At 52.7% G+C, this 57,671-nt stretch carries 50 protein-coding genes (1 of these 50 only partly in view); 30 read left to right on the top strand and 20 right to left on the bottom strand.

Going from position 1 to position 57,671, the window contains the following annotated elements; translation table 11 throughout:
* The 4 genes from BVC71_RS14285 to BVC71_RS14270 form a co-directional block, all read left to right on the top strand.
* Nucleotides 1-546, top strand: partial view of a TRAP transporter substrate-binding protein gene (locus BVC71_RS14285; RefSeq protein ID WP_086452376.1) — the 3' portion only. Its footprint begins 426 nt before the window's first position; 546 of the gene's 972 nt are visible here — the last part of the coding sequence; its start codon lies off the left edge, out of view; it ends in the stop codon at nt 544-546.
* 6 nt (nt 547-552) lie between these two features.
* Nucleotides 553-1,056 carry a TRAP transporter small permease gene (locus BVC71_RS14280; protein WP_086452375.1) on the top strand — a complete coding sequence of 168 codons (504 nt, stop codon included), beginning with the start codon at nt 553-555 and terminating at the stop codon, nt 1,054-1,056.
* A gap of 1 nt (nt 1,057) precedes the next feature.
* Nucleotides 1,058-2,362 carry a TRAP transporter large permease gene (locus tag BVC71_RS14275; protein WP_086452374.1) on the top strand — a complete coding sequence of 435 codons (1,305 nt, stop codon included), beginning with the start codon at nt 1,058-1,060 and terminating at the stop codon, nt 2,360-2,362.
* Nucleotides 2,363-2,535: 173 nt separating this feature from the next.
* Nucleotides 2,536-4,671, top strand: a complete 2,136-nt coding sequence (locus tag BVC71_RS14270; RefSeq protein ID WP_086452373.1) for a malate synthase G — start codon at nt 2,536-2,538, stop codon at nt 4,669-4,671.
* A 37-nt stretch (nt 4,672-4,708) separates the two neighbouring features.
* Here the strand turns inward: BVC71_RS14270 and BVC71_RS14265 are convergent, their stop codons facing one another.
* Nucleotides 4,709-5,581: an NAD(P)-dependent oxidoreductase gene (locus BVC71_RS14265; protein ID WP_086452372.1), complete on the bottom strand. Its 873-nt coding sequence runs from the start codon at nt 5,579-5,581 to the stop codon at nt 4,709-4,711.
* 342 nt (nt 5,582-5,923) lie between these two features.
* On the opposite strand from BVC71_RS14265, the gene BVC71_RS14260 reads away from it, so the two are divergent.
* The 8 genes from BVC71_RS14260 to BVC71_RS14225 all read left to right on the top strand — a co-directional run bounded on the left by BVC71_RS14260 (nt 5,924) and on the right by BVC71_RS14225 (nt 14,096).
* Nucleotides 5,924-6,547, top strand: a complete 624-nt coding sequence (locus BVC71_RS14260) for a helix-turn-helix domain-containing protein (RefSeq protein ID WP_086452371.1) — start codon at nt 5,924-5,926, stop codon at nt 6,545-6,547.
* Nucleotides 6,548-6,634: 87 nt separating this feature from the next.
* Nucleotides 6,635-8,224, top strand: coding sequence for an ABC transporter substrate-binding protein (locus BVC71_RS14255; protein WP_205905984.1), 1,590 nt, complete (start codon nt 6,635-6,637; stop codon nt 8,222-8,224).
* A 56-nt stretch (nt 8,225-8,280) separates the two neighbouring features.
* A complete protein-coding gene (locus tag BVC71_RS14250; protein ID WP_086452369.1) occupies nt 8,281-9,387 on the top strand; it encodes a M24 family metallopeptidase in 1,107 nt (368 codons plus the stop codon).
* Nucleotides 9,381-10,388: an ABC transporter permease subunit gene (locus BVC71_RS14245; protein ID WP_086452368.1), complete on the top strand. Its 1,008-nt coding sequence runs from the start codon at nt 9,381-9,383 to the stop codon at nt 10,386-10,388. The genes BVC71_RS14250 and BVC71_RS14245 overlap by 7 nt, the downstream gene beginning before the upstream one ends.
* The gene (locus BVC71_RS14240) at nt 10,388-11,278 is read left to right on the top strand and encodes an ABC transporter permease subunit (RefSeq protein ID WP_086452367.1); all 891 of its coding nucleotides are present in this window, start codon (nt 10,388-10,390) and stop codon (nt 11,276-11,278) included. The genes BVC71_RS14245 and BVC71_RS14240 overlap by 1 nt, the downstream gene beginning before the upstream one ends.
* Before the next feature lie 2 nt (nt 11,279-11,280).
* On the top strand, nt 11,281-12,258 hold the full coding sequence (locus BVC71_RS14235; RefSeq protein ID WP_086452366.1) for an ABC transporter ATP-binding protein: 978 nt from the start codon (nt 11,281-11,283) through the stop codon (nt 12,256-12,258).
* Nucleotides 12,255-13,208, top strand: coding sequence for an ABC transporter ATP-binding protein (locus BVC71_RS14230; RefSeq protein WP_086452365.1), 954 nt, complete (start codon nt 12,255-12,257; stop codon nt 13,206-13,208). Before BVC71_RS14235 ends, BVC71_RS14230 begins: the two co-directional genes overlap by 4 nt.
* Before the next feature lie 66 nt (nt 13,209-13,274).
* Nucleotides 13,275-14,096, top strand: coding sequence for a Rossmann-like and DUF2520 domain-containing protein (locus tag BVC71_RS14225; RefSeq protein ID WP_086452364.1), 822 nt, complete (start codon nt 13,275-13,277; stop codon nt 14,094-14,096).
* Between the two features lie 21 nt (nt 14,097-14,117).
* On the opposite strand, the gene BVC71_RS14220 is transcribed toward BVC71_RS14225, so the two are convergent.
* The 6 genes from BVC71_RS14220 to pqqA all read right to left on the bottom strand — a co-directional run bounded on the left by BVC71_RS14220 (nt 14,118) and on the right by pqqA (nt 18,555).
* Nucleotides 14,118-15,152, bottom strand: a complete 1,035-nt coding sequence (locus BVC71_RS14220; RefSeq protein ID WP_086452402.1) for a YeeE/YedE family protein — start codon at nt 15,150-15,152, stop codon at nt 14,118-14,120.
* A 283-nt stretch (nt 15,153-15,435) separates the two neighbouring features.
* On the bottom strand, nt 15,436-16,521 hold the full coding sequence (pqqE, locus tag BVC71_RS14215) for a pyrroloquinoline quinone biosynthesis protein PqqE (protein ID WP_086452363.1): 1,086 nt from the start codon (nt 16,519-16,521) through the stop codon (nt 15,436-15,438).
* Nucleotides 16,518-16,793 (bottom strand): pyrroloquinoline quinone biosynthesis peptide chaperone PqqD, encoded by a 276-nt coding sequence (pqqD, locus tag BVC71_RS14210; protein WP_086452362.1) that lies wholly within the window; start codon nt 16,791-16,793, stop codon nt 16,518-16,520. Before pqqD ends, pqqE begins: the two co-directional genes overlap by 4 nt.
* Entirely contained in the window at nt 16,790-17,536 is a 747-nt protein-coding gene (pqqC, locus tag BVC71_RS14205; protein ID WP_086452361.1) for a pyrroloquinoline-quinone synthase PqqC, read from the bottom strand. The genes pqqD and pqqC overlap by 4 nt, the downstream gene beginning before the upstream one ends.
* Nucleotides 17,533-18,429 carry a pyrroloquinoline quinone biosynthesis protein PqqB gene (pqqB, locus tag BVC71_RS14200; RefSeq protein WP_086452360.1) on the bottom strand — a complete coding sequence of 299 codons (897 nt, stop codon included), beginning with the start codon at nt 18,427-18,429 and terminating at the stop codon, nt 17,533-17,535. Before pqqB ends, pqqC begins: the two co-directional genes overlap by 4 nt.
* Nucleotides 18,430-18,456: 27 nt before the next feature.
* On the bottom strand, nt 18,457-18,555 hold the full coding sequence (gene pqqA, locus BVC71_RS14195; RefSeq protein WP_066013526.1) for a pyrroloquinoline quinone precursor peptide PqqA: 99 nt from the start codon (nt 18,553-18,555) through the stop codon (nt 18,457-18,459).
* Between the two features lie 347 nt (nt 18,556-18,902).
* Here pqqA and BVC71_RS14190 point away from each other — a divergent pair, with 347 nt between their 5' ends.
* The 9 genes from BVC71_RS14190 to BVC71_RS14150 all read left to right on the top strand — a co-directional run bounded on the left by BVC71_RS14190 (nt 18,903) and on the right by BVC71_RS14150 (nt 27,729).
* Nucleotides 18,903-19,808, top strand: coding sequence for an AfsR/SARP family transcriptional regulator (locus tag BVC71_RS14190; protein ID WP_086452359.1), 906 nt, complete (start codon nt 18,903-18,905; stop codon nt 19,806-19,808).
* 95 nt (nt 19,809-19,903) lie between these two features.
* Nucleotides 19,904-20,731 (top strand): hypothetical protein, encoded by an 828-nt coding sequence (locus tag BVC71_RS14185; RefSeq protein WP_086452358.1) that lies wholly within the window; start codon nt 19,904-19,906, stop codon nt 20,729-20,731.
* Nucleotides 20,732-20,737: 6 nt separating this feature from the next.
* Nucleotides 20,738-21,208 (top strand): hypothetical protein, encoded by a 471-nt coding sequence (locus BVC71_RS14180; protein ID WP_086452357.1) that lies wholly within the window; start codon nt 20,738-20,740, stop codon nt 21,206-21,208.
* Entirely contained in the window at nt 21,205-21,939 is a 735-nt protein-coding gene (locus tag BVC71_RS14175) for a hypothetical protein (protein ID WP_086452356.1), read from the top strand. Before BVC71_RS14180 ends, BVC71_RS14175 begins: the two co-directional genes overlap by 4 nt.
* A 10-nt stretch (nt 21,940-21,949) precedes the next feature.
* Complete coding sequence (locus BVC71_RS14170) at nt 21,950-22,306, top strand: hypothetical protein (protein ID WP_086452355.1); 357 nt, start codon at nt 21,950-21,952, stop codon at nt 22,304-22,306.
* 54 nt (nt 22,307-22,360) lie between these two features.
* Nucleotides 22,361-23,209, top strand: a complete 849-nt coding sequence (locus tag BVC71_RS14165) for a hypothetical protein (protein ID WP_086452354.1) — start codon at nt 22,361-22,363, stop codon at nt 23,207-23,209.
* Entirely contained in the window at nt 23,209-24,936 is a 1,728-nt protein-coding gene (locus tag BVC71_RS14160) for a S8 family serine peptidase (RefSeq protein WP_086452353.1), read from the top strand. Before BVC71_RS14165 ends, BVC71_RS14160 begins: the two co-directional genes overlap by 1 nt.
* The gene (locus tag BVC71_RS14155; protein ID WP_086452352.1) at nt 24,914-26,395 is read left to right on the top strand and encodes an OmpA family protein; all 1,482 of its coding nucleotides are present in this window, start codon (nt 24,914-24,916) and stop codon (nt 26,393-26,395) included. Before BVC71_RS14160 ends, BVC71_RS14155 begins: the two co-directional genes overlap by 23 nt.
* A gap of 194 nt (nt 26,396-26,589) precedes the next feature.
* Nucleotides 26,590-27,729 carry an HWE histidine kinase domain-containing protein gene (locus BVC71_RS14150; protein WP_086452351.1) on the top strand — a complete coding sequence of 380 codons (1,140 nt, stop codon included), beginning with the start codon at nt 26,590-26,592 and terminating at the stop codon, nt 27,727-27,729.
* A gap of 62 nt (nt 27,730-27,791) precedes the next feature.
* Here BVC71_RS14150 and BVC71_RS14145 read toward each other — a convergent pair whose 3' ends face one another.
* Together BVC71_RS14145 and BVC71_RS14140 are read right to left on the bottom strand one after the other, a co-directional pair.
* The gene (locus tag BVC71_RS14145) at nt 27,792-28,079 is read right to left on the bottom strand and encodes a DUF1330 domain-containing protein (protein WP_086452350.1); all 288 of its coding nucleotides are present in this window, start codon (nt 28,077-28,079) and stop codon (nt 27,792-27,794) included.
* Nucleotides 28,076-28,708: an arylesterase gene (locus BVC71_RS14140; protein WP_420845608.1), complete on the bottom strand. Its 633-nt coding sequence runs from the start codon at nt 28,706-28,708 to the stop codon at nt 28,076-28,078. Before BVC71_RS14140 ends, BVC71_RS14145 begins: the two co-directional genes overlap by 4 nt.
* Nucleotides 28,709-28,757: 49 nt before the next feature.
* Here BVC71_RS14140 and BVC71_RS14135 point away from each other — a divergent pair, with 49 nt between their 5' ends.
* Both BVC71_RS14135 and BVC71_RS14130 read left to right on the top strand, forming a co-directional pair.
* Nucleotides 28,758-29,435, top strand: a complete 678-nt coding sequence (locus BVC71_RS14135) for an ABC transporter ATP-binding protein (protein WP_086452348.1) — start codon at nt 28,758-28,760, stop codon at nt 29,433-29,435.
* Nucleotides 29,432-31,954 carry an ABC transporter permease gene (locus tag BVC71_RS14130; RefSeq protein WP_086452347.1) on the top strand — a complete coding sequence of 841 codons (2,523 nt, stop codon included), beginning with the start codon at nt 29,432-29,434 and terminating at the stop codon, nt 31,952-31,954. The genes BVC71_RS14135 and BVC71_RS14130 overlap by 4 nt, the downstream gene beginning before the upstream one ends.
* Nucleotides 31,955-31,986: 32 nt before the next feature.
* Here the strand turns inward: BVC71_RS14130 and BVC71_RS14125 are convergent, their stop codons facing one another.
* From BVC71_RS14125 to BVC71_RS14100, 6 genes are all read right to left on the bottom strand, one after another.
* The gene (locus tag BVC71_RS14125; protein ID WP_086452346.1) at nt 31,987-35,100 is read right to left on the bottom strand and encodes an efflux RND transporter permease subunit; all 3,114 of its coding nucleotides are present in this window, start codon (nt 35,098-35,100) and stop codon (nt 31,987-31,989) included.
* Nucleotides 35,100-36,221: an efflux RND transporter periplasmic adaptor subunit gene (locus BVC71_RS14120; protein ID WP_086452345.1), complete on the bottom strand. Its 1,122-nt coding sequence runs from the start codon at nt 36,219-36,221 to the stop codon at nt 35,100-35,102. The genes BVC71_RS14125 and BVC71_RS14120 overlap by 1 nt, the downstream gene beginning before the upstream one ends.
* A 55-nt stretch (nt 36,222-36,276) precedes the next feature.
* Nucleotides 36,277-36,906 (bottom strand): TetR/AcrR family transcriptional regulator, encoded by a 630-nt coding sequence (locus tag BVC71_RS14115; protein WP_165767788.1) that lies wholly within the window; start codon nt 36,904-36,906, stop codon nt 36,277-36,279.
* A gap of 160 nt (nt 36,907-37,066) precedes the next feature.
* The gene (locus BVC71_RS14110; protein WP_086452343.1) at nt 37,067-38,710 is read right to left on the bottom strand and encodes a subtype B tannase; all 1,644 of its coding nucleotides are present in this window, start codon (nt 38,708-38,710) and stop codon (nt 37,067-37,069) included.
* 127 nt (nt 38,711-38,837) lie between these two features.
* Nucleotides 38,838-39,587 (bottom strand): 3-oxoadipate enol-lactonase, encoded by a 750-nt coding sequence (pcaD, locus tag BVC71_RS14105; RefSeq protein WP_338036492.1) that lies wholly within the window; start codon nt 39,585-39,587, stop codon nt 38,838-38,840.
* A 64-nt stretch (nt 39,588-39,651) separates the two neighbouring features.
* Nucleotides 39,652-40,434, bottom strand: coding sequence for a FadR/GntR family transcriptional regulator (locus tag BVC71_RS14100; protein ID WP_086452341.1), 783 nt, complete (start codon nt 40,432-40,434; stop codon nt 39,652-39,654).
* A gap of 236 nt (nt 40,435-40,670) precedes the next feature.
* Between BVC71_RS14100 and BVC71_RS14095 the strand changes: the two genes are divergently transcribed.
* The 6 genes from BVC71_RS14095 to BVC71_RS14070 all read left to right on the top strand — a co-directional run bounded on the left by BVC71_RS14095 (nt 40,671) and on the right by BVC71_RS14070 (nt 50,508).
* The gene (locus BVC71_RS14095) at nt 40,671-41,720 is read left to right on the top strand and encodes a TRAP transporter substrate-binding protein (protein WP_086452340.1); all 1,050 of its coding nucleotides are present in this window, start codon (nt 40,671-40,673) and stop codon (nt 41,718-41,720) included.
* A 74-nt stretch (nt 41,721-41,794) separates the two neighbouring features.
* Nucleotides 41,795-43,852, top strand: a complete 2,058-nt coding sequence (locus BVC71_RS14090; RefSeq protein ID WP_086452339.1) for a TRAP transporter large permease subunit — start codon at nt 41,795-41,797, stop codon at nt 43,850-43,852.
* A gap of 12 nt (nt 43,853-43,864) precedes the next feature.
* A complete protein-coding gene (locus tag BVC71_RS14085) occupies nt 43,865-45,010 on the top strand; it encodes an alpha-hydroxy acid oxidase (protein WP_086452338.1) in 1,146 nt (381 codons plus the stop codon).
* Between the two features lie 11 nt (nt 45,011-45,021).
* Nucleotides 45,022-46,698: a D-lactate dehydrogenase gene (dld, locus tag BVC71_RS14080; RefSeq protein ID WP_086452337.1), complete on the top strand. Its 1,677-nt coding sequence runs from the start codon at nt 45,022-45,024 to the stop codon at nt 46,696-46,698.
* A gap of 70 nt (nt 46,699-46,768) precedes the next feature.
* Nucleotides 46,769-47,881 carry a metallophosphoesterase family protein gene (locus BVC71_RS14075; protein ID WP_165767787.1) on the top strand — a complete coding sequence of 371 codons (1,113 nt, stop codon included), beginning with the start codon at nt 46,769-46,771 and terminating at the stop codon, nt 47,879-47,881.
* A complete protein-coding gene (locus BVC71_RS14070) occupies nt 47,878-50,508 on the top strand; it encodes an AAA family ATPase (protein ID WP_086452335.1) in 2,631 nt (876 codons plus the stop codon). The genes BVC71_RS14075 and BVC71_RS14070 overlap by 4 nt, the downstream gene beginning before the upstream one ends.
* Here the strand turns inward: BVC71_RS14070 and BVC71_RS14065 are convergent.
* Entirely contained in the window at nt 50,505-51,467 is a 963-nt protein-coding gene (locus BVC71_RS14065) for a glutathione S-transferase family protein (protein WP_086452334.1), read from the bottom strand. The two genes, BVC71_RS14070 and BVC71_RS14065, sit on opposite strands and share 4 nt — an antisense overlap.
* Before the next feature lie 12 nt (nt 51,468-51,479).
* A complete protein-coding gene (gene ygiD, locus BVC71_RS14060) occupies nt 51,480-52,304 on the bottom strand; it encodes a 4,5-DOPA-extradiol-dioxygenase (protein ID WP_165767786.1) in 825 nt (274 codons plus the stop codon).
* A 229-nt stretch (nt 52,305-52,533) separates the two neighbouring features.
* Here ygiD and BVC71_RS14055 point away from each other — a divergent pair, with 229 nt between their 5' ends.
* Nucleotides 52,534-54,729 (top strand): M10 family metallopeptidase C-terminal domain-containing protein, encoded by a 2,196-nt coding sequence (locus tag BVC71_RS14055; RefSeq protein WP_086452333.1) that lies wholly within the window; start codon nt 52,534-52,536, stop codon nt 54,727-54,729.
* Here BVC71_RS14055 and BVC71_RS14050 read toward each other — a convergent pair.
* From BVC71_RS14050 to BVC71_RS14040, 3 genes are read right to left on the bottom strand one after another with little or no spacing between them, the layout of a single operon-like run.
* The gene (locus BVC71_RS14050; RefSeq protein WP_086452332.1) at nt 54,726-55,409 is read right to left on the bottom strand and encodes a sulfotransferase; all 684 of its coding nucleotides are present in this window, start codon (nt 55,407-55,409) and stop codon (nt 54,726-54,728) included. The genes BVC71_RS14055 and BVC71_RS14050 overlap by 4 nt on opposite strands.
* Complete coding sequence (locus BVC71_RS14045) at nt 55,406-56,284, bottom strand: glycosyltransferase family 2 protein (RefSeq protein WP_086452331.1); 879 nt, start codon at nt 56,282-56,284, stop codon at nt 55,406-55,408. The genes BVC71_RS14050 and BVC71_RS14045 overlap by 4 nt, the downstream gene beginning before the upstream one ends.
* Nucleotides 56,281-57,525, bottom strand: a complete 1,245-nt coding sequence (locus BVC71_RS14040) for a glycosyltransferase (protein ID WP_086452330.1) — start codon at nt 57,523-57,525, stop codon at nt 56,281-56,283. The genes BVC71_RS14045 and BVC71_RS14040 overlap by 4 nt, the downstream gene beginning before the upstream one ends.
* Nucleotides 57,526-57,671: the final 146 nt, after the last annotated feature.

Below are 57,671 nucleotides of genomic sequence, written 5' to 3'. Positions count from 1 at the left end.
GCATTGTACATGCGTGATGTTGCCGTGGATTCCCCAGACGACCTAGCTGGTTTGAAAATTCGCGTTCCATCGCGCAACGCCGGCCTAGTAATCGAAGCATGGGGCGCCACACCAGTATCTATGCCTGTCACCGAAATTTATAACGCAATGCAAACAGGCGTTATTGATGGTGCCTATATCGACACCACAGCAACCCGCGCTTTCCGTCTGGGCGAAGTTGCCAATTACCTGACCACTGGCATGGACACGACACATTCGCCATTCTTCATTCTGATGAACCGCGATGCATACGCAAACCTAAGCAGCGAAGAACAAGCTGCAATCGACGCAGCTGGCAAAGCGGCATCAATCCTTGCGAACCAAACACAGTTGGCAGTTGCAGCTGGCGGCATTGAATCTTTTGCAGCGACCGAAGGCAAACAAGTGATTGAGCTGACCGAAGAGCAAGCCGAAGCATTCAACGTTCTTTCGGCTGAGGTTACCGCCGCAGTCATCGCCGAAACAGGCGGCAACGCGCAAGCGATCGTCGACGCGCTGGCGAAGTAAAGAACGATGTTCGGATATCAAACCACGGCATGGGCGAAACTATTCGCCCGTACCAACTTTCTCCTCGCGGTTATTGGCGGCGTATGCCTGATCGGGCTTGTTGTCATCATCGCAGTCGGTGTGATCATGCGATACGCGCTTGGCACGCCTATCTTGGGCATCAATGAAATCGTACAGCTAACCGCGCTGGCCGTTGTCATGACGTCACTGCCCTACGCAACGCAGCATCGCGTGCATGTGTCTGTCGATGTGTTTGACACGTTTTTGGGCAGATTGGGCAGAAAGATTGGTGATATCTTTTCACGCCTGATCTCTGGCTACGTACTTTTTCTATTGGCCCGCCGCGCGTGGTTGAAATGCCTAGATGCGCTGGAATGGGGCGACGCGACAAATATGCTGAACCTGCCGATCTGGCCACTCTATGCAATTTTGTCTGTCGGCTCTGCATTGTGTGTCGCAGTTTTCGCCGCCGACATCGTTTTGATCCTGACGAACAAGGACTCCGAATAATATGACCGATACGACTGTTGGGCTGTTGGGCATTGCCGCCCTGTTTGCCCTAATGATTTTGCGCACGCCCGTGGCCTTTGCCATGCTAATCGTCGGTTTTTTCGGCTATGGCATTTTGGAGGGCATGCGATCTGCCACGGCACTGTTGCTAACCGAAAGTTATTCGGCAGTGTCGAATTATTCGCTGATCGTTGTTCCCATGTTCATCCTGCTGGGCAACATTTCATCTGTCGCGGGATATTCGCGCGGCCTTTATGATGCAGCGTTTGCTTGGGTCGGTCGGTTCAAAGGCGGATTGGCCTCTGCCTCCGTTATTGGTTGCGCCGCGTTTTCGGCCGTATCTGGGTCGTCTGTCGCGACCGCCGTCACCCTGGGCAAAGTCGCCTTACCTGAAATGAAGCGGGTTGGTTATGCTGATAGCCTTGCAACGGGGTCGATCGCTGCGGGCGGCACCTTGGGTTTCCTAATCCCGCCTTCCACGGGCTTCGTTCTATATGCCATCCTGACTGAAGAAAGCATTGGCCGCCTGTTTATGGCCGGCATCCTACCGGGCCTACTGCTAATGGTACTGTTTATGGCCGTGGTTTGGATTATAGCAACACTGGATGAGACCGCCGGCCCTTGTGGCGAAAAAGTCCCGTTTGGCGAAAGGTTCAAACTATTGATCGCCGCAGCGCCATTGCTGTTCGTCATCGTTGCCTCGATCGGCGGGATTTATTTGGGTGTCTTTTCACCTGTCGAAGCATCAGGGATCGGCGCTGGACTGGTACTGGTGCTGGCCGTTTTGCAACGCAAATTGACATGGGCAAGCTTTAAAGAGGCAGTGATGGGCACTCTGCAAACATCATCCATGCTGTATATGATCGTGATTGGCGCGAACATCCTAAACCCGTTCTTTTCGGTAACGCATATTCCGCAAACACTAGGCGATGGCTTGGGCAATTTGAATGTTGGCCCTTATGGAACGCTTGCGGTAATTTTGTTGGCTTATGTCGCGCTGGGTATGTTCATGGACGGCCTTTCGATGCTGGTCATCACCATCCCAATCGTATTTCCTGTGATTACAGGCATGGGTTTTGATCCGATCTGGTTTGGCGTTGTCGCTGTGATCGTTATCGAAATGGGGATGATCACGCCCCCTGTTGGATTGAACGTATTTGTTGTGCGCGGCGTTGCGGATGGCGTGCCGCTGACAACGGTGTTCAAAGGCGTTTTGCCCTTCTTGGGTGCCATGTTGGTCGCATTGCTTTTGATCATCGCGTTCCCGCAGATCGCGCTATTCATTCCAAACTCAATGTTTGGTTGACCTGAAAGCGCTTAAAAACTTGGCGTTTCTAGAAAACCATTAGAAACGCCAGCCCTTTATTTCATGACCTTATCAACACGTGGTCACAGCAGCCCACGTCGTGATGATTTTCGGCAAAGACCTCTTTTCGTTTTTTCTGCGATAGGCCACAGTGCCCGAAAAGGGGTGTCAAAATGGCGAATTATGTAAAACGAGCAGGACTGGACGTATCAGCAGATTTGGCTGCGCTAGTTGAAAACGAAATTCTATTAGGCGTGTCCCCAGACGATTTTTGGGCGGGATACGCCGCAATTTTGCGCGATCTGGTCCCCCTGAACAAAGCGTTGATTGAAAAACGCGATGAACTGCAGCGGCAAATCGACGATTGGTTTCGAGGTCAAAATGGACGCGATTTCGATGTCGCCGCATCGAAAAAGTTTCTGACTGATATTGGTTATTTACAGGCGGAGCCTGCACCTTTTGAAATTCATGTCAAAAACGTTGACCCTGAAATAGCAACCATCGCAGGGCCGCAACTGGTCGTGCCTGTCATGAACGCGCGGTTCGCGTTGAATGCGGCAAATGCGCGATGGGGTTCGCTATATGATGCGCTGTATGGCACCGATGCAATTTCCGGCGCGCCAAATGGCTCTGGCTATGACGCTGAACGGGGGGCACAAGTTGTCAGTTGGGCACGTGCACATTTGGATGCAGTCGCACCATTGGCGCAGGGATCTTGGGCTGATGTGACAAAATTGGATGCTGGCGAAACGCTTGCCGTTTTGGTTGGCGACACGCCTACTTCGCTGGCTGACGACAACCACTATGTAGGTTACCGCGATAATGGCGATGTGATGTTACGGGTGAATGGCTTGCTCATTCACATCTGCATCGACCCAAACAGCCCAATCGGTGCAACCGATGCCGCAAGCATCGCAGACATCCGTTTGGAAAGCGCCCTAACCGCGATCCAAGATTGTGAAGATTCCGTTGCAGCAGTTGATGCCGAAGACAAATGTGTCGTCTACGCAAACTGGCTAGGCCTGATGCGGGCCGACCTGTCTGAATCATTTGAAAAAGGCGGCAAAACAATTACGCGCCAATTGAATGACGATGTGACTTATGTCGGGCGCGACGGGGAACAGGTGACGCATCCAGGTCGTGCACTGATGTTGGTGCGCAACGTCGGACACCTGATGACAAATAGTGCCGTTCTAATGGACGGTGAAGAAACCCCAGAAGGCATCATGGACGCCGTTATCACGGTTGCTGCGGCGATGCATGACCTACAAAAAACCGATGGCATTCGCAACTCGCGGTCAGGCTCGGTTTATGTGGTCAAACCGAAAATGCACGGCCCCGAAGAAGTCGCCTTTTCCAATACCCTATATGCCCGTGTCGAAGATATGTTGGGCCTACCGCGCAACACGGTAAAACTGGGCATCATGGACGAAGAAAGGCGCACGTCAGTGAACCTAGCTGCCTGTATTGCTGAGGTGAAATCACGCTGCGTTTTCATCAACACTGGTTTTCTTGATCGTACAGGCGATGAAATCCATACCATGATGTACGCTGGCCCTGTCATTCCGCGCGGGCAAATGGCCAGCAGCGGCTGGCTTGGTGCTTATGAAAACGGGAATGTGGATACTGGTTTGGCGGCTGGACTGATCGGACAAGCCCAAATCGGCAAAGGCATGTGGGCCAAGCCAGATGATATGGCCGAAATGCTAAAGGTAAAAATCGGACACCCCAAATCCGGCGCGACCACGGCGTGGGTACCATCACCAACCGCTGCAACACTACACGCGACGCATTACCATCACGTAAATGTCGCTGATGTTCAAAAGACCCTTATGGACCGCGAAAAAGCATCCAAAGACGCGTTATTGACCCCGCCAATTATGATGTCGCACGATCTGTCACCTGAACAGATTACCCGCGAATTGGACAACGCGTGCCAATCAATCTTGGGCTACGTGGTCCGTTGGGTCGATCAAGGCGTGGGTTGTTCGAAAGTACCCGACATCGACGATGTGCCCCTTATGGAAGACCGCGCAACATTGCGGATTTCGTCGCAGTATCTTGCGAATTGGATCGAACACGGCATCTGTACCCAAAACGATGTCGAACAGGCGTTCAAACGAATGGCTCCCAAGGTCGATGCCCAAAACGCAAACGATCCGAACTATCGCGCCATGGCACCGGCATTCACAGGCGAAGCATTTAATGCAGCGCGGGCGCTTGTATTCGAAGGCATCGGGCAACCATCTGGCTATACCGAACCGTTGCTTTATGCCGCGCGATTGCGTGTGAAAGCTGCCCAATCGTAAATCAAAAACGGCAGGGAATTACCTGCCGTTTTTCATATCACCCCAGATTGCGCATTCGTTTGAAAAGGGCCGAGGTATCCCAGCGACCGCCACCCATTTTTTGAACGTCTTTGTAAAACTGATCGACCAACGCTGTAACCGGCAAGCTCGCGCCATTTTCATCCGCAGTCGACAGACAAATCCCTAGATCTTTGCGCATCCAATCCACTGCGAAACCGTGTTCAAAATGATCCTCTAACATGGTTTTATAGCGGTTCGACATTTGCCAACTGCCTGCCGCGCCTTGGCTGATGACTTCGACAACCGCCTCTCCATCCAATCCCGATTTTTCGGCAAAATGCAGCGCTTCGGACAGCCCTTGGACCAAACCTGCTATCGCGATTTGATTGCACATCTTGGTTAATTGGCCTGATCCGCTGTCACCGATGCGACGACAAATTCTGGCATAGGCCGCAATAATCGGTTCCGCCGCATCAAAATGCGCCTGCGATCCACCGCACATCACGGATAAAACGCCATTCTCGGCACCCGCCTGACCGCCCGAAACAGGCGCATCGACAAACCCAATGTCATTTTGTTCGGCAACAGCAAATAATTCCCGCGTAACCGCAGCGGATACTGTTGTGTGATCGACGAAAACAGAACCCGCATCCATGCCAGAAAAAGCACCATCATCACCCAGACAAACACCGCGCAAATCATCGTCATTACCGACACAGGCCATGACGAACTCTGCACCCGACGCAGCCTCGCGCGGGGTAAGCGCAAGAGTGCCCCCATGTTCGGCAACCCATTTTTCAGCCTTGGCAGTAGTGCGATTATATACGGTCACGTCATGGCCTTTGGACTGCAAATGCCCAGCCATTGGATACCCCATCACCCCTAGGCCAATAAACGCCACTTTTGCCATTTTGAGTCTCCATCACGATCAAGTTTCTTTGTGGATCATCTGGCAAAAAATCACAGCGATCCCGTTCCAGCGCATGTTGGACCACCGGCTTGCATTGTACAACCTGTGTCAGTTTCTGTGAAAGCCGCTGGTTTACGCCACGTGAATTTCGCAAAGGTGCATTTACATTTTAGCAAAATGAAAAGTCTAAAAAATACATCTAATATACTGTTAAATAACAAATAATTTTTCCCCGACGCATGAGTGTTACAACCTAAACATTGCTCGGCTTGGTAAATATTTTTACCAACAGTAAAAATTTTTTATTGATTAATTTTACCGGCCGTTCAAAAAATCTGGCCTATGACACAATCTACACACGACAAAACTGTTTGCCTGCAACTGGGCTCGCTGGTTCATAAGCGGCGCAAACAAATGGGTCTGACGCTTCAAAAATTGGGCGATGCGGCAGGTGTGTCGGTTGGGTATGTAAGCCAGATTGAGCGTGGACTAGCGGTGCCGACGTTGGGCACTTTGGCGCAAATCGCCGATGGGCTAGACGTCACGATCGAATATTTCATCAAAACCCCAAAACCAACGGACGCTATTAGCCGCGCAGAAACACGCGAACGATTTTCTGTCGCAGGATCATCAATCACATACGAAACACTAGGCAGCGATTATCCCGGGTCCGAGATGTCTTCGTACATCATGCATGTCCCTGCGGGATATCAATCCGAAATAGTCTCGCACGAAGGCGAAGAAATCATTTTCATCCTTGATGGCCAAATTGAACAAACATTGGATGGCCAACAATTCACTATGACGGCTGGCGACAGCCTACATTACAGCGGCGCCCTACCCCACAGTTGGGCCAATCACACAGATAAATCCGCTCGTATCCATTGGACTGGGACGCTCAGCGTTTTTGCTAAAAACCAAAATCGCCGCCCCACCACCAAACGAGAGGCAAAAGAATTGTCCTGACCCCATTTCGGTCAGGCAAAACCGCGTCTGCGGAAAAACGGCACGTCAGATGCCGGACATTACCTAAACCCAACATTGGAGAGTAAAATGTCATTCAAGACCAAACTACTCGGCATGGCTGCGGCCTGTGTCGTGACAGCGGGCGCAGTTAATGCCCAAGCGCTGGTTTATTGTTCCGAAGGGTCACCCGAAGGTTTCGACCCTGCGCTGTACACTTCGGGCACCACATTTGATGCGTCCAGCCACCCGATCTATAACCGCTTGGTCGAATTCAAAGTCGGCACCACCGAAGTGATCCCTGCCCTAGCAGAATCCTATGAGGTGTCCGAGGACGGCATGACCGTCACCTTCACACTGCGTCAGGGCGTTTCGTTCCATTCGAACGCAAACTTTACCCCAACCCGTGATTTCAACGCAGACGACGTCATTTTCTCGTTTGATCGTCAGGGCAACCCAGACAACCCATACAATCAGGTTTCGGGCGGCACTTGGGAATATTTCGGCGGCATGTCTATGCCTGACCTGATTGAAAGCATCGAAAAGGTTGATGATTACACCGTAGCGTTCCATCTAACCCGCCCAGAGGCACCGTTCATTGCCAACATGGCAATGGATTTCGCATCGATCGTGTCCAAAGAATACGCCGATGCGATGCTAGAAGCTGGCACACCAGAAATGCTGAACCAAGATCCAATCGGCACTGGCCCGTTCACATTCCAAGCCTACCAAAAAGATGCGGTCATCCGTTATCTGCGGAACGACAGCTACTGGGGCGATCCCGCGCTGGTCGAAGCGCTGATCTTTGCGATCACACCGGATGCATCGGTACGTTACCAGAAAATTCAGGCGGGCGAATGCCACGTCATGGCCTATCCGAACCCTGCTGATATCGAAGCGATGCAAGCGGACGAAGACGCGGTCGTGCTGGAGCAAGAAGGTCTGAACGTCGGCTACCTGGCCTACAACACCCAAGTCGCGCCGTACGATAACCCTGATGTTCGCCGTGCGTTGAACATGGCAATCGACAAACAAGCCATCATTGATGTTGTATTCCAAGGTTCGGGCCAAATTGCGAAAAACCCGATCCCGCCAACCATGTGGTCCTATAACGAAGCCACAGTTGACGACGCCTATGATCCAGAAGCCGCAGCAGCCATGCTGGCCGAAGCAGGCGTCGAAGATCTGTCCATGAAAATCTGGGCAATGCCTGTTCAGCGTCCATACAACCCGAACGCACGCCGTATGGCTGAACTGATGCAGGCCGATTTTGCTGAAATTGGTGTGGACGTTGAAATCGTATCCTACGAATGGGGCGAATACCTAGACCGTTCCAAAGATGTAGATCGCGACGGCGCTGTCCTGCTGGGTTGGACTGGTGACAATGGCGATCCCGACAACTTCTTGGCCGTTCTGCTGGGCTGTGACGGCGTTGGCGGTTCGAACCGTGCGCAGTGGTGCTATGAACCGTTCGAAGACGTGATCCAAGCGGCAAAAACCGAAAGCGATCAAGCGGCGCGCGCGGCTTTGTACGAAGAAGCGCAGACCATTTTCAAAGAGCAAGCTCCTTGGGCAACCATCGCGCATTCGGTCGTGTTCATGGTCACCCGCCCAGAGGTTGAAGGCTATGTTGTGCACCCACTGGGCGGCCACATCTTTAACCAAGTTGGTTTGAACTAATCTATCCGACATTGGGGCCGGCGTTCGCGCCGGTCCTTCTCAAACCCGAGGGCCAAATGACCGATCCCCTTTCCCACAGATTTGCCGAATATGGCGCCGTTGCGAAACGCATGGGCGTGGATGCGATTGTGCTTGTCCCCGGACCGAATTTCACCCGCGTCGTGCGTCATCCGTTTATGAGCCACGAACGCCCGCATGTGATCGCGATCTGCGCTGACGGACGTACCGCTGCGATCGTGCCAAACCTTGAACTACAAAGCTGGGGTTTGGTGGGTTTTGACGGGCCAGTATTCGACTGGCGCGATCAAACGGGTTATTCCACCGCTTTTCACGACTTTATGGCTTATTTAGCCGTCAATAAAATCGCGGTCGAAGGCCAAGTCATGCGGGTTTTCGTTCATCACGCATTAAAAACAGCCCAACCCGATGTGCAGATCATCGACGCTGAAACCGAAATTTCCGCTCTGCGGATGATCAAAACCGATGATGAAATCGCAGCCATGCGAACGGCCATCGACATTTCAGAACGCGCCTTGGACCTCACATTGGACTCAATTCGACTGGGCGATACCGAAAAAGATATCGAACAACGCTTGATCCTGAACTTATTCGCCCAAGGCGCGCAGGATCATGCGTTTCGCCCCATTGTTGCCGCTGGCGAAAACGCAGCCCGCCCCCACGCCGAAGCCAGAGATGTAGCTATCAAATCAGGTGATGCGCTATTATTTGATTTTGGCGCACGCTGGGGCGGTTTCTGCGCCGATATCACGCGCACGGTTTTTGTCGATCACGTCACAGACGATGACGCCGACATCTATAACACCGTTCTAGCCGCGAACCGCAAAGGCCACGAAATAGCCCGCGCAGGCATTACCGCCCATGAAATCGACGATGCCGTGACGGGTGTGTTAGAGACATCGCCCCATGCCGAATTTATCCGCACCAAAACAGGCCACGGTTTGGGCCGAGAGGTTCACGAGGCCCCATACATCATGCGCGGAAACCAGATGGTTTTACCCGCAGGCACCGTCTTCACCAACGAACCCGGTCTTTATGTGCCGGGCCGTCTGGGTGTTCGCATCGAAGATGACGTTCTAATCACCAATGACGGCTGCGTTTCCCTGACAAACTATCCAACAGACCTAAGGGTGCTATCGTGCTAAAATACATCGCCTCTCGTCTGCTGACCTTCGTTCCAACATTTATCGGCGTCACGCTGATATCTTTTGCCTTTATTCGCATGTTGCCCGGTGATCCGATCATCGTGATGGCGGGCGAACGCGGTATGACCGAAGAACGCTATGCAGAACTTGTGACTCAATACGGGTATGATCGCCCAATTTTAACCCAGTTTTGGGACTATCTGACCGGCGTGTTACAGGGCGATTTAGGCACCTCTTTCGTTACAAAAAAACCGGTTTGGGATGAATTTTTCGCCCTGTTCCCCGCGACCCTAGAATTGTCCATCTGCGCAATGGTCTTTGCTATTATGCTGGGGCTGCCTGCGGGTGTAATCGCGGCCGTAAACCGCGGAAAATTTTTTGATCGAACGCTGATGTCTACTGCACTCATCGGGTATTCGATGCCGATTTTCTGGTGGGCTCTGCTGTTGATCATCATCTTCTCAGGCACGCTGCAATGGACCCCTGTATCGGGCCGCATCGACCTGATTTACTATTTCCCGAATGCGACAGGTTTCATGTTGTATGACGCGCTGATGTCGGGACAATCGGGTGCGCTGTGGTCCGCTATTCGTCACCTCATTCTGCCAACCATCGTGTTGGGCACCATTCCGCTAGCCGTTATCGCCCGTCAAACCCGTTCCGCAATGCTAGAGGTCTTGGGCGAAGATTACATTCGTACGGCCCGTGCTAAAGGCATGTCACCAAACAGGGTCAACGCCATCCACGCGTTGCGCAATGCACTTATCCCAGTTGTGACCGTGATTGGCCTGTCAGTTGGCACATTGCTAGCGGGTGCGATCTTGACCGAAACCATTTTCAGTTGGCCAGGCATTGGCAAATGGATGGTCGATAGCATTTTCCGCCGTGATTATCCCGTTGTTCAGGGTGGCCTGTTGTTGATCGCTGTCATGGTCATGATCGTGAACCTGACCGTCGATGTCCTGTACGGCATCATCAACCCTAAAATTCGGAAACGCTGATGAGCCTTGCGACAAACACCCCCGCCCGCCCCAGCGCATTGCGTGAATTCTGGTATTATTTCCGCGAAAATCGCGGTGCTGTTTTCGGCCTAATCGTATTCGGTGCGTTTTTGGTCATCGCGGCACTGGCTCCATGGATCGCGCCTCATGATCCAACCATGCAATATCGCGAATATACATTGGTTCCCCCCGTCTGGCAGGAAGGCGGGAGCTGGACGTTCCCATTGGGAACCGATCCATTGGGTCGCGATATGCTATCTAGACTGATTGTCGGCGCTCGGTTTTCATTCTTTGTCGGGATTGTGGTTGTCACCATCGCATCCGCAGGTGGGATCATCATTGGACTGATCGCGGGTTTCGCGCCGCGATGGGTCGATACACTGATCATGCGCCTGATGGATATCGTTCTGGCGTTTCCTTCGCTGTTGTTGGCGCTGGTTCTGGTGGCTGTTTTGGGCCCTTCGCTGACCAATGCGATGATCGCCATCGCGATTGTTCTACAGCCACATTATGTGCGCCTGACCCGCGCATCGGTCATGGCCGAGCGCCAAAAAGACTACGTTACATCGGCCCGCGTCGCTGGCGCTGGCTTGTTCCGACTGATGTTCGTGACCGTGCTGCCTAACTGTCTAGCGCCCATTATTGTTCAGGCGGCTCTATCGTTTTCGACTGCTATTCTAGACGCCGCAGCGTTGGGATTTTTGGGCATGGGCGCACAGCCACCAACGCCTGAATGGGGCACGATGCTGGCCGAAGCCCGCGAGTTTATCTTGCGCGCATGGTGGGTCGTTACGTTCCCCGGCATTGCAATCTTGATCACCGTTCTGGCGATCAACCTTATGGGCGACGGTTTACGCGATGCCCTAGATCCAAAACTGAAAAGGAGCTGATCATGAGCCTCCTTCGTATTCGAAACCTTAGCGTTGATTTCAGCACATCCACCGGACTGTTCCGCGCCGTTGATGGTGTGGATCAGGACGTGAACAACGGTGAAATCCTTGCCATCGTGGGGGAATCTGGATCGGGAAAATCCGTTTCCATGCTGGCGTTGATGGGCCTTTTACCCTGGACGGCCAAAGTTACAGCGGATGAATTATCATTCGACGGTCACAACCTACTGACCATGTCAGCCAAGGATCGGCGCAAAATCATTGGCAAAGACTTAGCCATGATTTTTCAGGAACCCATGTCGTCCCTGAACCCCTGCTTTACCGTCGGTTGGCAGATCAAAGAGGCGCTGCGCAAACACCTGGGGTTAGACCGCCCCGCGCGGCACAAACGCGCAATCGAACTGTTTGAACAGGTCGGCATCCCCGCCCCCGAAAAACGGTTATCCGCATTTCCGCATCAATTATCCGGCGGCATGAACCAGCGCGTTATGATCGCAATGGCAATTGCGTGCCGTCCCAAATTGTTGATCGCTGACGAACCCACAACGGCCCTGGACGTCACTATTCAGGCGCAAATTTTGGACCTTTTGACATCGCTGCGCGAAGATAGCGGGATGGGTCTGGTTCTGATTACTCACGATATGGGCGTCGTTGCCGAAACTGCGCAGCGGGTCAGTGTTCAATATGCTGGTCAAAAAATCGAAGAGCGCCCAGTCCGCGATCTGTTCCGCGCCCCGCATCACCCTTATGCCGATGCTCTGCTAAATGCACTGCCTGAACGGGCAACGCAAAAACGGCTTCCGACCATTCCAGGCGTTGTGCCGGGCCAATTCGATCGCCCTGCTGGATGCCTGTTCAGCCCGCGCTGCCAATTCGCAAACGAACATTGCCGTACCGTTCCGCCGGCGCCCCAAGGAAGCGATTTGGGCGATGCGCGTTGTCATTATCCGTTAAACACCGACCAAAGGATCGCGTCATGACCCAAACACCCGTCATGTCCGCCAGCCATCTGGCCCGTCACTATTCCGTCGGCGGCGGCCTATTTTCCAAACCCCAGACTCTACGCGCGCTGCAAGATATGGATTTCGAACTATACGCCGGTAAAACGCTGGCGGTTGTTGGGGAATCCGGTTGCGGGAAATCGACGCTCGCCCGCGTTGTCACCATGATCGAAGAACCGACTAAAGGCACGCTGACGCTGGACGGCAAACCGATCACCCCCGCGGAGTGGGGCGCCTTTCGTCAAGCCGTTCAGATCGTGTTCCAAGACCCCTACGGATCGCTGAATCCACGCCAACGGATCGGTCAAATTCTAATGGAACCTTTGGTGATCAACTGCCCTAAAATGTCCAAACAGGACAAAGAGGCAAAGGCGCGGCAAATGTTAGAAATGGTCGGCTTGCGGCCCGAACATTTCGACCGCTATCCCCATATGTTTTCAGGCGGCCAACGCCAACGGATCGCAGTTGCTCGTGCGCTGATGCTGGACCCCAAAGTGCTGGTGCTGGACGAACCTGTTTCGGCGCTAGATTTGTCGATCCAGTCATCGATCCTGAATTTGCTGATCGACCTACAAGAGCGACTAGGCCTTGCCTATCTGTTCATTTCTCACGACCTGAGCGTTGTGCGGCACGTGGCCGATGATGTGATCGTGATGTATCTGGGACGGGCGGTGGAAAAAGGCACGAAAGACGCCGTTTTTGACGCGCCCAAACACCCCTATACACAGGCATTGTTATCGGCGACGCCCATCGCGGACCCAGAAGCGGAAAAACATCGCATCAAACTGACAGGCGAATTACCGTCGCCGCTAAACGTTCCCGTTGGATGCGCCTTTGCCCCGCGTTGTTGGAAAGCGACGGATAAATGTCGTGCTGAAAGGCCGGAACTGACTGGTTCAGATCACTTGTCGGCCTGCTACTACGGCTAATTGTCCGATTGTTGATGTGCCCGCATCCTATTACTGTTGGCACATCAACTGCGCGGATAATTCATCATGACCACAGTCAATATCATTGGTGCTGGCAAGGTAGGCGCAACGTTCATCCAATTGATCGGCGCTCATTCGGCACTTCAACTGGGTGATGTTCACAGCCGCCGATCGGACGCAGTAGCAAACCTCTTAGAAGGTTATTCTAGCGCCCACGTTGCCGCAGCAATCACCGACATGCGACCTGCGGATTTATGGCTGATCACGGTGCCGGACGACCAGATAAGTTTGGTTGCTGATGCGCTATCGTATGCAGATGTGCCAGCTTCGGTCGCGCTGCATTGTAGTGGTTTTTTATCATCTCAGGCTTTGGGGTCACTGGCCTCAAAAGGCTGGCACGTTGGTAGCTGCCATCCGGTACGCAGCTTTGCAGATCCAAGTACCGCCGCCGCAGATTTTGCAGGCACATATTGCGGCATCGAAGGCGATGATGCAGCCACTCATTTAGCAAATGCATTTATAGATGCATTGGGCGGTCACCCCTTTCCTGTCACCACTGACAGCAAAGCAATCTATCACGCAGCTGCCGTATTTTCGAATAACTTCGCGGTCGTTCTACAAGCCATAGCGCAAGAGGCATGGGCAGAGGCTGGGGTACCGGCAGAGATTGCAAAAGCACTGGGTGATGACCTGCTAAACAACGCCGCTGTAAACATCGCGCAAACTGATCCACGTCAGGCGTTAACCGGTCCGGCCGCCCGCGGCGACATGAACGTGCTACAGCAACAACAGGCCGCTTTGACCGAATGGAACAGTGATATCGCCGATCTATACGCGAAGCTGAGCAAAATGGCCGGACGTTTAAAAACCAACGGCCAAGTCACGTGATGCACCCAATATGATGTGGATTTAGGCGACGGCAGATGCGCCCCGAATTTGCATCAAACGGCGTGTCATCATAGCGCCCGATACAATCGATCCCAAAGCAAGCAACGCTGATAGGCTGAGCGTTGAACCACCGGTCAGGCCCGCCCCAATGGTGCAGCCGCCTGCCAAAACGCCACCGGCACCCATCAACGCGCCGCCAGCCAAATACCGCAGCGTTTCCGCGCCATCCGAAAAACCGACCACGCTTAATTCAGAACGGATCGCTGCGCTAACAAACGCGCCAACCAAGACGCCACCGATCAGACCAACACCAAACCCTGCCGGAATGGCCGAGGATGCGATGACCCAAAACAGGCTATCAGCCCACGGCTGAGTAAACGAAACGGATTGCACGGGCGTAGGGTCAAATTCATCCATCAACAGTGTCGACGTACCAACCCACGCAGCAACGACGACCAAACCAATTACAGCGCCCAAGGACAGGTGCACAATTGATGCCTTGGATTTCTTTGCAATCATCAATGCTGTCGCGATCAAAATTGCTGGGATGATGATGGACAGGAACGGCAGCTCGGCAAAGCTACCATTGGGCAGCGATGTGGTGACCGTGGACAAACCCACACGAACAGGTGCCAGAACACCTTTCATCATAGCGTGGGCGACGATCGCAACAACGACTAGCACCGTTGCAGCGCGCAAATTTCCGGTCGCTGACAAAACTGTCAAACGCGTGATGCAGCCACGGGTCAAAACCATACCAGCGCCGAAAATCAAACCACCAAAGATAATTGCAGACACCGCGACGTCGGATGCTAGGAACCGATGATCGCCCAATTCGATCCAACCAGTGGCGATACCGATCTGGCTACCACCCATCGCGACGGCCAAGGCCAAAATCCAAACAGCCAATGCTGATCGATCTGCGCCGTCCTCTCCTGCAACAGCGCGACGCAGACAAAACCGCGATACCTGCGCTGCCGCGCCAAACAGCAGTCCCACCAACAGTCCAAACAGAACCTGCACGTTCACATCAGAGTTGATATATTCCAGCAACATCATCGCACCTTTTTTAGTCTGCAGCGAGATGTGCGTTCCAAAACGAACAGAGTCAAAGGGTGCGGTTGGAACGGATGCTTATTCAAAAACGTAAAACAGGGAAATTTTCCCAACATTAGCACAAAAACGCTACAAGGTCTAACCAGCAACACCAATACCGAAACACTGGCCCTTTGTTGCTGTTTCACACGAAAATCGACGCAAGAAATTTGCTGAATAGCTGTGTACGGAAATTACGATGGCCGGGCAGGTACTTAGCAATTATCGCGTAGAAATACCATTTTCATGCAGGCGTCCGATACGTGAGTTCATCCGACTCACCATCAGAAAACTGCATCGCCATTTCCTGCAATTTTCCATGGTCTGGCGATTTAACACAGACTGGATCAGCAGCAGCCGGATCGCCCGAAATTGCCAACGCCTGACAACGGCAGCCGCCCAAATCCTTGAGCTTATGTTCACACGACCTGCACGGTTCCTTCATCCAGTCGGTTCCGCGATAGGCATTAAACGCTGGGCTGTCATACCATACCTCAGATAGCGAACGATCTGCCACTGACCAGAATTCCAAATGTTTGATCGTTTGGGCTGCATGACAGGGCAGCACCGTACCCTCGGGTGTAATATTCAACCCAACAGATCCCCAGCCGTTCATACAACGTTTTGGATAATCACCGTGATAATCAGCAGGTACGAAATCGATGACCAACGTACCTTTAAGACGCTCGCGCGCCTCTGCAACGATCATCTCGGCTTCGCGCGCTTGTTCACGGGTCGGCATTAATGCATTTCGGTTCAACATTGCCCAGCCGTAAAATTGCACGATCGCAACCTCGATGCGGCGGGCGCCCATTTCGACCGCCATTTCGATAGCGCGCGGCAATTGGTGCAGGTTTTGCCGATGCAACACGCAATTCAGCGTCAGCGGAAACCCGATGTCCTTGATCCATCCGGCAACCTGCATCTTACGCTCGAACCCGCCACGATAACCGCCGATGCGATCCGCAGTTTCCGCATCCATCCCCTGCAGCGATAACTGAATATGATCCAGACCAGCCGCGTCCAATTCATCTAAACGCGCACGAGTTAGCCCAATCCCGGATGTGATTAGATTGGTATATAACCCCGCCTCACGTGCGCCTTTAACCAAATCGACCAAATCCCGACGCGTCGCTGGTTCGCCCCCAGACAGATGCAGCTGCAAAACGCCTAAATCTGCTGCCTCGCGAAATACGCGCAACCACTGCTCGGTTGTCAGCTCGCGTGATCGCGCCTCCAATTCCAAAGGGTTTGAACAGTACGGGCAGGACAACGGACACCGATGTGTCAATTCTGCCAACATCGCCATAGGGGGCGGAACTTGGGTCATATCACCTCCAAAATGCGGCGAGCCGCCAAAGTGTTGATGAACCCTGCGACATCGGGACGGATTTGTTCAACAGGCGCTTCATATTTCGACGCCAAGCGCGAAACGATTTCCCCAAATTCAGACCGATTATCGACCTCGGACAGAATGGCGTAACCGATCTGATCAAGCGCAATGGTTTTTTCAGGGGCCAAGAGGACCCAACGGTTCCGCGCGCGATCTTGGTGCAACCGTACACCACGCGGAACGATTGGGATCGCGCCATCGGCGATCATGCCGCCACCGCGATCATATGCGTGCCCGGCTGCCAGCCTCCCGGCGGGATACGCGCGGGCGCAATATAGGCCGAATGCAATGCATCCAACTGGGCCCACAGAACATCGGTTTTAAACTCTAATGCTGCTGCAGCGGCGTCCTGTTTTTCTTGGGTATCGGCATGATCCAATACCCATCCCAAACCAAAGGCCACATCTTTGGGTGCTTCGCTTAGCCGCCGTTTAAAATAGGAGAGCGAACGATCATCTGCGAAATCATAATTTGCCAACAATCCCTCGATCCGATTGGCATGAATTTTTGGTGCGAACAATTCTGTCAGGGAAGAGGCTACAGCCTCTAGCAATGTTTTATCGCGCACGAACCGAACATAAGCGTCACAGGCAAATTTCGTTGCTGGTAAAACACCTTGGCGCGACGCGACATAGTGCCTGTCCAACCCCACCGCATCGGCCAAACGCAGCCAACGTTCAATCCCACCTTCATTTTCGCCATGACCATCGTGGTCTTCGATCCGCGAACGCCATGCGCGGCGCAAGGCTGGATCTTCGACGCGGGACATAAACGCCGCATCTTTCATCGGGATCGCATGTTGATAATAATATCGGTTAATGACCCAAGCCCGTACTTGATCGGGGGTGCAGCCTCCCGAATGCAGCAGGTCGTGAAACGGGTGTTTATCATGGTATCGGTCAGCCCCGATTTGGCGCAATCGGGCTTCGAACTCTGCACGAGATTGCGTCATATCTCTATCTCCATACCGTCGCGGCCAATCGTCCAGCCACCCTGCTCTGCCTGCCGCGTCTGATCTGAGCGCGGGTCGATGACAGGGTTACTATTGTTCATGTGAACATAGACCTTTTGTTTGATGTTCAGGTCCTGCATCGCAGTCATGCTGCCATCAGGACCCGAAATCGAAATATGTCCCATACGCTGGCCTGTCTTTTGACTTAGCCCTGCGCGTATCATTTCATTGTCTGACCATAGCGTGCCATCAAACATAACCAGATCGGCACCGCGCAAACGGTCTGCAAGATCGGCGGGCACGTGGGCACAGCCTGGGATGTAATACGCCCGCTTGTTGCCAGCGATTAATTCGACGCCCACGGTCTGTTCGCCAACAAGATCAGTTTTGACGACGTCGCCTTCGAGGTACAGCGGCACTTTGCCAGGGACGGCAAATAGCGTGGCAGTCAGATCGGGCACCAATTCAAACGGCTGATCCAGTGCAATCCGCGACCGCGACACGCAATCGTCGCGCAATGCGTCAAAGATCGGGTTCGCTGCCAAAACGTCGTGAATTTCCGCTGTCGCGAACAATGTAAACGGCTGGCTTTCGCGCAGGACCAACAATCCCGCAACGTGATCAATATCGCCGTTTGTCACCAGAACTGATTTCAACGGCAGCTGGCGCAATCCAGTTGGGTGCACCGCCGTACATTTCGCCATTTGATCGCGAATATCTGGAGATGCGTTCAAAATTGCCCAATCGCGCCCATTGCCGCTTACTGCGACCGAACTTTGGGATTGCGGCGGAATTTCCCCCGCACGGGCAGCGTTGCAATTGGCGCATCCGCAATTCCACTGAGGGAGACCGCCACCGGCAGCCGCCCCCAATATGCGCGCGTTGATTGTCATGTGTTTATCTCTGCGCGGGGTGGGTTCTTAGAACAGAACGCCGCCCTCATCACCCGAATCTGGGCCGTACATGTTGATTTCCATGCCGCAGTCGATTTCACGCAGTACAGGTTTTGCCCAAGCCATGATGTTTCCTCCCTCTTGGCTGTCATGATTGGTCGATTGGTGCAAATAACGGGGCCCGCGGGCAATTATACGATGGTCGCATTTTCGGGATTTTGACCGAATCTGACATCACCTCCCGATACACGAAACCCATGAATATCAGCGTAGATTTGGCCGGTTATGCGCTATTCGGCGGATCACGCAGTCTGCCGGAAAATAAGGGTTATCCCCCATATGGGGGACTAGGCCACACGCCATTTCAACAAAATTGAGAATTTTTGACCAATTATACAACCCCGATAGGTGCGTCAGTCAGAAAACCCTTACTTGAGCAGAATCCGCACCACATCCACCGTTCTGCGCAATTCATGACCACACGTTTTCATTTGCCGATTTCGGCCAACCCATTGCCAAAGGAGGAAAAGGCAGTGACTGGCGAAGTACGTTTATTAGGCCCGATTACAGCCAAGTCCCAAAACGGAAGCCCCATCGCGTTTGCCAGCAAACGTGAAAAGGAACTGCTTGCTACTTTGGCTATAAAACAAGGCAGACCCGTTAGCCGAGATTTCATTTTGGATCGTATATGGGGCCGCGATGACCTGACCGCTAAAAAGGCGCTGAATACATCGCTGTGGCGACTAAGGTCGGCCATCAAAGACACAGGTTGCGCGCCCGACAATTGGATCGCATCCGATAGCGATGCATTGTGCTTGCTGTATGACAACGGACCGTGGGTCGACGTAGAAACGTTCCTTAGGCGTTGCAAAACTCCTGATTGCCTAACCGGCGTATTAGAAAGCGTAAATCTATACCGAGGGGATTTTGCCAATGATTTGTCCTCTGACTGGGTCGAAGACGAACGGCGAACCCTTTGTGACGCATATACTCAACTGTTGTCTTTGTCGGTTGAGATGCTGCACGACACCGATGACCTGAAAACGCTTCAGGATTATGCCAGCCGCCTGATCAGCCATGACCCATTCGAGGAGCAAGGCTGGCGCGCCCTGATCCACGTTCATCTGGAACGCGGAAATCGGGGGCAAGCGCTGCGCCTATATCAAGACCTTGAGAAAAGGTTGCTGGACGAATTGGGCGTTTCGCCTTCGGTTGAGACGCGCGCTCTGTATCATTTTTGCTGCGATGAAGGTCTAGAAACCACAAATGTCGCCCGCAAAATGCAAGACCTAAGCAATGAGGTCAAAGACCTACGAGTCGCTTTGCGGGCAGCGCTATCCGATCTACGGGCCGTATGCGATTCTTTGTCAAACCTCTGATTTTATTGGATTGTGTCCGATTTGTGATCCTATGTGATCGACCTGTATCCGCCCTGTGACACCTTGAACCTGTTCTTGTTTTAGGAGGTATTAAGGTGTTCAAAATTACCAATGACGATCAGGCCGAAGGTTTTGGCGAATTTTTCGACCAGTCCTACGCAGATGACTACAATGAAATCCCTGAAATGTGCGCTGACAACGCAGACTGGGAAGCACTGTATGCAAATGGCATCGATTACCGCGGCGCTGCGCGTCTGGCTCTGACAGGTTTCGAAGCGCTGGATGACGAGCAAGTCGATCAGGCGCTAGCCGATATGTTTGAGACGATGTCGCCCGAAGATGTCGAAAACTTTATGCGAACTTTGGGCCAGTTGGGCCGTACTGCTGCGGGGATCGCGTCCAAAGCCATGCCTGTCGTGGGTCAGGCAGCCGGAACGGTTCTGGGCGGTATTATTGGCGGACCAATCGGCACCACAATTGGCGGCCATGTTGGCGGGGCTGTTGGCAATCTGGCTGGCGCAGGCCTGAATCAGCTGGCCACGCAACAACCACGCCAACGGCGACCTCGCCCAAAACGCATTCGTATCCGTCCACGCCGCCGCGTCATGCGCAACATCGGTCGCCGTGCTAACCGTGTGGGCCGCGCCGTTGGCCAAGTTGTATCCCAACAGGCCACTCGCGGCGTTTCGCAGTTGAATACACTATTGCAAAATCCAAACGTTCAACAAGCAATCGGATCCGCGACGACCAATCTGGCGGGCCAAATTACCAATGCCGCTGGTCAGGCTCTTTCCCGCGAAGAAGCAAATATCGCGATCATGGAAGCTATCGCCGACATCGCCGCGGAATACGAACAGGCGCTGGATGTCGAAGGCGTGGCCTATGACACGACTGAAGCTGAAGAGTTCCTCGCCTCGGACTAAATCACCATGCCAGACACCCCCAATCACGACCGAACAGCCGCTATCATTAACGCAATGACAAACGGCCAAGGCGACAGCCAGTTAGAGCAGACGCTCGCGCTGCTACGTCAGGTGCGCGATCTGCGCGAAGCAGCAACCGCGCCTCGCAAACCATCACGCACCTCGGCAAATGTAGTTCGGTCCATGCAGCGCCAAATTCGCAGAATGGAAGAACACAGCGAAATGTTGGCCTGTGCGCTGGGGGCGTGTCCTGCGTGTTGGGGCAGCGATCCCGACTGCCGACAATGCGCAGGCGAAGGGTCACCGGGTTTCTTTTTACCAGACGAGGCCTGCTTCGACCGTTTCGTTCTGCCGGTGATCCGAAAACTGACCCAGACCGAAAGGCGTCCAGCCTCTCGGTTCTCCCAAAATCGACCTGCCAGCCCATTTCGGCAGGACATCCCGAATGCGTTCAAATTCAAAGGAGATTTAGAATGACTAGCGCAATTGATCAGAACCAACTGCTACGACTGATGGCTATGCAAGGTGCCATCCAAGAAAGCGACGATTGGGACGATGAAGACGATTATTACGACGACGATGATGACTTTGAATTCGCCGATTACGAAGACGATGCCGAAGAAGGTTTCATGTTCGAGTCTGACGACGACTATGATGACGACGATGAAACCTGGGATGGCGAAGCCCGTCGCCGCCGCCGCGGCCGCAAAACCAGCTACCGCAAGGTCCGCAGCCGCAATTTACGCAAGATGAAAGGCGCCAAAGGCACAACCCTAAAGGCCCCGAACGGTCAACAAATGCGCGTCAAATTCGGCGAAAGCTTTGCCAAGGCAAAAGACGTAAACAAACTGATCGCCGATACCGAAGCCAAATTCAAAGCCGCGTTAAAAGAACGCCGCGAAAACCATACCGCTTTGTCGAAAAAAATCGCGGATGTCGATGGCAACGTCGGCAAAGTTTCGGGGCGCGTCAAAAAACTGGAAGGTAACGCCCAAACATCGCAATTGATGTCACTGCTGTCATCGCCGCCCAAGATAGAAAGCATGACTTTCGAAGACGTTCCAGGCGCTGACAATCAGGTCAAAGTCAAAAGCGTAAACTACGCCAAACAGGACATGATGCTACCACTGATCCTAAGTGGCGCATTGGGCGACACGGGCGGTGACAATTCTGCGCTTCTTCTCATGGCGCTAAGCCAGAACAACTAAGGAGCCAGACATGCCTATTGATATTGCAACCATATTGCCGCTGATGAAACTGACCAGCGACACACCCGATGCGGTTCGGACTTCGGCCATGTTGAACATTATGGCGCGGAACAACCCAACAGTTGCCGCCATTGCCAACGCCCAAGTGGTCGAAACAGCATCTGATTTGAATGCAGAGAAAACCACTCTGTCATCCGAAATCACTGTCATGAAAAAGCGTGAAGAGCTGTTGCTGAGCCATGTAGCCAACAAAGCCAAATCAGAACTGGCAAAAGAAACGTTGGTGAAAGCGTTGGATTTGGCGATCAAAAACGCGGCGAACAATATGACAATCGACGCCGCGCTAAAACAACTCGCATCAGAATGACCTAACCGTGTGCAGGGCCAATCCTGGCCTTGCACCAATCAGCGGAGCATTCCCATGAAACCCGAAAAACTAGGCTTTGCCTATGCTGCACAACGGCTAGGCGCTGAGAAAGCTGTGCCATTCCTCGCACTTGATCCCGACATGCCCGCAGCGGCAAAGATTCTGCTGGCCCAGCGTTTGGTCGATGATCTTGAAACCAAAGATATCGCCGTTCAAACGTCAGATACGGTCACCAACCGCATTACTGAACTGGAAACCCAGTTGAAGCAGTCAGAAACTTTGGCTGCGCAATACGAAACCATAGCGGCAAATGAAACAAAACTGCTGGAACGTTTTGAAGCCCCACTACGCACCATGTTCGCTGAAAATAGCGACATGTCTCGGGCTGATCTGGCTGGATTTTTGGAAAACATTTCCCGCGAGCCCCCAGCAGCTGCACGTAACCAACTATTAAATCTGCCATATTTCAAAAGTGTCATTGCGCCCCGGAAATCGCCCGAAAAAACGATCAAAGAAATTTCGCAAAAATTAGGGGACCGCGACGACCTCACTGCAAAACAGATACGCACAGAAATCGACAACCTGATCGTAATTGAGAAAGCGTTTTCCAAGTATCTGAAATCAGAGGATTCAACGCGCGCCGAACTGACTGAGCGCATCGCTGAGATCGAAGCCAAATTGCAAGAAATGGGTGGCGGTTCCGAATTTTTCTTGCAGGCGGCATTGGCGACTGACCCGGAAACCGAAGGTTTGGCGGAATTCATGAAATTAGTGGACGCCGATACCGAAACAGCTGCAAACGCGCGTGCAGATATGGACGCTTTTGTCGCGTCATCTCGCTCCAAGGTCGAAAAAATCATCGAAAAATACATGGGCAAAAAATCTGCCCGATCGGGGGACTAATGGACCCTGCATTGCGTGAACTTTTGGCCGAAGGCGATCCCACCGAAGAAATCGAAGCGATCTTGCGCCTCACCCCAGGGGCGACGGAATTACCCGTCGAAGCAACTGAAATCGCCCGTTTCGCGGAGATTGTAACCGTGCGTATCCAACGGCAAGCCATTGAAACTGTTTGGACCCATCCGTCCGTACAATCGCTCAAAGCGCCGCGCGCATTGCAGTTTGATGAACCGTCGGATGATGGTCTGGGCGAATGGTTTGCAGGCACATCGGCCCGCCGTAGCTTTGGCAATCAAGGCAAAGGTGTTGTCGTTGGCGTCATCGACTGGGGTTTCGATTTTGCCCACCCCGCGTTTTTAGACAGCTCTGGGAAATCCCGTATTCTGGCCTTGTGGGACCAAAGGGGCCATGGACCTAATCCACCGCGTTTTGGGTATGGTACGGTCCAGACGCAGGACGCGATCAACACCGCGCTTGGCCACGAACGACCCTATCAAGCTTTGGGTTATCACCCAGGTGATTCAGATCGCGGGATGGGCGCGCATGGAACGCATGTCGCGGACGTTGCAGCCGGATCAATTCGTCCAAACGGCGGCGGCATGGCGCCTTTGGCTGAACTCGTTTTTGTACATCTGGCCTCTGCGCCGCTTACAGGGCTTGCCAGTTTGGGCGACAGCGTTCGTTTACTCGAAGCGCTAAAATTTATCGAAGAAACCGCTGACGGGCGGCCTTTTGTAGTGAACATGTCTATCGGTCGGCACGGTGGGCCTCACACAGGCCTAACGCTCGTCGAACAGGCGATTGATCGTTTTTTGGAAACGGGTCCCAATCGGCTCGTCGTTCAGTCGGCCGGAAATTACTATTCGGCGAAATCCCATGCCTCTGGCCGCATTTTACCGGGGGGTCGCGATGACCTGACGTGGATAACACGGGCAACGGACAAAACCCCCAATGAACTAGAGATCTGGTATTCAAACCGCGACGTGTTCCGGTTGGAATTAACACCGCCGAACGCCAACATTCCTATCACCGTTGAACTGGGTGGTGCACGCGGCATATTTCAACCGGATGGTCGCGAAGTCGCCCGCATTTACCACCGCGCTTACGACCCAAACACACCAGACCACCACATCGAAGTATTTCTGAAACCCGATGCACCCGCAGGTGAATGGAAGTTGTCATTTGTTGGCGATACAGTCGAGGACGGGCGATGGCACGCGTGGATCGAACGCGACAGCGGCAATCCAAAATTTAGGACAACATTCAAAACCGACCAAATTGATCCTTCGGGGACGATTGGGTCGATCTGCAACGGATTTCTACCGATCGCAGTTGGCGCTATGCAACAGACTGCAGCGGGTCCGCGGCCTGCTGCCTTTGCTTCGGCAGGTCCGACACGAGATGGACGGCAAAAACCCGACTTATGCGCCCCCGGCTACCGGATACGCGCCGCGCGCTCGACCCCCCGCTGGAGCCATCGGCCCCGCCCCGGCATCACAACAATGTCAGGCGCATCACAAGCGTGCCCTTACGTCTGCGGCATCGCGGCCTGCTACCTATCAAACAGCCAACTGCCACAGTCGATCCACGCCATTCGCGCAGGGATAATGTCCATGGTCACGCCTGCAGCGTCTTTGGCACCCCATTCTAAACAACGTATGGGTGCCGGTTTCATTTCCCCACCATTTTTTCAAGAAAGGATAACTTATGACGTTTCATCGAACGCATGAATGTGGCTGCAAAACTGACCCGCAGCAAATCTTGGATTCATTAATATCGGCCAGCGAAACCACAGGTTTACCACCTACTCAGTTGATTGCAGCCGCATCCATCGGCACTGGGCCATTGGCGGGCAAAATATCGACAATCGACGAAAACCTGACCGATGGCGATATCTTGATCGCTCGGAATCCGTTTGATGAAAATGACCCCTACATGGAAATTATCGGACTAAGTGTCAGCGCCGAAGCCGCCGAAACCTATAACGGCCCAATGGAATTTGACGCCTATCGCATGGACCCCGAATGGCTGGCACCTTTGCTAACCCAAGCTGCCAAAGCTGCTATTCCGGGGGCGGTTGGCAGTTTATTAAACGGCGCAGCTGGATCTGTCTCTTCATTGATCACCGATCCCACGCTGCCCGTGCGGAACACATTGAACACCGCGCAAACGGCGATCCAAACGGCTAGTCAGGGCATTGATTTGGGCGTCAAAGTCTACAACATTGGCAGCGCTGTACGCAGATCGCTTAATGGTTTGAAATTCACCGCGAAATCAATGGAATTGCGTTCTGATTACGAAGCCCCAAACAGTGGCTACCACACCGATGTCTGGCGGTTCGAACTGCGTTGCCAGTATGAACGTGGCGGACGGGACTACGCGACCTATCCGTTTCAAATTCAGGTCGAACACGATTGCTATTCCATTCGCAAAGCGGTGGTAACAGCTTTAACCCCAACCGTCGGGTTTCTAAGCCACGAATTGACCATCGATTTTTCTCCAGCGCGATCGCCTAGGAACAATTCGATCCCGTTATCCGGACAGATCAGTGTGATGGGCCAATGGGACCCTGCGGACATGTTAGGCCGCATTCAAGAAGGATTTTCTGGCGCTATAACCGTCCACGCAAACGGCAAAGTCGATTTGCATAACTTGCGGTCAGATTTGGTTCGACCCTATGGTCTCCGCCGTCTGGGCGGCCCTTGGCGCAATCGGTGTGCATCGGCCTATGATCGGTTCCGCAACCCAACAACGCGCCCCGCTCCTCAGCGTCCAACGGGCACCTACCGGCCAACCGCGGCGTCAATCCGTGACCCAATGAACGGCAAACACATCTTTTTCGGGTCGGGCCGATCAAACAGCACAGGCGAAATCCGCGCTCTTGTTCAACAATGGTGGGGAAATTTACGCCCGAATTTACAATCCATGATCGCGAAAGGACAAATCACTGTCCGTGTCACAGGCCACGCCGACCCCACAGGCAGCGAAAGTGGGAACCGCGCGCTATCCCATCGACGCGCCTCGTTGGTGGGCGGTCTTGTGCAGGCCCAGACAGGCAACAATGCGCGAGTTCATATCGCAGGCCTTGGATCGTCCGAGGCCCGCCGCGCAGGGGTGCCTTCTGGCCGGTCGGATCCAAATTGGCGGCGAGTCACGATTAGCTTGGACAACGGCAACTCTTTGCGTTGATGGTATGGCCCTGCATTTTGCGGGGCCTTTCGTGCCAATTTTTGCATCATGATTACACGCGTCCGACTGGAGATGTAGGCCACGACCAAAAATCATTAGTCATAGATGTCGGAATTCGTTATCACTCTGCCAAATAACGAAAAATAATCTGCTGATGGACATCGCTCGATAATCAAGAGCCGATAGGACGCGATATGACAATAAACAATGTGAATGTTTCTGACGCGGACCGTTTGGCCGCCCTTCATGGTACCGGCCTGTTGGACAGCCCATCCGAAGAGGTGTTTGACCGCCCCGTCAGGATTGCGTCACATATCTTTGGCACGCCGATCGCATTGTTGTCGTTTGTTGATGAACGTCGCCAGTTTTTCAAATCTCAGCTGGGCCTACCTGCTGATGTAGCGCAAGCTCGGGAAACGCCGCTATCTCATTCGTTTTGCCAACACGTCGTGGAAAACAAAGAACCGCTGGTCGTCACAGATGCGCGCGAAGTGGATGAGCTGCGCGACAATAAAGCCATCTCAGATTTGGATGTCATTTCTTATCTAGGTGTTCCTGTCAAAGAGCCGGGCGGTGAAATTCTGGGATCATTTTGCGTTATTGAAAACCAGCCGCGCAAATGGACTGATGCTGAATTAGAAATCCTAGAAGATTTGGCAAAAGGCATCGAGACGGAACTGGAATTGCGTGCACAATTGCAGCGCGCCGCAGCCGCAGAAGCGCAAACCAAGCTATTAACGCAAGAGCTTAATCACCGAGTCAAAAACCTGTTCACTGTCGTGTCTGGCATCGCTAGCATGACCCTACGCACAGCCGAAACCGTCAAAGACGCGCGCAAAACGCTCGTTGAGCGCATTCAGGCGCTCGCGAACGCGCATGCATTGATACAACCCGCGTTGTCTGGAAACCCGTCGCAAGACAAAGGGGCAACCCTGGATGTTCTTGTGACGAACATCATCAAACCTTACTTAAATGACGGCCTGAACATTCGCATTCAGGGGCCTAGTTTTGGTTTGACCGGGACGGCAACGACCGCGATGGCATTGGTCATTCATGAATTGGCCACAAACGCCGCAAAATACGGGGCGCTGTCGGTGGACGCGGGATCATTGAATATCGAATGGTCCCTGACAGACGATGAGCTAATGTTGATCTGGCATGAACAAAACGGACCCACGATTGCCCAAGCGCCAACGAGCAGTGGGTTTGGGTCTACATTAATCACGTCCACCATCCATCAGGATTTGGGTGGAACGTGCGATAAACTGTGGGATGCCGACGGTTTGAAATGCACAGTGACCGTGCCTCGTGATCGCCTAGCCCAACAGGGTTAGGATCCTAATAAATTGTCAAAAATGAAACGGACGACTACTGGCACGGTGGTCGCAAGGGTATGCTATAGCCCTTCGACGATTGATAAATCGACATCCGCGCCCTTATCCCGTTCTGGTATGGTCGCTTGATACGCGGCCCCAAAATAACAATCGCGCGCGGCTTCGATTGAAGGGAATTCGACAATCACCGTATGGGGACGCATCTTGCCCGAAACCGTTTCCTGTTTGCCGCCGAGTGCCAAAATGCGCGCCCCAGCGTTTTCCAACACAGGTGCCGCCGCTGCGCGATAGGACTGATAGGTCTCTGAATCGGTCACCGTGACATGCGCAACCCAATAAGCTTTGGTCATTCGTCCACCTTGTCGATCAAATCCAGAACGGTAGGCCCCATCGCATCAACGATCACAGCGACACCTTCAGAGTTTGGATGAATGCCATCCGGCTGGAAAAATGCGCGGGCCGCAGCGACATCCCCCTCTTCGACCAATGGCCCCAAGAAACTCGGATAATACAGCGCATCATATTCAGACGCCAATTCGGGATACATGCTGTCGAACGCTGCCTTATAATCGGGACCGTAGTTGTTCGATGCCTGCATACCAACCAGCAGAACCGGAATTTGTGCATCTTGCGCCGCTTGCATGATGCCATCCAGATTTGCGCGGCTAACGGCGGGGTCGATACCGCGCAGCAAGTCATTGCCACCCAAGGTCACAATCATTGCATCAACATCTGGCGATAATGTCCAACCGACCCTCGACAACCCGCCCGCTGTCGTATCACCCGACACACCCGCGTTCAGCACCGCGACATCGGCACCTTGATCCGACAACCATTGTTCTAACTGCGGAACGAAACCATCATCAACGGGCAAACCATAGCCTTGGGTCAGGCTGTCACCCAACGCTGCGATCGTAACGGTTTGAGCCTGCGCCGCACCTGCCAGCAAAACGACTGCCGCAATAGCATTGCGAACCAAACGATATGCCCCATATCTGTTTATAACCATTGAACCGAAAGCCCTCTTTATGACCGACACAGCCATTTCGTTGGATAATGTTTCATTGCGCCTGCGCGGCAACGCCGGACCTGTTGATATTTTACATGGGATCACATTGGACGTCACGCAAGGTGAAACGCTTGGCCTAATCGGACCAAGTGGGTCGGGCAAATCATCCTTACTCATGCTCATGGGCGGGTTAGAGACTGCGACCGCTGGCAAAATAACAGCGCTTGGCACAGATATCACGCACCTAAACGAAGACGCGCTCGCGCGGTTTCGCCGTGACAATATGGGGATCGTGTTCCAATCCTTTCACCTGATCCCCACGATGACCGCTTTGGAAAACGTGGCAACGCCGTTGGAATTAGCGAATATCCCCGACGCTTTTGAACGCGCACAGGCAGAACTGGACGCTGTGGGTCTGGGCACACGAGCCGGTCATTATCCATCGCAACTATCTGGCGGAGAACAACAACGCGTTGCACTCGCGCGGGCCTCTGCCCCACGTCCGAAATTGCTGTTGGCCGATGAACCGACCGGTAATCTGGACGAAACAACGGGCGCTGCGATCATGGATCTGCTATTCAGCCTGCGCGATCGCCACGGCGCAACGTTGATTATGGTCACCCATTCGCCCGAATTGGCGCAGCGTTGTGACCGCACCATTCGCCTACGCGATGGTCGGATCGAGGCAACCGAATGAGCCTGCGTCAGTCCTATCAATTTGCGCGCCGTGAGTTACGCGGCGGCGTACGAGGCTTTCGAATTTTTATCGCCTGCCTTGCCTTGGGCGTGATGGCGATTGCTGCTGTTGGATCAGTGCGATCAGCGATCAATGCGGGGTTAGAGCGAGAAAGCGCCGCGCTTTTGGGCGGCGACGCCGAGGTTGAACTGACCTATCGGTTTGCCAATGACACCGAAATTGCGTGGATGGACAACATCGCGACAACTGTTTCAGAGACGGTTGATTTTCGGTCCATGCTGGTCGTTGATCGCGAAACACCTGAACGCGGTTTAACGCAGGTTTTGGCCGTCGATGATGCCTATCCATTGATCGGATCTGTTCAACTAGAACCCGAAATTCCGCTGGATCAGGCACTGGCCGGATCGAACGGACGCCCAGGGTTGATCGTAGAACAAATACTGGCGGATCGGTTGGCTATTGGCGTTGGAGATATCGTCAAACTCGGCACGCAGGAATTTTACCTGTCGGCTATTTTGGCAAAATACCCTGATAATGCAGGCGGTGGTTTCGGGTTGGGACCACGGACAATCGTCCTGACCGATAGTTTGGCCAATTCTGGACTGTTGGCCGACGGGACGCTGATGGAAACGCAGTATCGTCTGCTATTGCACGACGGGACAGATCTGGACGCGTTGGAGGCCGAAGCCGACGAAAAATTCCGCGATACTGGAATGCGATGGACCGACAGCCGCAACGGCGCACGTGGTGTCGAACGGTTTGTGGACCGTCTTGGGTCGTTTTTGGTGTTGATTGGCCTTTCAGGATTGGCCGTTGGCGGTGTAGGCGTGTCCGCAGCGGTGCGTAGCTATCTGTCTCGCAAAACTGCAACGATCGCGACGTTCAAATCATTGGGCGCTACGCAACGAACGATCTTTCAAACCTACTTTATACAGATCGGGATTTTGTCGATTATCGGAATTACGATTGGCGTCATAGCCGGCGCAACAATCCCCGTGTTATTCGCGCCGATCATTGCCGCCAATTTGCCAATTCCAGCAGAGTTCGCAATCTATCCCGCTCCACTGGTCGAGGCGGCAATTTATGGTGCCCTGACCGCAGCTATCTTTACGCTTTGGCCGCTTGCGAAATCCGAACAGGTCCGTGCTGCGGCGCTATTTCGTGGGTCATTCGACGACATCGATAGCCAACCATCGAGGGGCTATCTGATCGTCATTTTCGGTTTGGTTGTTTTACTGGTCGGTCTATCGGCATGGTTTACAGACGCTTTCCTATTAACCATTTGGACAGCAGGCGGCATTTGTTTTGCCTTGTCGCTACTGGTCATATCTGCATGGCTCATCCGAAAAACCGCAGGCCGACTACGCAAAACAGTACGCAATCGCCCTGCATTTCGCCTCGCCTTGGCATCAATCAGCGCACAGGGCGGCGAAACCACATCTGTGGTTCTGTCTCTCGGGCTGGGGCTGGCCGTATTGGCGGGGGTCGGACAAATCGACGGGAACCTTCGCAATGCAATTTCAGATGAACTGCCCTCAGTCGCGCCGTCCTATTTCTTTGTAGACATCCAACCCGATCAAATAGACGGGTTTCGTGCCAGATTAGAAACTGACACGAGCGTGACAGACTATGAGTCAGCACCGATGTTGCGCGGCATTATTACACGGATCAACGGCCAACCCGCGTCCGAGGTTTCGGATCACTGGGTCGTCAGGGGGGATCGCGGCATCACCTATGGCGACCAGTCCCCTGATGGTACAACGGTGACCCAAGGTGAATGGTGGCCAACCGGATATAACGGACCACCCCAAATCAGTTTCGCCGCAGAAGAGGCCACCGAAATGGGGTTGGTCCTGGGCGATGAGCTGACCGTGAATATTCTGGGCCGAGACATCACCGCCACGATCACCAGTTTCCGCGAAGTTGATTTCAGCAATGCAGGCATGGGATTTGTTATGACTATGAACCCTGCGGCCTTAGCGGGGGCACCGCATAGTTGGATCAGCACAGTTTATGCCAACCAAGACGCGGAGGCCCAATTGCTGCGCGATTTGGCCGGCACCTATCCGAACATCACCGCCATCCGCGTGCGCGATGCCATTGATCAGGTTATGACCGTGGTCGCGGGGATCGCATCCGCCACGCGTTACGGCGCCTTGGCGACATTGGTTACCGGATTTTTGGTGCTGATCGGCGCCGCAGCATCGGGTGAACGTAGCCGAGCCTATGAAGCGGCAATTCTTAAAACCGCGGGCGCAGAGCGATCCATGATCTTGTCTAGTTTTGCACTACGCTCCGCGTTGATGGGGCTGGCGGCGGGCGTTGTCGCGCTCTGCGCGGGGATCGCAGGCGGATGGGCCGTGACTCATTTTGTCATGGACGCGTCATTCACCCCGATTTGGTCAAACGCTGCCCTAATTGTATTGGCAGGCACCGTCGTGAATCTAGTTGCAGGTCTGATTTTTGCGGCGCGTCCGCTATCAGTAAAACCTGCAAGGCTACTGCGTGCAAACGAATAAGAATGGGGCCCAACACGGGCCCCATTTTACTATCAACGAACAGGCGTCGGTTTGTTTCGTTCTGATTTTTTGAACGACAGCATCAACATTGCGGGCGTAACGATCAATGTTAAGATCGTGGCAAACATCAGACCGCCCGCAATCGTAGAACTGAGTTCCAGCCACATTTGCGTTGATGGTGCGCCATAAACAATTTCTCGGTTAAAGAAATCAACGCTGACGCCAATGACCATAGGCGCCAGACCCAGCGCCGTCGTTCCGGATGTCAATATGACTGGACGTAAACGTTGCGCACCAGTTCGCAGCGCTGCCTCTAACGGTGACATGCCTGCACGGCGCAGATCGTTGAAGGTGTCGATCAAAACGATGTTGTTGTTCACAACAATCCCCGCAAGCGCAATCACGCCAATACCGCCCATAACGATACCAAATGTACGGCCCGCCAACGTCAGGCCAAGCAGCACACCTGCAATCGAAAACACGATGGCAACCATGATGACAAAGGCTTGATAGAAGCTGTTAAACTGGATCAATAGAACCACCAACATCAAACCGATCGCAGCGCCGAAAGCACCGACAAGGAAAATCATCGCATCGGCCTGATCTTCGGCTTCACCTGCGAACGACCACGCGACACTGTCCGGAATGTCCATTTCATTGATCGCAGCGCGCAAAGCGACGATTTGATCGTTTACCAACACCCCTGGTGACACATCGGCAGACAGCGTTGTCACGCGTTCCTGATCGATACGTGTAATCGTTCCGCTACGCGGTGCAGGCTCAAAAGTCACAAAGTTAGTGATCGGAACCAAACCCGATGTTGTAGGTACACGCAGATTTTCCAATTCAGCCAGTGACCGTTCGTTGGCAGGGAAACGGATACGAATATCAACCGCGTCTTCGGCACTGTCGGGGCGATAGTCCGCAATCGTGATGCCTTGCGTCAGCAACTGAACCGCCTGCCCCAACAACGCGACATCTGCGCCGTAACGTGCGGCTTCGGATCGGTTTAGGCGCAATTCCCATTCGACACCCGGCAACGGGGTCGTATCAGTGACATCTGTAAACCCGCCGATATTATCCATCGCGGTCCGAACTTTGGCGATTGCCTCTAGTCGGGCATTTTGGTCATTAGAAATCAGTTCTAGGTTAACAGGCTTCCCTGCGGAGGGACCGCCATCCTGTACCTGAACCTGTACGTTGATACCCGGAATAGTCCGCATTTCGGCGCGGATATCTTCGATAATTTCAGCGGCAGGGCGGCGCGTGTCCCATTCGGTCAACTCTAGCTGAACCGATCCAATCACTTCTTCGCCTGTCATGTTGCTGGAACCTGTACGCGCATAAACGCTGGCCAATTCGGGCATACCGATCAGACGATTTTCCACCTGACGTACCAATGCATCTTTTTCATAGATCGAAAAATTGTCGCGCGCGCGGACTTCGACCTGAACAAAATCAGGTTCGGATTCTGGGAAAAACGTGATGCCCGTACCAAATTGACCGTACGCCACAAAGGACGACACCAACGCCAAGACCGCAAAAATGACCGTACGGCGCGGCCGCAAGATTGCCCACTCCAGCGCGCGAACATACAGACCGCCCGCCCCTGTCATCTTGCGCGGATCACCATATTCAGCCGAATAAATCTGAATCTGCGCTTTGGCCGTTTGTGGCTGTCGTTTACCGATGATACCGCCCAAAACCGGTATGAAAACCAAGGCCATGAATAACGATGCCGTCAGCGTAAAGATAACTGTGATCGGCAAGAATTTCATGAATTGACCGACAGTCGATGACCAGAACAGCAGCGGGAAAAACACGCTAAGTGTGGTTGCTGTTGATGCGATGATTGGCCAAGCCATACGTTTTGACGCAATTGCATAAGCTTCTTTCGGGGATTTGCCGTCGCTAAGCAATCGGTCAGCCAATTCAACCGTTACAATCGCGCCGTCAACCAACATCCCAACAACCAAAATGAGGCTGAAAAGAACAACTATATTCATGGTGTAACCCATGAAAAACAGGACAGACACACCTGCCAGAAATGCACCAGGAATGGACAAGCCAACCAGAATAGATGACCGCAGGCCCAAGGACCAAACAATCACGATCATGACCAACAACACGGCGGCAATCACGTTGGATTCCAAATCAGCCAACATGGTTTTAACCTGCTTACTTTCGTCTTGCAGATAATTGATACGCACACTTTCGGGCCATTCGTTCTGTGCGGCGGCAATTGCCTCTTTGACCAGATCGACCGTTTCGATGATGTTTGCACCGCTGCGTTTGGTGATTTCCAAAGCAAGCGCAGGCTGTCCATTGATCCGCGCAAAACTGCTGGGGTCTTCGAACGTATTACGAACAGATGCCACATCGGCAAAGGTCACAACGGTATCACCCGAAACTTTGATCGGCATTTCCATCACGTCGGATAGATCTTCGATCAAACCCGGCACCTTTAGAACCATGCGGCCCGCGCCGTTTTCAATTGCGCCCGCCGCAATCAACAGGTTATTTCGGCTAATCTGGTTGGTCAGTTCACTGAACGACAGATTGTAGGTTTCAAACACAGTGGGGTCGATCAAGACCTCTAACATTTCAACGCGTTCACCTGCGACGTCGACTTCTAGAACGCCTGGAACCGCTTCGATGCGGTCCTTTAGGTCATTGGCCAATGCGTTCAGAGTGCGTTCGGGAACGGCCCCCGACAGAATACCCGTCAACACAGGGAATAGCGCTGTGTTCACTTCGGTAACTGTGGGATCGCTGGCATCTGACGGCAGATTGTTTTTCGCGCGGTCCACCGCCTCGCGGACTTTGTCCAGTGCGGTGTCAGGGTCAAAACCTGGGTCGAATTCCAACTGTACACTTGCGTGGCCTTCGGACCCTGTACCAGTCATGCTGTTCAGCCCCGTCAGAGCCGACAGTTCCGTTTCTAGTGGTTTGACCAACAATCGTTCGGCATCCTCGGGGGAAATACCATCCAACGATGTCGACACATAGACGACAGGAATTTGAACCTCGGGAAAGCTCTCCTTCGGGATCGACCGATAGCTTAGAAAACCGATCAAAAGTGTGCACAGCAGGAATAAAATGACGACCCGCGTTCGGCTAAAGGCCGCTTCGATCAACGCATTCATTATTGCGCCTCCGCCATGTCGCCAGTCACAGGCGCAACTGTTTCACCAGCCGATACAAACCCCTGACCGATCGTGATGATCCGTGCGGTTTCTGGCAAACCACTGACCCAGATGCCGTCTTGCTCAGCCAATTCGATAACGACTTCGTGGAATTCGACGACGTTATCTTCCGTCACAGTTTTGATCCCCAAAACGCCCTCTTCGCTTAGCGACAAAATCGCGGGCGACAGGAAATGTGCGGTCACATCGCCTGTTGGTACGATCACTTGGGCCGAAAGACCCGAAGCGATTTGCGCGTTCGCGTTTGGTACGGTGATTTCCGCACGGAACGTACGAGTATCGGATTCAGCGTCGCGGCTGATGTAATCAATTGTGCCAGAACGGGTTTCGCCCGTGATAAAGCTGACTTCGGCGTCAGCACCTTCGCGGATTTGGGCCAAAGACTGCTGTGGAATTTGCACCACGACACGCAGGGGATCGGTATCCAAAACATAGCCAAGTTCGGTGCCTGCGGAAACGTAGCCACCCAGCTCCAAATCCAGACTATCCAATCGTCCATCGAACGGCGCACTGACAATAGCGTTGCTCAATGCCTCTTCGGCTTGCGCAACACTCGCCTGAGCGGATGCCAATTCAGCACGCGCCTGACGTAGTGCGCTTGCCGACGCGATACCGCGATCCGCTAATGACTGGGTGCTATTAAAATCCTCTTGAACGCGGGCCAAGGTTTCTTGGGCCGACTGCAATGTTGCCTCTAGGTCGCGGGATTCAAATTTGGCGATCACATCACCTGCCTGAACCGTTGCGCCTTTTGACACCGCCAACTCAATTACTTCGCCCGAGGTGCGCGCCCGCAATGTCGCACGACGATCAGGTTCGGTCTGCCCTTCGGCGGTGAATGTTTTTTCAACCACGCCAGCGGTACTATCGATCACCTGCACAGCGACCAATGGAATATCGGCTGCGGTTTCTGGATCGGTGGACTGGGTATCTGGTGCGATCATGCCGCTGCCCATCCAGCCGACCAAACCCAAAGCCAACAAGCCAGCGACCCATTTGGAACGGGACGATCCGTGTTCGTCTTTGAACTTTAGCGTTTGAGGGGTCGTGGTTTCTGTCATGTGAAACTCTCTGGTCTAAGCAATAGCAAATTCGGTTTGGTCAACAGGCAAGTTATCATATCGCTTCGCTCTGCAGACTGGATAATAAGAGCGCGACATGCTGGTGGTGCATGTGCTGCACGTCCGGCACTTGGATGCCGTCAAAAACTGTACCCCAAAGTGACAACATCATCGCCGGCGCCATCACCAACGTTGGGTCTAGGTTCATTGCTTGGGGTTTCAACTCTCCGCGGTCGACGCCACGACGTAAAATGCCGCGCACGACATCAGCACCGTTCTTAATCACCAAATCCTCGTATTTTCTTACAAGGTCGGGGAAACGGTGCCCTTCGGCCAGCAGCACCTTGAGGAAAATAAACGATCCGCTGTCCACCAGCTCTGCGCGCACGTTTTCAAAATACCGCAGCAGCATTTCTTCAGAGTTGGCATTCGCCGTGCGCAAATCGTCAGCGCGGCCCATGGTGGTGGAGGCAATTTGCTCTTCTACGGCCGCTTCAAACACCGCCTCTTTAGACGGGAAATAGCGATAGACAGTACCTTTGGCGATGCCTGCACCCTTTGCGATGTCTTCTAATCGGGTTGCGGCAAATCCACGTTCTTTCCACAGCTCGACCGCCGCCGCGATGATTTCGGACGGTCGCGCCTCTTTGCGGCGCTGTCTGGGTTTTCGGGAACATTCAAACACGATTCAGCCAAAAGCTTGGTTAATGACTTTTCGGTCATTAACCAAGCAATCAGCAAACTGCAATATTTCAGCGATCACAGGATCGCGAATTTCACCAACACCTAAGGTAAATTTGCATCTAGGTTCCCAATTGGCCGCAACTAGACGGCCAATCGGTTACTTATTCAGCGTCCGACAAAACAGATGCCAGCCAGCCATAGGCCTCTTGAACATCATAGTTGCCAGAATGTGGGGTCATCCAAGGCAACGTAAAGTTCACGTCCTTCACGCCATCGGTTCCTGCAACCGCCCGATACAACGCCAATTCAACCGCAAAGGATGTATCGCGGTCGATCATGCCATGACGAATGTACCAATACGGTGCGCTATCTGCGTTACCTTGCAGGAAAGCCTGTGGATCGGTCAATTTGACTTGCGCGGCGATCGCCTGACCCTCTTTGGTTTCCACGAATTCGTTCCATTTCAAACCTGTGTCGTCAGCGCCGCTGCCGTCACCAGCAACTTCGTTCATGTTCCAGCCAAATGGTGTAAAATTGCTGTATTCCTGCGCGGCAGGACCAAACAGTGTATTTTCGCCATCCACACCTTCGTTGCCCGAATTCGCAGTGCGATCGAAAGCCGGAACAGATTTCAACGCGCTAGTTTGTGTGACAAATGTCAGGAAGTCTTGGATTTCAAATGGAACGATCTGCCCGTCGACAACCGACAGCCAAGTGTTTTCAACCTCGACCGTTTGGCCACGGCTGGTGAATTCAAACATCTCGCCAAGCGCGGGAACGCTGCCGCCCTCGTCGATGTGATCCTGAATTTCTTGGGTCACAATCTGCATTAGCAGATCAGTCATATTATCAGCCGTCAGCGGCGTTCCGTCGTCCAGCACAAGGCCCAAGGATTCCAAATATGACGGATATTGCGACCGCAAGGTTTGCGATGCCTCCAGCGACACACCTGTCAACTGCTCATCACGTTGCGCCTGATACAGCCATTCATACGCCATATCGGCATACCCCAACGATGTAATTGGGCAATATGCAATCGTCGCGAACACATCGTCGTTCAGGCTACTAGCGCCATCAGCATCAATTCCTGCAGCGCCAATCTCTGCCAAATAAGGGAAATAATCCGAGGCGTTTCCGCTGGCAGCAACTGCGGTGGACAAGCCACCACCGCCCGAAGTGCCAGTGATCACGATACGTTCCGCCGATCCGGGCAAAACATCATCATTCAAACGCAGAAAACGAATAGCCGCTTTGGCATCTACGATTGCGGCAGGCGCTTTGCCTGCGGCGGTGCCGTCAGCGGCGACTATGCCACGACCACGGGTGCCGACATCGACAAATACATAACCTGCGCCCAACGCTGCACCGACTTTGTCAGTGTCAGAGGTAGAGACGTATTCGCCACCGGTTTCGACACTGGTGCGCAATTCACTGGCAAACCAGCCAGCGTTATTCACAGCAAAAATCATCGCAGTAGATTGATCTTCAATCGACGCTTCTGGAACGTAGATCGCCATTTTTTGATAGGTCAAAAGATCAGCCAATTCCTGCCCATCGGCAGAGGCAGGGCTACCACCTGGGCCCATGCTGCGCGCGGGCTGTGTGGCGGACATTGCCACAGGGTTTCCTACATAAACCGCCTCATACCGCCGAACAGCCATCGGTTCCCCATCAACGGTCACTGTAAGTGTTTCATAAGAATTTGGATCAAGGCGCAGCGCATCATCATACACACCTTGCGCCACCGAAGACATTGCAGTGCCCGCAAGCAATGCAGCCGTACAAGCGGTTGGAATAACTTTCATTGGATAGTCCTTTAGCGTTCAATACTTATGACGCTCAAACGGACACACCGCGCACTTCAGTCGCACCCATAGCCAAGATCTATGGAAATTAATCAAAACTTATACAAAGTCACGGCCGAACCCAGACCTATGCTGTCTTTGCTAAAAATTCATAGATAATTTTTGCAACGACCTCTGGCTTTTCCACACAAGGCAAATGCGATGCATCGTCGATTAAATGAAACGGCGCACCGCATAAATCCGACGTTGCGCGAACGATGTCAGGCGGGGTTGATCCATCTTCTACGCCTGCCATTGTCGTGACAGGAATCGTCAGAGCCCGCGTTTTATCAGTCAGGTCAGCCGCATTGATCGCCTGACAGCACGCGATGTAACCTTCTGCGGGGGTGCGGGTCAGCATATTGCGCCACAATGCCAGTTCAGGATTATTGGCGATATATGATTTTGCGAACCAGCGAGGCAATATCGCATCCGCTAACGGCAGCAGTCCCCCATCACGGATGGCATTAATCCGTGTCTGCCACATCTCGTCATTTCCAATCTTGGATGCAGTATCCATCAAAACCAGCGCCTTGATCAAATCGGGACGAGACGTCGCCAATTCCTGACCAATCAACCCACCGATCGACAAGCCGACAAAAGTTATATCCTGCAGGCCTAGTGCGTCTGCGACAGCAGCCGCATCATCAGCCAGCATTTCAATCGTGTAAGGGCCAGTTGGGCAATCGGACAAACCATGACCACGTTTATCAAACCTGACCAAATGCAAATTGGGCAGCAAAGGCACCAATGCATCCCAAACGCGCAGATCGCTGCCCAATGAATTGCCAAACATCACCACCCGCCCGTCCCGAGGTCCATCCTGTTGAACGTGCAGTGTAACGTTACCATTTTTAATAACTTGGATTGGGAACTCCGCTTAACCTAGGGCTGCGCTGACTTTAATCGCGATCCCACAAAATCCGACGTTTTTCGGACATCCGCATCCGACGTTCATTTTCACTGCCTTGCCGGAATGCCCGTTCAACGAAATCCAAATGAGCTTTGGCCGCTGTTTCAGCCGCCGCTGGGTCACCCGCACAGACAGCGTCAACCAGATCATGGTGCTGTTTCAGCAATTCATCACCAGCCGTGTCGATAGATCGCAAAAAGTTGCGGTTATAGAAAATACCGCGCCGCGTGAGTTCGTATACGGATCCCATCATGTGAATAAGCGTCGAATTGTGGCTCGCGTCCACAATGGCCGTATGTAGACGCATATCGGCCTCTTTGGATGCCTGTTGATCACCCGCTTCGTGGGCGGCGTCCATACGTGCCAGGATTTTGCGAATGATTTCCTTATCTGTTTCAGTGGCGCGGGTTGCTGCCAACCGCGCGGCGAAGCTTTCTTGTTCGCGACGGTATTCCAGATAATCATAAAACGCTTCTGGATGGCGCGAATACAAATCCAGAAATGCGGGTGTCATCGCGGTGCCGGTTAACTTTGCGACGAACGATCCTTCGCCGTGACGCACGATCAGCAAACCATGCTCTTCTAGTTTTTTCAGTGCCTCGCGCAGCTTTGGACGCGACACTTCTAACAATTCAGCCATTTCGCGTTCGGATGGCAGGCGCATCTCTTCTTTTAGGATGCCGTTCACGATCATCGCTTCGATTTGATGCACCACCGCATCTGCGACCGAGTCGTGATCGATCGGATCAAAAATCGCCTTAGCCGTCTCCATGACTTCCTCCACGAACCCAAAAATTGGTAATTTTTATTTCCCAATTGTTTCTAACTTTATGCCGCCGATCACGCTGAATTTCAACATTTTATCCTGTCGCAAGGCCTAGCAGAGGTGACCGCGCAATGCGTCAGTGGTAAATTTTATTGTTGACTCCAATCAGTGGTTCATTCTTTTTACCACTCTATCACGGCCCGCTATTGGGAGATCGGGCCGATAGCTTGGAGGAAATACCCATGTCGAAATTCACGGCCCTAGCAGTCGCGGCCATCGCTGCCACTGCGACCACCGCCCATGCCCAAGACGACCGCATCTTGTTGAAAACACCCGTTGCGTTTTCGACCGAATTGCCGGGTCTAGGCACCCCAATTCCACGCGTTGCAGAACAGATTGAACTGATGTCTTCGGGGTCGATCCGCATGCGCGTCTACGAACCAAACGAATTGGTTCCGCCGTTCGAAATCCTAGAGGCAGTGTCGACCGGTAAAATCAACTCTGGCTACACCACAGCAGGATATTGGGCAGGTCAAATTCCAGCCGCACCGCTGTTTTCGGCTGTGCCTTTCGGTCCAGAAGCCGGCGAATACATGGCGTGGCTCTATTACGGCAACGGCATGGACCTGTATCAGCAGATGTACGACGATGCGGGTTACAACGTCCACGTCCTGCCATGTGCTGTGATCGCGCCCGAAACATCGGGCTGGTTCGCCGAAGAAATCAACACACCAGAAGACCTACAAGGTTTGAAAATGCGTTTCTTCGGCCTTGGCGGCGAAGTTATGCAAAAACTGGGTGTCGCAACATCCCTATTGCCAGGCGGAGAGATCTTCTCGGCGCTGGAAAACGGAGCCATCGACGCAACCGAATTTTCGCTGCCTGCCGTTGATACCCGACTGGGCTTCCACAAACTGGTTCAGTACAACTACTTCCCTGGTTGGCACCAACAAGCCACTGTTTTCGAATTGTTGATCAACGGCGACACATGGAACGATGCATCTGACGCACAGCGTGCAATCATCGAAAACGCGTGCAAGGCGTCGATGGCAGACAGTTTCGCCGAAGGTGAATACATGCAGTACAGCGTGATGCTGGACAACGTGGAAAACAATGGCGTCGAAATCCGTCAATGGAACGATGTTATGCTGGATACCTTCCGCGCTGGTTGGGAACAGGTCGCAGAGGAACAAGCCGCTGCCGATCCATTCTTTGCGGCTGTTTTGGAAGACATGGATGAATTCCGCGACGGCTATCAAGTCTGGAAAGAAAACGCGTTCCTGCCGCGTTAAGCCCTGATGTCCCGACGGGCGCGCCCATATTGCGCGCCCGTTTCCATTCATGATCCGCACAAAAGAGTAGTCCCATGTCCAACATCCATGACGATGTGGTTGAAACCTATGAATCCATTTCGGAGCATCCGGAACACGACCAACAGCCTGTCGCCGTCACGTTGGACCGCGTTGTAAAATCTATCGGATCTGTTGTGATGTGGGCCAATATTGCCCTCGTTCTCGCCATCGTTTCGCAGGTTTCTTTCCGCTATTTGCTGAACAAAAACTTTCCGCAACTGGACGAAATCCAGTGGCATTTCTACGGATTGGTCACGATGATCGGCATTTCCTATGCCATGGTCACTGACAGCCATGTGCGGGTTGATGTTTTGCACATGAACCTAAGCCAAAGGAACAAACGCATCATCGAAGTGCTAGGGATTTTGACCCTAGTTTGCCCATTCATTTACCTGATGATTGATCAGGGCTATGACTATTTTTACCAAAGTTTCCGTGTCGATGAACGATCCTCTAGCCCGTTGGGTCTGCCTTATCGCTGGGCATTCAAAGCGATCATACCTATCAGTTTTGTCCTACTAGGTCTGGCTGCTATCGCCCGACTGATACACGACATGCATGCACTGTTCACTGGCCCAGACACTGAACGTACGGGTGGGGGATTACGCACGATATTTATCACGATGGCGGTCTTCGTTTGCGTTGCTTACGCTCTGACCTTTGCCGTTCACTATACCGAAGAAAAACTGGTCATCGTGATGTTCCTGACGTTCATCATGCTGCTGTTCACCGGCTTTCCCGTTGCATGGACGCTTGCTGGCGTTGGTGTTCTGTTTTGCGGGGTTGCCTATGTGTTTGACACGGGCGCGATGGATTGGACGGGGTGGGAGTCTACCTTCACAGGCCTGGATTATCTAACGTTGGGCGCGACTGTGAATCGTGTCTACGCCACCATGTCGAACCCTGTTCTAGTTGCTTTGCCCATGTTCATTTTTATGGGTCTAATGTTGGACGAAAGCGGTGTCGCAGAACGATTGATGACATCAATGCAGCGCCTGTTCGGAACCGTGCGCGGCGGACTGGCCATCACGGTCACCCTGATCGGGATCATCCTTGCTGCATCAACGGGCATCATCGGCGCATCTGTTGTTCTGCTGGGTGTTCTGTCGATGCCGACGATGATGCAGCAAAACTATAGCCCGCGATTGGCCGCAGGCGTGGTTAGTGCATCCGGCACATTGGGCATTCTGATCCCACCGTCGATTATGCTTGTTATTATGGCTGACCAAATGGCCCTTTCTGTGGGCGACCTATTCATGGCAGCGGTATTTCCGGGAGTCATTATCGGATGCTTGTACCTAACCTACATCTTTATCATCGCTTTGATTAAAAAAGACGTGGCCCCCGTTCCCCAAGGCGCAAAAGCCCCTGATTGGGCCGCTGTCAAAGACGTGTTGATTGCCGTCATACCAACGCTTGCGCTGATCTTGTCGGTCTTGGGTTCGATTTTCGCGGGTCTAACCACCCCGACCGAAGCATCTGGCGTCGGCGCGTTGGGTGCAACTTTGTTGGCGCTCCTCTATCGAAAACTCAGCTTGCGCAAATTGGTCAATGTTCTGAAATCGACCTTCAACACCACCGCCTATATCTTTGCCATTTTTCTGGGTGCGACCGTATTTTCCTACGTCCTACGAGAACTTGGCGGCGACGAGCTGATCGAAGACATGATCAAAGGCGCAGGCCTAGGTCCGCAAGGAACGATCATGCTGATCTTATTCCTCGTGTTCCTATTGGGGTTTGTGTTGGACTGGATCGAGATCACATTGATCGTCCTGCCACTGATGCGCCCGATCATTAATTCGCTGGGACTGGATATTCCTGGATTTGGCGAAATCGATGAACCCGCCCTGCTGTGGTTTGTAATCATGGTCGCTGTGACACTGCAAACCAGTTTCCTTACGCCACCTGTCGGATTTGCGCTGTTCTACCTCAAAGGTGTCTGTCCACCGCAGATAAAACTGACCGACATCTACAAAGGCATTATTCCGTTCGTGTTGTTGCAGTTGACCGGTCTGGCTTTGGTTTATTCATGGCCTGCGCTTGCCACGTGGCTGCCATCGGTCGCTTATTGATCGAGGCATGCCATGAAACTGAAACACTGCCATAACTTTCACGATTTTCGCGAACTCGCCCGTCGTCGCCTGCCGAGCCCGATATTCAACTATATCGACGGCGCAGCAGATGACGAAGTCACCTATCGCGAAAACACAGCGTCATTTGATCGGTGCGATCTTTTGCCATCCGTTCTATCTGGCGTATCCGATGTGGACATGTCGGTAACCGTGATGGGCCAAAAATTGGATATGCCAATCTATTGTTCGCCCACAGCACTACAACGGTTATTTCACCACCGCGGAGAACGTGCCGTTGCGGCGGCGGCGGAAAAATACGGAACGATGTTTGGCGTGTCATCTTTAGGAACGGTCAGCCTAGAAGAGCTGCGCCTGAAACACAAAAACCCACAGGTCTATCAGTTTTATTTCCACAAGGATCGCGGGTTAAACCGCGCAATGATGCAACGCGCCAAAGAAGCCGGCGTCGAAGTGATGATGTTGACCGTCGACAGCATCACAGGCGGCAACCGTGAACGCGATTTGCGCACCGGATTTTCGATCCCGTTTCGCCTGACTTTAGGCGGAATGTATGAATTTGCGCGAAAACCGATGTGGGGGATCAACTATGTCACCCATGAAAAATTTAGTCTGCCGCAATTGGATGAGTTCGTGAACATGGGCGGCGGAGCATCGTCGATCGGAAACTATTTCACGAATATGCTGGATCCTGCCATGAATTGGGACGATGTCGCCGAAATGGTGGCTGAGTGGGACGGCCAGTTCTGCCTAAAAGGTATCATGACAGCGGCTGACGCACGGCACGCGGTTGATATAGGCTGTACCGGAATAATTCTATCGAACCATGGCGGCCGACAATTGGACGGATCGCGTGCGCCGTTTGATCAACTCAAAGAAATAGTTGACGCAGTGGGCGACGAAATTGATGTGATCATGGACAGCGGCGTCCAACGCGGCACCCATGTGATCAAAGCGCTGTCATTAGGGGCCAAAGCCGTTGGCGGCGGACGGTTCTATTTATATCCACTTGCGGCAGCGGGTCAGGCTGGCGTGGAACGCGCACTAGGACTGATGCGTGCTGAAATCGAACGCGGGATGAAATTGATGGGTGTCACATCCGTTGACCAACTTAGCCCAGAAAATCTACGGTTTCGGTGATAGGAAACAAAATGGACGACGCAACCTGCATTAATCGCCTGAAATCCATCGTCGGGCGGCGCCACATATTTACCTCGGATCGATCGACGAAAAGGTTCCGCAAAGGGTTCCGGTCGGGCGAAGGCGACGTGTTGGCCGTTGTCCAACCTGCCACGTTAATCGAATACTGGGAGGTGTTAGAAACCTGTGTCGCGGCCAACAAAATCGTAATCATGCAGGCGGCCAACACTGGCCTAACCGAAGGGTCCACCCCGAACGGCCATTACGACCGTGATGTCGTGCTGATCAATACGTGCCGTATGGACCAATTGCGCCTGATCAAGGACGGCAAACAGGTTATCAGTTTTCCTGGAGCCACATTGTTCAAGTTGGAAAAGATGCTAGCCCCATTGGGGCGGCAGCCGCATTCGGTGATTGGGTCTTCCTGTATCGGCGCATCCGTCGTCGGTGGGGTCTGCAACAATTCGGGCGGGTCGCTGGTTGAACGTGGACCTGCCTATACTGAAATGGCGCTTTTTGCCCAAATTGATGAACAGGGCCACCTATCGCTCGTCAATCATTTAGGCATCGACCTGGGTCACGATCCAATCGAGATACTCACCAATCTGGAAAACGGAACATACAGTACCGCTGGGGATTCCAATCGAAAGGGATCAGACAACGAATACCGCGCGCGCGTCCGGGATGTCGATGCGCCCACCCCTGCCCGATTTAACGCCGATAAACGTCGCTTGTACGAAGCATCAGGCTGCGCAGGGAAATTGGCCGTTTTTGCGGTACGGCTGGATACGTTCGAAAAGAACGATACTGAAACGACGTTCTATATTGGTGCGAATACCATTGCGCCGCTTACCGAATTGCGACGGCGCATTTTGCGCGATTTCAAAAACCTTCCTGTCAGCGCCGAATACATGCACGAGGACGTGTTCGATATCTCAGACCGATACGGCAAAGACACGATGGTGATGATCGACAAACTGGGCACTGACCGTTTGCCAACGTTTTTTGCGATCAAAGGGTGGGTCGACGCACGGTTGGAAAACATCCCGCTCCTAACTAATTTCACCGATCGTTTCATGCAGGTACTTTCGCGGCTATGGCCCGACGTTCTACCACGACGTTTGCGAGAGTATCGTGAAAAGCACCCTCATCACCTGATCCTAAAGATGCACGGCGCAGGAATTGCCGAAGCCCGCAATCTATTGGCAGAAATGGCCCAAGATAACGCGCTGTCCTATTTCGAATGCTCAGCCAGAGAGGCCAAAATGGCAGGGCTATTGCGTTTTGCCGCCGCGGGTGCCGCTATTCGCTACGCCGCAGTTCATTCGGATACCTGTCAGGATATCATCGCCCTGGATATCGCGCTGCGCCGCAATGACACCGATTTTCTGGAAACGTTGCCCGATGAGATTTCCCAGCATCTATCGCACGCGCTGTATTACGGGCATTTTATGTGTCACGTCATGCATCAGGATTACATCGTCAAAAAAGGTGCGGATCCCAAAGCCATCAAAGCAAAAATGTTAGAACTATTGGACGCACGCGGCGCGGAATATCCCGCAGAACACAATGTCGGGCATCTATATGCTGCAAAACCTGATCTGGCGAATTTTTACAAATCTATCGACCCGACCAACAGTTTGAATCCGGGCATAGGTAAAATGTCCAAGCGCCGTAATTACGGATAACTGTAGACCCCCTATTTACATGGCTGGATGCGATTGTCAGGTTAGGCCCGAGTTATTTCAGGGCCTTACCATGCGATTTATTCATTGCGCTGACCTTCATCTGGGCAAACCTTTTGGTCGGTTCGACGAAGATACCCGTGTCGAACTGCGCAGCGCACGTTTGCAAACATTGGACACCATCGGACAAATCGCACTGACCCATGATGCGCCCTATGTCCTGATTGCAGGCGACACATTCGACGCCGAAACGCCTCCGTCAAAGCTGGTGCGCCGTGCGCTGGACGCAATGGCAAAATACGACGGTGTGACGTGGGTACTTATGCCTGGAAACCACGATTCATTGGCGGCAAGCGATCTATGGGACCGTATTGCGCGGGATTGTCCGCCCAATGTCGTCCTCGCATTAGACCCTAAACCAATTGACTTACATGACGCGGTTATTTTACCCGCCCCGCCGACAAACCGCAGCGCAGGTTTTGACCTGACAGACTGGATGGTCGCCGCAGAAACGGGTGTAAAAATCCGCATCGGTCTGGCACATGGCGGCGTCACAAATTTCGGGTCCGAAGACGGCGGTTTAGACACTATTCCGCCTGATCGGGCTAAAACGGCTGATCTTGATTACCTTGCTTTGGGTGACTGGCATGGTCAGATGCAAATTTCAGATCGCTGCTGGTATTCTGGAACGCCGGAATCTGATGGTTACAAACACACGCATGCTTCAGGCGTATTGCTAGTCGAAATTGACCACCGCCACGAACCAGCCATCGTGACCCCGTTACCGACCGGCCAATATGCGTGGAAACGGATCGAAGTTGATTTTTTCGCGGGCAATGACCCGATCGAGGTTCTATCGAACGCTTTTCCCGGAACTGACCGTTCAAAACATATCGTGCGATTTTCAGGCACTGGGCGATTGCGCCTATTGGAACTGGCAACCTTACGTAATGCGCTGTCTGCTATGGTTGATGAATTTCACCATATGGAATTTGACCTGTCGCGCATTGATGTCGAACAGAACATCAATGATCTGAACCTGATCGCAGAAACTGGTGCACTACGGGTCGCTGCAGAAACGCTCGCTGCTCAGACATCGACTGACGGGCGCACTGAAGAGGACGCGCAAATCGCGAAATTGGCATTGTCCCACCTGTTTCATTTGGCCCAAGAGGTAACGTCATGAAGTTGAGGCACCTCACGTTGACGAACGTCCGCCGTTTTGCTGGGCGAACGGCGGCGATCGGGCCTTTCGGCGATGGATTAACGACCATCACCGCTGAAAACGAAAGCGGCAAAAGCACGTTTTTCGACGCGCTCCATCACCTGATTTTCACTGACCATGGATCATCGCGCAAAGATATCCGCGATATGCAGCCTTACTCTGGCGGGGCTATTCAGATCGCAGCAGACGTTGAAATCGACGACGCGCCGTATCGCATCGAAAAAACCTTTGCTTTGAAAAAGGCAGGTTCATCCGCAATGGTAACGGACCTGTCCACGGGTACGATCATCAAACAATCGGATGATGCGGAAAAGTGGATCCATGACCAGATCATTTCGACCCATCAGGGACCAGCAGGGTTGCTATGGGTTCGACAAGGTACTGTGACCGTTGATCCAGAAAAATCCGAAGCTGCCGGAATTGATACCCGCCGTGATCTGATGTCCAGCGTCAGAGGCCAGATTGATGCTGTCACTGGCGGGCGCCGTATGGACGCCATTTTACAGAAATGCCAGGCGGAACTGGACGAGATCAGCACCAAACAAGGCAAACCCAAAGCAGGCAGCAAATGGAAAGATGCCGAAGATCGCGTTCAGGACTTGAGCCAGCTTCACACTGAATTGTCAGAAAAGGTACAGCATTTAAGCCGCGACCTTGACCTGAAAAAACGCACCAAAAAACGGCTCAAGGATCTGAACGATCCACAGCTGCGCCAAGAGCGCAAAGATAAAATCACAGCAAGCCTTGCGCAGTTGAACGCGGCACAGGAACATGACCGCAGGCTTCAAGACGCTGCCAAAGACGTCACAATCAATCAAAACCAGCTACGCGAAATTCAGCGCGGCATTTCAGACATCGAAACAGCCCGCGCAAAACGTACCTCGTTAGAAACCGAGATTTCAAACACCTTGTCGGTATCCAAAGCCGCTGAAAAAATGATGTCTGACAAGGCTAATGAAATTGAAAGCATCCAGTCGCGCATTCAACGACTGGACCAAGATCGCAAAGCCCAGCAGGCCGAGTTTCAGAAAACCCGACAACAGGAAAGGCTGTTTCAATCTCATAAACGGCTGTGCCAATTGTTCGACCTCATCAATCAGATTGATCCAATTGAAAATCGAATACGGGACGCAAAACAGGCTCTAAATAGGCCTAAAATCACTACAGCAGATATTAATCGGCTGCGTGACTTAGAACGTCGCCACGAAATTGCTGTCGAACTAAGAAAGGCGCGTTTTGGTAGTTTTACACCGCACGGCGACAATGCGCTGGCGTCTGTTGATGGGACCGACATTCCGAATGGGATGGCGCAGACTATCGACCGAAAATTGGAAATCACACTACCCGGCTTTGGTCAGATCACGTTAGAACCAGCAACGGATCAATCCAATGATATCGACGATCCAGCACAGCTAGCGGCAGAGCTGCAAACGCGATTAACCGAATGGGATCAACCGTCGATCAACGACCTTGACCGCGCGTTGTCCGCCCAAACATCTGCCGAAAACCTTCTGGCAGCAGCAACTTCTGAACTGCGTGTAATCGCCCCTGATGGGGCTTCCGCGTTGCGCGAAGAATACCGCCAACTTGCCGAACAGTTGGACCATCCAGTTTCTGAAAAACCAACATTGCCTGAGGCAACTGACGCCAATTCCGACACGATTGAGGCAGCAATCACAAACTTCGAACGGCAAATTGACGTACAACGAGAGTTGTTGAAAGCGGCGACAGACGAACACAGTGAAGTATCCAACAAGGTGGCAGAGCATCGTGTAATTCTCAAACTACTTCGGTCCGACCTTGATGCAATCACGGCCGCGCCAGATGAAACCGCCGTCTTTGATCGACTGAACGAACAGCTAACAGTGCAATCCGCCAATCTAAAATCAGCCGAAGATCAGCACGCAAACCTAAAACGCGAAGCCCCAAATTTACCCGCGCTACAAACGGAATATGAACGGGCCAAATCGGCTGACGCCAATGAGGTTCAAGAAATCCAGAAACTTGAACACGACCTGATCCGCCTGAACACGGTCATCGAAACCTATGCGGAAAGTGCGATTGAAGAAAAATTACAGGAAACGGCTGGCCGATTAGAACGCGCAAAACAACGCGCCCTGCAATTTGAACAACACGCAAAGTCGCTGTCATTGCTGATCCAGCACCTAGAGGCTGCCCGAGCCCAAGCACAGGACGCCTATTTTGAACCAATCCGCGCCGAATTGTTACCGCTGCTACGCCAGTTGCATGGTAATTCAGATTTTCAGATCAATCCCGACAATCTGCTAGTCGATACGATCACAAGAAACGGCGTGGTAGATCACGTGGATCGGCTATCGGGCGGCGCATTTGAACAGATCGCAATTCTGACCCGTCTAGCATTCGCCAAACTGTTTTCAAAACAGGGCTACCATGTCCCGATCATTTTGGATGATGCGCTGATCCATACCGATGACGAACGAATTTCGACCATGTTTAACCTGCTGGCCCAGATCGCATCGGACCAACAGGTCATCGTACTTAGCTGCCGAACACGTGCGTTTTCGGATTTGGGTGGCGCACGCGCTTATATCGAAGAAACGAACTAACCTTTGGCCAGCAGCTGTTCGATATGCGCCGGGCCTTTGGGGCGGATGCCGTTTGGGTTTAACGCTTTGATCGAATAATATCCGCGGGTGATGTGATCCATGTTTACAGTTTTCGACACACCAGGCGTTAGGTACATGCGTTTCATCAAATTCGATAGCTTTGGGTAATCCGCAATTTGGCGCAGGTTGGTTTTGAACAACCCGTGATAAGCCGCATCAAACCGAATAAGCGTGACGAACAAACGGATGTCCGCTTCGGTCATTTCGGAACCAAACAGAAAATCGCCGTCCAACCGCTGTTCCAATTCGTCCAGCATGGCAAATACGCCATCGACCGCTTCGTCATAAGCCTCTTGGCTGGTGGCAAAACCTGCTTTGTACACACCATTGTTCAATTGGTCATAGATACGTGCGTTCAACACGTCGATATCATCGCCGAATTCAGTTGGGTAAAGACGCACATCCGAAGGCACGATATGTTCAAAAGCAGTGTCTAACATGCGCAGAATGTCGGCACTTTCGTTATTGACCATGACATTTTGCTTCATGTCCCACAGCACTGGAACAGTTGCGCGCCCCGTAAATTGCGGATCAGCGCGGGTATAGATTTCGTGCATATATTTGGCACCGAACAGCGGGTCATCGTCCGCCTGGTCATAGCCACCGAATTGCCAGCCTTGATCCGACAAAGCAGGGTTCACGACCGTGACGGGAATAATGTCCTCTAATCCTTTGACGGCGCGCGCGATTAAGGTGCGCGAGGCCCACGGACATATATACGCGACGTACAAACGATAGCGGTTTGGCTCTGCCTTAAAACCACCTTCGCCGGTTGGGCCGGCGGCCCCATCAGGGGTGATCCAGTTACGGAAACTGGACACCTGACGGACAAACCGGCCTTTTTCGTCTGATTTCTGAACGGGCTGCCAATTGTCTGTCCATTTCCCATCTACCAACATGTCAAACTCCCATCACCGTGCGTGAAAAACAAACGACCGCATCGACACGGACCCCAGATCGATTGAATCTGTCATGAACGTCAAATCGTCACCGTCGTTTGCGGCGCCCGCGATGGTCAGCGCTGGCAGATAGTGATCGACCGACGGATGCGCCATAGTCAAAAGCGACCCAAGCTTTTGCCGATCAGCCAAAGTCGCGAAATCACGATAGACCAATCGATCCGCAAAGATTTGATCGAATTCGATTGCGAAATCTTGGGGACGACCGTTGAACCGCAGAGCACGAAGGTTGTGAACCACGTTGCCCGATCCCAAAATCAGCACGCCACGATCACGCAGTTCAGACAACAGTTGACCAATCTCTAACTGATAAGACAGATCTTTGGACATATCGATAGACACCTGAAACACCGGAACATCCGCGTTCGGATACAAATATTTCAGGACCGTCCATGCGCCATGGTCCAATCCCCACGTATCATCCTCTTCTGCATGGTGGCTTGCCAATAGGGTTGTCACCTCTTTCGCCAACTCAGGCGCACCTTTGGCAGGATACTGTTGTGCAAACAGTTCATCGGGAAAACCATAGAAATCATGAATGGTTCGCGGCAAGGCAGACACATCAACCAGTGTCGTCCCACGCGTCATCCAATGGGCGGACACGACCAAGATTGCTTTGGGGCGCGGCAACTGCGCACCCAACTCGGTCCAAGCACGGCTGTAGCTGCTGTCTTCGATCGCGTTCATCGGGCTGCCGTGACCCAAAAACACCAAAGGCATCTTGTCGGTTTTTTCAAACCGGTCGCGCAAAGACTGAAGTGATTGAATAGTTGTCATGATGACATTCCTTTCATCTGGCCAAATTGGTTGGCCCGGTTGAGAAGGAATTTAGTGCGAGAAATTACGCCCGATAATGGCGAATAAAGGGAATGACTATCAACAAAATATACTCAATAAAGAAAATTTGATGATGCGTTTTCATCAAAATGACAGATTTGGTTATCATTTTGCATACAACCTGACGTATTACGTACGACGCCACTGTTTGTAAGAGAGTTCGCCCGTCATGTGCCATTTATGTTTGTTTGCGTTGCAACAATCGACCACCGAAATTTCGGCGGACCAAAACGCGATCTATGGCACTGTCGGCAGTTATGTCGATGAAACCAGCGATGCGGCAGCCTCAACCCAAACATCGTTTTCAATCGACGAAGGCGAATTTTTCTACGGGACTTTGACAAACAACGATACCGACTGGATCGAAGTAACGCTTTCGGCCGGCGAAACCTACGTATTCGGCCTAACTGGTTTGGGCGTAGCCGAAGGTGGCGTCGGAGATACCTACCTTCGCCTCTATAATGCATCTGGTGTTTCGGTCACATCCGATGATGATAGCGGTCCCGGGCTTTTCAGCGAAATGACTTACACGCCAACAACGACGGGCACATATTTCATTTCGGCCTCTGCCTTTTCGGGGACAGACACGGGCACCTATGGGCTCAGCTTTAGCACCGGAAATATCCCAGTTTATTCTGCCGATATGATCGTCGCGGCCCTTCTGCGGTCTGAAACAACGTGGGCGTCTAGCGCACAAACCCCAGTCGAAGTCACTTGGGCATTTCGGTCAAGCGGGAACGCAGAAGACGGAAATGGATCGTCTACAACCTTCTATCAATTGACCAACGGTCAACAGACGGCAGTAACTGCCGCAATGGCCTATTTAGAAGGTATTTCCGGCCTAACCCTGACCCAACAAGGCGTGGGCGGCACCTCTAACGACGCGACAATCCTGTTTGGTGCGTACCAATCAAGCAATGACTACACGGGCGCATACGCCTATTTCCCCGGCTCTACCGCAAGCACAAACAATTCTGGTGATGTTTGGCTGAATAACTACTACGTTGACACTGGAACAATATCATACGGGACCTATTCCGACTTTGTATTGTTGCACGAAATTGGACACGCATTAGGCATGTCGCACCCGGGCGACTACAACGCGGGCACCGGCCCAATTACTTATGCAAACAATGCCCAATTCACCGCTGACAGCCGCCAATATTCAGTGATGAGTTATTTTGACGAAAGCCAAACAACGTCGAATATGCCCGTCTATCCACAATCATTCTTACTGTACGACATCGCCGCGCTGCACGCGCTTTATGGTGCGGATTATACCTATAACAGTGGAAACACTGTTTATGGGTACAATGCAACCGTGACTGGCGCATTTGATTTCGATGAAAACAGCACGCCGCTGCTATCAATATGGGACGGCGCAGGGACAGATACCATCGACCTGTCTGGATATAACAACGATCAAATCCTATCGCTAGTCGAAGGCACATTTTCCAGCGTTCTGGGGTATGATGGCAATATTTCAGTGGCTTATGGCGCTGAAATTGAAAATGGCATCGGCGGCGGCGGCGACGATACGATCACTGGTAACGCTTTAGCCAACGAATTGATTGGCAACACGGGCGATGACTTAATCTATGGTGGCGATGGTAACGATGTTATCTATGGCAATCTGAACCACGACACGATCGAAGGCGGCGCGGGCGCTGACACCATTCGCGCTGGATGGGGCAATGACTCGGTCATGGGCGGTGCTGGTAACGATGAAATCTACGCTTATCTTGGCCACGACTGGGTTTATGGCGAAGCAGGAAACGACACGATTTATGGCGACCGCGGACGCGACGTTTTAAACGGCGGTACGGGCGATGATTACCTGCATGGCGGCGCGGATAACGATTTCTTAGCTGGCGAAGAAGGCAACGACACAATCATCGGCGGCGACGGCAATGATCAGCTATTTGGTTACATCGGAAATGACACACTTAGCGGTTGGGCAGGTAATGACACTCTACGCGGTGGCGATGGCAACGATTTCCTAGCTGGCAACGCAGGCAACGATAAACTGTACGGGATGGACGGTAACGACCAACTATTTGGCGATGTCGGAACAGATACGCTGTCGGGCGGCACGGGCGATGACCTGATGCGAGGCGGGGGCGGCGTTGACGTCTTTATCTTTGATGATGGCAATGACGTGATCGGCGATTTTACGGACAACGTGGACACGATCCAATTGAACCGCTCTGAACTGAGCCTAAACGGGTATTCCGTTCAAGATGTGATCGACCTTGCAACCGTATCAGGGTCTGATTTGGTCGTTGATTTCGGGAATGGCAACACATTGACGCTGCGGGGCGTTACGGATGCGTCGATCCTGTCAGACGATCTGGCGTTTATTTAATGGTGCAGCCTTTGCGCCAAAACCTTATGTGTTTTGTCGACTTCTAAAGGTTCACCTAGCCATTCAAAAACAGGCTCTAACCCGCGCGGGTCGTCGCAAAAATCCGCATAATTGGTTTGAATTGCCCGCTCTGGATACCGTTGTGCGTAGTCCGCAAAACGGGCGTCCATTTGATTGACCAAATCAAAGACTTTCGCCTGATCCCAATCACGCCACCACGCCGATTTAACCACATCATGGCGGTCCCGACTGTTAAAGATGAACCGGGCGTTTTTGAAATGATGGTGCATAAAATCCAGCATCATCGGAAAATCATCACCCAGAGCGTTATAGCGTATTTCTTTGAACCCCATCCATCGCACGCTGGGTGGCGGCACGATGACGTTGTCAACGAATGCATCCACCATCGCCGCGCCGAACCGGACAGGGCGCATTTCATGTGCACCGTGCCAAGGGTGTTCGGGGCCTTTAGGCTCGGCACCCCAACTGAACCGAGTTTGCCGGATACGCCGCGCAGCGCCCCAAATGCATTCCATCACGTTGTGGTTTTCACCCCGAATGACTGTATCGGGCATTGTCATCAGCAAATTTTGCAACAGGGTCGATCCTGATCGCCCATATGTCACAATAAATACCGTGCCCTTTAGGTTCGGGTATTTTTTATCAAACCGATGCGTCATTTGACCTGCCTGATCTTTGGCCGAAAGAACAACCCAGATACCAAAGCGCGATAGATCGACAAACGCAGTTTAATCGGGCGTCCCTTCATCTGCCGGTGTACCCGTAGCCAAAACTCTGCAACACCCGCGTATCCAAACATCCGCAAACGTGCCGACGTTTCATTACGCGCGCCGAATTTGAATTTCCAAATCGTATCGGGCCGAACAAGTCCGTAATTAACACCTTTGTTTTCGGGTAGATCATGCACAACGATGCTGTTTGGGACGAATAGCCCAGGATGCGTCTGCGACAGACGCAATGTGTATTCCGCATCATCAAACCAAATGAAATACTCCGCGATCGGCAGACCATGCGCTTTGATTGCCCATCGAGGAATCAGGCAGGACACAAAAGAACACGACTGGACCAAAAACACGGGGTTTTCGGCACTATAATGGCGCGGCCAGTCCCAAACGGTATCGGGCGTATTCATTTCGCAGTGCGTTCCATCCGTCCATTTCACATGGCTACAGGCAAAGGGCGCCGCACGGCCCGTATCCTGTTTAAATCGGGCCAGACCTGACAACAGGTTCTGCACAGCATCTGTTTGCGGATAAGCATCATCGTCACTGACCCACACCAGATCCGCGCCGTCGTTATAGGCCCGTTCGATTCCCAACGAAAAACCGCCCGCTCCGCCAATATTTTCATTTAGTCGAACATAGGTGGCATCAGAATAATTTTCGCGGACGACGTCAGCCGTTGCATCTGTTGACGCATTATCAATGACATAGACAACGTCTGGTTTGCGCGTTTGATCGTTCAGCGCACGCAGTACCCGGCCCAATTTTTCAGAACGGTTATACGTTACGATGACGGCGGCCAGTTTCGTCACGGTTTTGTCCCGAATTCGCGATAATATTCGCTGATAACGCTATGCGCTGTTGGGCCAGAATAAAATCCCTGTAACGACGCAATTAGGCGCGCATATGTGTCTGCTGCAAATTCTCTGTCGCGCCAAAGCCGCCGTACGATTTGTTCAATCTCACGGACGGCCCTTACGGGGGACGCGTGAACCAACAATTCTGGCGGCAGTAATTCAGACATCGCGCCAACGTCAGTACAGATGGGAATCGCTCCACACTCAATTGCCTCGATCGCGACCAAAGCAAGGCCTTCGTTCGCGGACGGCAAAATCAGAACATCGCTATTGCGCAAGACCTCGCGCACATCCGCAGTTTCATCATGGAACTGCAAATGATCAACCAACCCCGACTTTTCTGCATAATCTTGGACAAAGCGCATAAATGGCCCCTGCCCCACCCAACTAAACTGGATATTCACGCCCACCTTTTTCGACCAACGCAATAAACGTTTCATAGCCCAGATGACCGTCATAGGACGTTTTTGATAAACAGCCCGCCCGACAAATGCGATGCATAACACACCGCGCTGTGCCAGATTTCTGGCTTCAGGCAGCTGAACCTGCTTCACCATGCGTCCTAGGTCGGCAGCTCGACCAAATTTATCGTTGTAGAAATTTGCCAGCGACTGACTAATGACATGCGTTCGATCAATATGATTGGACCAAACGCCCGAAATACGGACAAATCCGCCATCAAAATATTCGGGAATATGTAGGCTATCGACGACCCTCACCCACGGCGTTTGACGCCGAATAGCACCCAGCGACGCATACATCGGAACACAGTGGTGAATATGGACACCGACCACCTGTTCCCGCGTGATGATATCGACGATCGTTTTTGGCCATTCGGCCCGCGACTGGCCAGATAAATCGATAAACTCAGCGCCCTCCGGCAATACAGCACCATTCGATGCATGTTCCGTCACGACGATGACCCGAAACCCCAACACCAACGCCCATCCTATAGACTGAATGGCCAATGTTTCCGCGCCACCAACATTGGTCCAGTGCATTGCGATTATTATGGTTTTTCTGTCCGCGATTGCGGGGCATTTCGCATCCCCGCGGTCGGGGGCCGCGATAGGTTGCCACTGGTGTCGCGTGATACCGCGTGCAAGGAACCTTTCGCGCCAAAACAGTGCCTGTTCCAGCGCAACCGGCGCAATTTTATACCCACAGGTCAACGCGGAACGGTACGGTAAAGACATCTATCAAAACGGCCCTTTTAGTGATCTGACCATAGCGTGGCGTCCAATCCAACAAAAGCAAAAGGAGTTAACAGAATATTTTTTCTTTGCGCGGCGGACTAAGAAAACATTGAAACATGAACGCCTAGGTTACGGACAAATTCCAT

The organism is Marivivens niveibacter (assembly GCF_002150005.2).
In the GTDB taxonomy this organism is placed as follows: domain Bacteria; phylum Pseudomonadota; class Alphaproteobacteria; order Rhodobacterales; family Rhodobacteraceae; genus Marivivens; species Marivivens niveibacter.
This window is presented reverse-complemented; position numbering and strand designations above follow the sequence as displayed.

Bases quoted from the DNA above. Each gene is read 5' to 3' on its own strand.
- BVC71_RS14280 (WP_086452375.1), top strand. From the start codon at position 553: ATGTTCGGATATCAAACCACGGCATGGGCGAAACTATTCGCCCGTACC.
- BVC71_RS14275 (WP_086452374.1), top strand. From the start codon at position 1,058: ATGACCGATACGACTGTTGGGCTGTTGGGCATTGCCGCCCTGTTTGCC.
- BVC71_RS14270 (WP_086452373.1), top strand. From the start codon at position 2,536: ATGGCGAATTATGTAAAACGAGCAGGACTGGACGTATCAGCAGATTTG.
- BVC71_RS14265 (WP_086452372.1), bottom strand. From the start codon at position 5,581: ATGGCAAAAGTGGCGTTTATTGGCCTAGGGGTGATGGGGTATCCAATG.
- BVC71_RS14260 (WP_086452371.1), top strand. From the start codon at position 5,924: ATGACACAATCTACACACGACAAAACTGTTTGCCTGCAACTGGGCTCG.
- BVC71_RS14255 (WP_205905984.1), top strand. From the start codon at position 6,635: ATGTCATTCAAGACCAAACTACTCGGCATGGCTGCGGCCTGTGTCGTG.
- BVC71_RS14250 (WP_086452369.1), top strand. From the start codon at position 8,281: ATGACCGATCCCCTTTCCCACAGATTTGCCGAATATGGCGCCGTTGCG.
- BVC71_RS14240 (WP_086452367.1), top strand. From the start codon at position 10,388: ATGAGCCTTGCGACAAACACCCCCGCCCGCCCCAGCGCATTGCGTGAA.
- BVC71_RS14235 (WP_086452366.1), top strand. From the start codon at position 11,281: ATGAGCCTCCTTCGTATTCGAAACCTTAGCGTTGATTTCAGCACATCC.
- BVC71_RS14230 (WP_086452365.1), top strand. From the start codon at position 12,255: ATGACCCAAACACCCGTCATGTCCGCCAGCCATCTGGCCCGTCACTAT.
- BVC71_RS14225 (WP_086452364.1), top strand. From the start codon at position 13,275: ATGACCACAGTCAATATCATTGGTGCTGGCAAGGTAGGCGCAACGTTC.
- BVC71_RS14220 (WP_086452402.1), bottom strand. From the start codon at position 15,152: ATGTTGCTGGAATATATCAACTCTGATGTGAACGTGCAGGTTCTGTTT.
- pqqE (WP_086452363.1), bottom strand. From the start codon at position 16,521: ATGACCCAAGTTCCGCCCCCTATGGCGATGTTGGCAGAATTGACACAT.
- pqqD (WP_086452362.1), bottom strand. From the start codon at position 16,793: ATGATCGCCGATGGCGCGATCCCAATCGTTCCGCGTGGTGTACGGTTG.
- pqqC (WP_086452361.1), bottom strand. From the start codon at position 17,536: ATGACGCAATCTCGTGCAGAGTTCGAAGCCCGATTGCGCCAAATCGGG.
- pqqB (WP_086452360.1), bottom strand. From the start codon at position 18,429: ATGACAATCAACGCGCGCATATTGGGGGCGGCTGCCGGTGGCGGTCTC.
- pqqA (WP_066013526.1), bottom strand. From the start codon at position 18,555: ATGGCTTGGGCAAAACCTGTACTGCGTGAAATCGACTGCGGCATGGAA.
- BVC71_RS14190 (WP_086452359.1), top strand. From the start codon at position 18,903: ATGACCACACGTTTTCATTTGCCGATTTCGGCCAACCCATTGCCAAAG.
- BVC71_RS14180 (WP_086452357.1), top strand. From the start codon at position 20,738: ATGCCAGACACCCCCAATCACGACCGAACAGCCGCTATCATTAACGCA.
- BVC71_RS14175 (WP_086452356.1), top strand. From the start codon at position 21,205: ATGACTAGCGCAATTGATCAGAACCAACTGCTACGACTGATGGCTATG.
- BVC71_RS14170 (WP_086452355.1), top strand. From the start codon at position 21,950: ATGCCTATTGATATTGCAACCATATTGCCGCTGATGAAACTGACCAGC.
- BVC71_RS14165 (WP_086452354.1), top strand. From the start codon at position 22,361: ATGAAACCCGAAAAACTAGGCTTTGCCTATGCTGCACAACGGCTAGGC.
- BVC71_RS14160 (WP_086452353.1), top strand. From the start codon at position 23,209: ATGGACCCTGCATTGCGTGAACTTTTGGCCGAAGGCGATCCCACCGAA.
- BVC71_RS14155 (WP_086452352.1), top strand. From the start codon at position 24,914: ATGACGTTTCATCGAACGCATGAATGTGGCTGCAAAACTGACCCGCAG.
- BVC71_RS14150 (WP_086452351.1), top strand. From the start codon at position 26,590: ATGACAATAAACAATGTGAATGTTTCTGACGCGGACCGTTTGGCCGCC.
- BVC71_RS14145 (WP_086452350.1), bottom strand. From the start codon at position 28,079: ATGACCAAAGCTTATTGGGTTGCGCATGTCACGGTGACCGATTCAGAG.
- BVC71_RS14135 (WP_086452348.1), top strand. From the start codon at position 28,758: ATGACCGACACAGCCATTTCGTTGGATAATGTTTCATTGCGCCTGCGC.
- BVC71_RS14130 (WP_086452347.1), top strand. From the start codon at position 29,432: ATGAGCCTGCGTCAGTCCTATCAATTTGCGCGCCGTGAGTTACGCGGC.
- BVC71_RS14125 (WP_086452346.1), bottom strand. From the start codon at position 35,100: ATGAATGCGTTGATCGAAGCGGCCTTTAGCCGAACGCGGGTCGTCATT.
- BVC71_RS14120 (WP_086452345.1), bottom strand. From the start codon at position 36,221: ATGACAGAAACCACGACCCCTCAAACGCTAAAGTTCAAAGACGAACAC.
- BVC71_RS14110 (WP_086452343.1), bottom strand. From the start codon at position 38,710: ATGAAAGTTATTCCAACCGCTTGTACGGCTGCATTGCTTGCGGGCACT.
- BVC71_RS14100 (WP_086452341.1), bottom strand. From the start codon at position 40,434: ATGGAGACGGCTAAGGCGATTTTTGATCCGATCGATCACGACTCGGTC.
- BVC71_RS14095 (WP_086452340.1), top strand. From the start codon at position 40,671: ATGTCGAAATTCACGGCCCTAGCAGTCGCGGCCATCGCTGCCACTGCG.
- BVC71_RS14090 (WP_086452339.1), top strand. From the start codon at position 41,795: ATGTCCAACATCCATGACGATGTGGTTGAAACCTATGAATCCATTTCG.
- BVC71_RS14085 (WP_086452338.1), top strand. From the start codon at position 43,865: ATGAAACTGAAACACTGCCATAACTTTCACGATTTTCGCGAACTCGCC.
- dld (WP_086452337.1), top strand. From the start codon at position 45,022: ATGGACGACGCAACCTGCATTAATCGCCTGAAATCCATCGTCGGGCGG.
- BVC71_RS14075 (WP_165767787.1), top strand. From the start codon at position 46,769: ATGCGATTTATTCATTGCGCTGACCTTCATCTGGGCAAACCTTTTGGT.
- BVC71_RS14070 (WP_086452335.1), top strand. From the start codon at position 47,878: ATGAAGTTGAGGCACCTCACGTTGACGAACGTCCGCCGTTTTGCTGGG.
- BVC71_RS14065 (WP_086452334.1), bottom strand. From the start codon at position 51,467: ATGTTGGTAGATGGGAAATGGACAGACAATTGGCAGCCCGTTCAGAAA.
- ygiD (WP_165767786.1), bottom strand. From the start codon at position 52,304: ATGACAACTATTCAATCACTTCAGTCTTTGCGCGACCGGTTTGAAAAA.
- BVC71_RS14055 (WP_086452333.1), top strand. From the start codon at position 52,534: ATGTGCCATTTATGTTTGTTTGCGTTGCAACAATCGACCACCGAAATT.
- BVC71_RS14050 (WP_086452332.1), bottom strand. From the start codon at position 55,409: ATGACGCATCGGTTTGATAAAAAATACCCGAACCTAAAGGGCACGGTA.
- BVC71_RS14040 (WP_086452330.1), bottom strand. From the start codon at position 57,525: ATGTCTTTACCGTACCGTTCCGCGTTGACCTGTGGGTATAAAATTGCG.